The sequence below is a fragment of the Maritimimonas sp. 2304DJ26-3 genome (assembly GCF_056591635.1).
In genome coordinates, this window is the sequence record NZ_JBWQOK010000001.1 from 57,672 (window position 1) to 115,342 (window position 57,671).

Genomic DNA, 57,671 nt, shown 5'->3' on the forward strand with positions numbered 1-57,671 from the left:
ATTAATGATACCATAACTGAAAAAGATTTGCGCTTGGCATCCTTTATTAAGATGAATTTATCTACTAAAGAAATCGCCGCCCTATTAAATGTGTTACCAGAGAGTGTTTTAACCTCGAAATATCGATTAAAGAAAAAACTAGGTATCGACAAAGAGACCGATGTCTATAATTTCTTGATGAAGGTTTAGTTTACCCAATTTTTTGGATTTTTAAGAACCTCTAAGAGTTTTGCCTCTTCACTTCCTTCCTCAGGGTGGTGATCATAAACCCATTGCACATGTGGAGGTAAACTCATTAAGATGCTTTCGATTCGACCGTTAGTTTTTAGGCCAAATAAAGTACCTTTATCGTGTACCAGATTGAACTCAACATAACGACCACGTCGTATTTCTTGCCAGTCTCTATGCTTTTGTAAATACTCTATATCTTTTCTTCGATCAACAATCGGAACGTACGCTTCTAAAAAACTGTCGCCAACCTCAGTTACAAAATCATACCAGTTCTGCATTGTCATTTCGTCCGTTTTTTTACAATAATCAAAAAATAAGCCGCCGATACCTCTTGCCTCTCCTCTATGTGAATTGTGAAAATATTCATCACATTTCTTTTTATAGTCAGTATAAAAAATTGGACTGTGATTATCACAAGCTGTTTTACATACTTGATGAAAATGCTTGGCATCTTCTTCAAACAAATAATACGGTGTTAGATCTTGCCCTCCACCGAACCAGCTGTCCACAATTTCACCTTCTCTATTATACATTTCGAAATAGCGCCAATTAGCATGCACAGTTGGTACAAATGGATTTTTAGGGTGTAATACTAAACTCAATCCACATGCAAAAAAGTCAACATCACCTACTTTAAAATAGGCCTGCATTGCTTTTGGTAGCGGACCATGTACTGCAGAAATATTTACGCCTCCTTTTTCGAATACATTCCCGTTTTCTATAACACGTGTTCTACCCCCTCCTCCTTCGAGTCGTTTCCATATATCTTGTTGAAACTTCGCTTTCTCGTCTACCTCTTCTAGCTTAGATGTTATTGTATCTTGTAACTGTTGTATGTAATTGTAAAATGTATCTTTCATCTTTAACTTTTAAAACGCAAAAATCTTAAACTTTAACGTTATTAATTATGATAATTATCATGACTTTTTACAAGTTCATATAGCTCCATATCTATTGGTTGCTCGCCAGTTGGAGTAAAACTTTTCAGCAACGTTTTCTTCCAACCAAAGCCATTATTGTCTGCAACCTTTACACTACTTATATTATCTTTATGTACAATAATTTGTAATACTTCTAAATCTAAATTACTAAAAGCATAATCAGAAAGTGCTTTAACTGCTTTACTAACTATTTTTTTGTTTTTATATTGATAATCAATACAATAAGCAAACTCTCCTTGCTTTTTTTGCCAATCTAATTCTTTTATATATGCCAAACCAATTACTGTATTAGATTCTTCTTCTTTAATAGTGAATAAAAATTCCTCTTTGTTATTAAACTGAGTTACTTTTTTTTGAACAAATATTTTAGATAAAGTTGGAGTTAAATTTTGCTCAAGAGTTTTCGGAAAATAACGTTTAAACCTGTCTTCATTAGCAACCATAAGATTACATAAACCCCATGCATCTTTTAAAGAAATGATTTCTATTATATACTTATCTGATAATGGTATCATCCTTCTTTTACAAAAACTAAGTTCGTTGGGTATAATTTCGCATCCTTTACATTTTTTATCTCCTTAGCGCTTTTCATTTTTTCTTTTATTATATCTGACATTTCCTCAACGGAAGTGAACGAAGAGGCAATAAATAAATTTCTACCTATTTTATTATTATGCAAATCCATACATTCATCTAAAGGAGCGTTTGGAGACAGTTGTTCATGCTTATCTGTAATCAATTTGGTCCAAGCTAAAACTCTACGCGTATTCTTACTCCACTTTTTACATTCAAAGCTTATCAAACTATTCCAGAGCGCATGTCTATACGCATTAGCTTTTCCTTTCTTGCCATGTTCTTTAGGGAATTCTTTTTTAGCCCATGAATAACTTAGAGACGTGGCTTTTAAAGTAGGATACACGTACAAAGGATATTTGATACTCAATACTAAAAGCTGCCAAAACTGGCCATATCTGAATCTCTTTATGATCGTCCAAATAGTCATTATTTAAGCATGTAATTCATTAACTGTTACCTTGGTTGCAGCAACTACAGAATAAGGAAGTGCTAAGATAATACCAAGTACAGGTACTAAAAGTAAAAATAAAAAGAATAAGCCATTACCTATAGCTAGAGCTTTATGCTTTTTAACAAATTGAATACTTTCTTTATAACCAAAATGGCGTTCCAGGGTATAATCCATACTACCAAACCCAGCATAATAAGCTTGAATTAAAAATAACAGAATTGTAGATAGAATGTTGATTCCAGGAATTAACTTTAAAAGCAAAATAGGAATCGTTATCAACAATTCCATAAATAAGTTTCTAGTATTTAAACGAATTCCTCTCCAAAGTTGCTGTTGAAAAGTTGAATTGGTATGTGAATGTCTTTCACCTATTAAATGGGCTTCTATTTTTTCTGAAACCGGACTCATAAAAGGCGCGCTCAATGCCATAATTATATGCTTATAGAGGATTAATCCTATTGCAATAATAATTATACCAATTAGTATTATTTCAATACTTCGCAACCAATTTGGAGGATTCCAACCTGGAAACAAACTAGTAATATGATCTGTTATGTTATCAGAAAATCCATAAGCTAAGCTAAAAATTGATACTGCAACAACGATACTTATTAAGATAGGGATCAAAAAATATTTCCAAAGGTTAAGCTTCGATATCAACCTATAAGCGTCAAAATATGCACTCAGGCTTTTTAGAATATTATTGATCATACAAAATTTGACTAGAGTCTTAACAAAAAGTTACGACTACGGGTTATATTCCTTCACGGCATCAATAAATGCTTTTGCATTATCTAATGGAACATCTGGTAAAATACCATGACCTAAATTGACTATATATTTATCTTTACCGAAATCATTAATCATTTGGGTCACCATTTTCTTAATTTCTGAAGGTGGAGAATACAAACGTGTAGGATCAAAATTACCTTGTAACGTAATGTTATTTCCAGTTAAATATCGAGCATTACGAGCAGTGATTGTCCAATCAACACCTAGAGCAGAAGCATTCGATTTTGCCATTTCTTGCAAAGCAAACCAGCACCCTTTTCCAAAAGCAATAACTGGTGCTTCATCTTTTAGTGCTTCTATGATTTGGTTTATATATTGCCAAGAAAACTCTTGATAATCGGTTGGTGAAAGCATCCCCCCCCAAGAATCAAAAACTTGAACCGCATTTACACCTGCCTTTACTTTCTTTTTTAAATAAGCTATGGTTGTATCTGTAATCTTTTGTAACAATTGATGCGCAGCTATAGGATTGGTAAAACAAAATTTCTTTGCTTTATCAAAATTTTTACTTCCTTGACCTTGAACACAATAACATAAAATTGTCCATGGTGAACCTGCAAAACCAATTAAAGGAATCTCATCATTCAACTTTTCCTTTGTAGCTTTAATTGCGTCCATTACATAACCCAATGTTTCATCAATATCTGGTACAATTACATTATCCACTGCCTTTTGATCCCGTACTGGATTAGGTAGATAAGGTCCGAAGTTGGGTTTCATTTCTACCTCAATATTCATAGCTTGAGGGATAACCAAAATATCACAGAATAAAATTGCGGCATCCATTCCATATCTGCGAATTGGCTGTATTGTAATTTCTGATGCCAATTCTGGAGTGCGGCAACGTGTAAAGAAGTCGTACTTCTCACGTATTTCCATGAATTCAGGTAAATAGCGCCCCGCTTGACGCATCATCCAAACTGGTGGTCTCTCAACAGTTTCTCCTTTTAGAGCCCTTAAAAATAAATCGTTTTTTATCATATCTTACATATTAGCAACGGCTTCCATTGCTTTATCAATTGCTTTTGATGTTTTTTCAATATCCTTGTCGCTTAAAGCGGATGATAGAAACCATGCTTCAAATTGCGATGGTGGTAAGAAAATGCCATTTCTAATCATTTCCCAAAAGAAGGTTGCGAATTTTTTAGTATCTGATTGTTGAGCTTCTTCAAAATTAGTTACTTCATTATTAGCAAAGAAAGGATTGATCATAGATCCGAAACGGTTTACAACAACATCAACATTGTGCTTTTTTGCTTTTTCTTTAAGGATCACTTCAAGGATACTCGCTAACTCATCGAATCGTTCATAAGGGTTTTGCTTTTTTAACTCACCTAATGTAGCTATTCCTCCTGCCATTGCAATTGGATTACCACTTAACGTTCCAGCCTGATACATTCCTCCTAATGGTGCTACCTGTTCCATGATTTCATTTCGAGCTCCGTAAGCACCTACTGGAAATCCTCCACCAATTACTTTGCCTAAACATGTAATATCAGCCTCGACACTCAATAGTTCCTGTGCTCCGCCGAATTTTGATCTAAAGCCTGTCATTACCTCATCAGCGATTAACACCGCTCCGTTTTTATGAGCTAGATCTTTTAACTCTTGTAAAAATCCATCTTTTGGAACTACAACACCCATATTTCCACCTACAGGCTCAATGATAATTCCAGCAATATCTTTATGTTTTTTAAAGTGTTTTTTTACACTTTCAATGTCATTATAATTAGCGATCAAGGTATTCTTTACTGCACCATCTGGTACACCTTTGCTTCCTGGCAAACTCAACGTGGCAAGACCTGAACCTGCGGCTACTAATAAAGCGTCCTGATGCCCATGATAACATCCTGAAAACTTAATAATCTTGTCTTTCCCTGTGTAAGCACGAGCCAAACGAATAGCACTTAATACGGCTTCGGTGCCCGAATTCACAAAACGAACTTTATCCATTTCTGGGAAAGCATCACATACAATCTTAGCTAGTTTTATTTCATTCTCAGTGGAAGCTCCAAAAGAATAGCCATTTTCTAAAGCTTTAGTAATTGCTTTTTGTACGTTTTTATGACGATGACCTAAGATCATAGGGCCATAAGACAATACATAATCTACATATTCATTACCATCAACATCTACTATTTTACTACCCTTAGCTTTTTTAATAAATAGCGGATTACCACCTACTGAAGCAAATGCTCTTACAGGAGAATTTACTGCTCCTACTAAGTTTACTAATCCTTTGTTATATAATTTTTGTGATTTCTTAAAGTTCATTCAAATTCCTTTTATTTATATAAAGGCTCTATCGCATGCCAAAATTCATTTGTACCTTTTTTAACAAGTTTCTTAAGCTTCGAATTATATGGTCCTTCAACTTCTGAGATGCAATATTCTAAATAATCCCATTTAATATCTTCATAAAGCTTTATTCTAATTTCACTTTTACTAATTCTTAACCAATTAAATTTTTCTGTAATTTCAACTTTCTTAGAATCATTAAGTAAATCATAATAATAGGAATATCCTATTCCATTTTTCTTGAACTCAAGACTATGGCCAGCTATCATATTGAAACCACCACTGTCAATTTTCCCAGAATTCCAAAGTCCTACTAGTTCATCTTTAGTGAAAATTAGATCTATATAATTTAATATTTTTTTCACATCATCAAAACCCTATTATTGCTTATTTAATAATCTTGCGGCTTCCTTGGCAAAATAAGTTATAATAATATCTGCTCCTGCCCTTTTCATAGATAGTAAGCTCTCCATCATTACTTTTTCTCCATCAATCCACCCTTTCTCGGCTGAAGCTTTTACCATTGCGTACTCGCCACTTACATTGTAACAAGCAATTGGTCTGTCAAAATTATTTTTTAAATCTCTTATAATATCTAAATACGACAATGCAGGTTTTACCATTAAAATATCTGCGTCTTCATCATCATCAAAGGTAGCTTCTCGTAGCGCTTCGTCTCTATTGGATGGATCCATTTGGTATGTTCTTCTATCACCAAAAGTTGGTGCAGAATCTGCAGCATCTCTAAATGGTCCATAAAATGCAGAAGCATATTTTACCGAATACCCCATAATTGGCAGATTTGGAAACCCTGAATTATCTAAACTTTCACGAATCATAGCGATAGTTCCGTCCATCATACCCGACGGCGCCACCATATCAACACCTGCTTTGGCATGAGAAATAACCTGCTTTGCGATATTTACCAAGGTAGCATCATTATCAACATCATTATTATGAATAATTCCGCAATGTCCATGAGAAGTATATTCGCAAAAACAAACATCAGTAATTACATATAAACTAGGGTAATTCTTTTTGATAAAACGGATTGCTTGTTGCATAATTCCGTTATCATTCCATGTTTCTGTACCTTCTTCGTCTTTATTTGTTGGAATTCCAAATAATAACACAGCAGGTATATTCAACTCTACAACTTCATCTAATTCTTTTGAAATTCTATCTAAAGAATAGCGTTTAATGCCAGGCATAGATTCAATTTCTGTCTCTATATTATCTCCTTCTTCAATAAACAAAGGATAGATAAAATCGTCAACAGATAATTTGGTTTCACGAACCAATCGACGAATATTTTCAGTTTTACGAAGTCTTCTTGTCCTATACATAATGAAGATTTACAAGTTCAATAACACTTTCTACTGTTGGAATTTTAGCAACTTCTACATTTTTAAAATGCTTTCTTGCCTCTTTGGCAGTACTTTCACCAATACAAAATGCAGTTTTATCTGAAGTATTTTGCTGCATATAACTCTCTACAGTTGATGGGCTATAAAACAACACGCCACCAACATTTTCTTCAACATTATTTGGGCTATACATTGTTTTATAAGCTTCAACTTCATTTACAGTAATACCATTCTCAGTTAAAACTTTTGGTAGCGTGTCTAGGCGTAGATCACTACAAAAATAAGTTACTTCTTGTCCTTTGATTTCTTTAGTTAAATATTCAGCAAGTTTCTGAGCATTTTTTTCTGAATGCTTTACCTTACCAATTTGCTTTTCAATTAGTTTTTTTGTTCTTCTACCTACGCAATAAATATTTTTAAATTGTAATTCTACAGCAGAAAAATTACTTAGTAAAGATGCTACTCCATTTTTACTGGTGATGATTACATTTTCTATTTCGTTTTTTATAATCTTTGGACCTAATCTATTAAATCGGATATTGATAAAATCACTACTTTCCACAGCAATATCATTATGAAATAATTTCTCTTGAGCTTCTGATAATTTTTTAGTCGAAAAAACTGTTGTCTTTTTAGGCAACAAACCTTCGTCTTCTAACATAATGCGTTTACCTCCTCTTTCAATGATTTCACCTGCACAATATTTAGCAATAGTTCTCCAGTCTCTAAACTTTGTTTTTTTAGTAGTCTCTATTTTTTTTCTACCATCTTTACTTAACAGAACGCCTTTAAAATGGACTTCGTTTGGAGCATCTTCAATTTCTTTAATGTAAGCCAATGCTCCTATTGGAGCAGTACAGCCTCCTTCTAAAACGTTTAAAAACTCTCGTTCTATTGTTGTACAAATTTCGGAATCTTCATCATTTAACTTTGCAGAAGCTTCTTTAGCAAATTCATTTTCATCTAGACTGCAAATCATTATTGCTCCTTGAGCTGGTGCTGGTACCATCCAATTAAGTTGAACAGAATTCTCAGGTTTTTTGTTGATTCGTTCTAATCCAACGGAAGCGAAAATAGCGCCATTCCAATCATTATTAGAAATCTTTTCTAAGCGCGTATTTACATTACCACGAAGATCTATAACTGTATGTGTAGGATATCTATTTAACCATTGTGCTTTTCTACGTAGACTACCAGTGGCAATTAAAGCTTCTTTTTGGGCTAAAAACTCTTCATTATTATTAAAAACCAATAAATCGTTATTATTCCCACGTTTTAAAACCGCAGTTTGTACAATACCTTTCGGTAAAACCGTCGGTACATCTTTTAATGAATGAACAGCTATATCTATTTCGTCATTCAATAGAGCGATATCTAGGTTTTTAGTAAAAATACCTGTGATACCAAGCTCATATAAAGGTTTATCAAGTACTAAATCTCCAGTTGCTTTAATAGGAACTAATTCTGTAGTATATCCTAAATATTCTAGTTGTTGTTGAACAGTCGTTGCCTGCCAAAGTGCTAACTCACTGTCGCGAGTTCCGATTCTTATTGTGGTACTCATTAGTTGGTTTCTTCTAGTTGAAAAACTTTAGAAATCAATTCTATGCTTTCACCAGATGAGCTGTCGTCTTTTAAGTGATTAGCGAAGTGTTTCGTTATTTTTTGTATAATTCTATCAGACAAAACCTGTGCTTGTAGCTCGTTAAAATCATTCTGTTTTTTTCGCTGATAATCAATTTCTTGAGATTGAATTTCTTTCAATTTCGATTTTAGAGCTTTTATTGTAGGAGCAAATTTGCGTGTCTCTAACCACGCAATAAATTCTTTTTCTACCTCATCAATAATGCTTTGAGCTTTTGGAACTTGACGCTTTCTCTTTTCTAAAGTTTCGTCTGTAATTTGTGAAAAATGATCAAGATGTATTGACTGTACATTTTGTAGTTCAGCTACATCATTAGAAACGTTTTTAGGTATAGATAGGTCTAAAATCAACAAATTTTTGTCCTTATCTATTTGCTCCTTAGTAATGGTAGGTTTTTCAGCGCCAGTCGCCACAATTAGAATATCAGCATTATTTATTTCTGATGTTAATTGCTCAAAATCCTTCACAATTAGATTAAACTTGCCAGCTATTCTTTCGGCCTTATTCTTAGTGCGATTAATTAAAGTTATCTGATTGTTATGAGTATGCTTGATAAGATTTTCACAAGTATTCCTACCTATCTTTCCTGTTCCAAATAGTAAGATATTCTTATTAGAGATGTCAGGAACATTGTTTAGAATATATTGTACCGATGCAAAAGAAACAGAAGTAGCCCCAGTAGATATATTAGTTTCGTTCTTAATCCGTTTGCTTGCCTGTATTACTGCATTTACCAATCGTTCTAAAAAAGGGTTTATCAAATTATATTGTTGCGATAATTTAAAACCTTTTTTTAATTGGCTAATTATTTCGAAATCTCCTAAAATTTGACTGTCTAAACCCGTACCTACTTTAAATAAATGACTAATAGCTTCGTTGTTCTTATGAACATACGCGACCTGCTGAAATTCTTCAACAGTACCAACTGTGTTTTCACAAAGTAATTGAATTAACTGAAAAGGGTGTTCAGCAAAACCATAAATCTCTGTTCTATTGCATGTAGAAATAACAATTAATTCTTCTAAATCAGTATCGTTGCCTTGTTGTAGCACCTTCTCTTTTACTTCGGCACTAACAGAAAATTTACCTCTTATTTCAGCATTCGCCTTTTTATAACTTAAACCAATACAATAAAATGTAGTATGCTTCGAAATGTTATAACGCTTCATGTAGTTCTAAATTCGTGAACAAAAATAGCAGTAGCACTATTAAAAAAACAACGCTACAGGTTTTTTTTATAACGTTGTAAGTTTTTTAGATAAGCATTATACCAAAAAGTTACAAAAAACTGTATTTTTGCCACAGAATAAGGGTTTTAAATATAATTTATTTAGACCTATTCTAAATAGTGAAAATGAAATCAAACTCAAACAACATTAATAAAAGTATCGCTGAAGGTTCTATTGAAGAGTTTCAATTAGAGGATGGATTTTTTATACTCAAATTGCAAAATGACACTAAGGAATCACAACAGGTTGTGCGTGAAATAGATAGCAGCTTTATCCAATTTCACTATTGTTTAAAAGGTGCTTCTAAATTTCTTTTTAATGAAGGTAATTATGCCTTTGATGTTAATACCGAATATTCATTGTTATTATACAACCCTCAACGTGACCTTCCTTTAAATTTGGAGTTACAACCGAACTCTTGGGTGGTTTCTATATTGATCTCTATAAAAAAATTTCATGCTCTCTTTTCTTTAGAGGCAGATTATATACACTTTTTAAGTGATGATAATAAGGATAAAAAATATTATGATAATAAAGCTATTTCACCAACAATGTCTGTGGTTTTGAATCAGATATTAAGTAATAATCTTCATCATTCAATAAAAAAATTATATCTAAAAGGAAAAGCATATGAGCTTTTAAGTCTCTACTTTAATAGAAATGAAGATGCTGATATTGAACAATGTCCATTTTTGGTAGATGAGCAAAATGTATTAAAGATTAGACAAGCTAAAGACATAGTAATTAATAGAATGTCAGAGCCACCAGGGTTACAAGAGTTGGCTAATGAGGTTGGTTTAACTCTTAAAAAATTAAAAGAAGGCTTTAAGCAAATTTATGGTGACTCGGTATATAGTTTTTTATTCGATTACAAAATGGAATACGCACGTAAATTACTTGAATCAAACAAACTAAACGTAAACGAAGTTGGGCATAAAATAGGCTATAGTACTTCAAGTCATTTTATAGCTGCTTTTAAGAAGAAATATGGCACCACTCCTAAACGTTACATTAGCGCTTTGCAAAATAGTTAAATGAAACAATTAAGACACCAAGACATAAAAAACCATCAGCGACAATTTCCTATAACCATTGTTTGCGATGCTATAAGAACCCCAGAAAATATTGGGATGTGCTTTCGAGTTGCAGAAAGTTTTGGTGCCCAAAAAATATATCTGCACGAAAATTCACCATCTATAGATAATAGAATAGTTAAACGGACTGCTAGAAATACGCTGGACAGAATCTCTTACACGGAGTATTCCGATTTCGAAAACTTAGTCAACCAGTTAAAAAAAGAAGGAAACACCGTTCTAGGTATTGAAGTAACAGATCAAAGTATTAATCTAAAAGATTTTGATTTTACTCAATATCAAAAAATAGTATTGCTACTAGGCAGTGAACGAAACGGGATAGAAAACATAAATCTTATAGATAAAAGTATAGTCATACCAATGTATGGCAGAAATTCTTCTATGAATGTAGTTCATAGCTTAGCTATTACTTTGTATGAAGTAACAAATCAATTAACAGAAATAAAAAGTTTAATTTAAATAATTCCCATTTTCATGGGAAATAAATATGAAAAAAGGAGTATTATTAGTCAATCTTGGGTCGCCAGACAGCACAGAAATTAAAGACGTACGTAAATATTTAGATGAATTTTTAATGGATGAGCGCGTAATCGATATCCCTTATTGGAAACGTTTTTTACTTATAAAAGGCATCATCTTAAGAACACGGCCAAAAAAAACATCTGAAGCTTATCAAAAAATTTGGTGGAAAGAAGGTTCCCCATTAGTGGTTATATCAGAACGCTTTACAAAAAAAGTAGCCGAAAAGCTTCATATACCTGTAGCCTTGGGTATGCGCTACGGCTCCATGAGTATTAAAAAAGGAATACAACAATTGAAAGATCAAGGTGTTGAAGAAATTTTATTACTTCCATTATATCCTCATTATGCTATGAGCTCTTATGAAACAGTAGTTGAGAAAGCTAAAGAAATTAATCGATCTGATTTTCCTACAATTAAAATGGATATTTTTCCCGTTTTCTATAATAATGCAGCATATATCAAGGCAATTAGTACAACTATAAAAAAGAATCTCAAAGGTTATGATTATGATCATATACTATTTTCTTACCATGGTATACCAGAAAGACATATTTATAAGTCTGATACTACAAAATCCCATTGTAAAATAGATGGTACTTGTTGCGACACTCCATCAAATGCGCATAGAACTTGTTATAGACATCAATGTTTTGAAACAACTAAAGTCATCGTAGAAGAACTTGATTTAAAAGAAGGGACATATAGCAATTCATTTCAATCTCGCTTGTTAAAAGACCCATGGTTAAAGCCTTATACTGATTTTGAATTTGAACGATTGCCAAAGGAAGAAGGGAAAAAGAAAATTGCAGTTATTGATCCGTCTTTTGTGGCTGATTGTTTAGAAACCTTAGAAGAGATTGCCATGGAAGGGAAACATCAATTTATGGAAGCTGGCGGCGAAACTTTTAAATACATACCATGTGTTAATGAAGATGAGAAATGGATAAATACCGTTACCCAGTGGATTGAAGAATGGTCTGAAAAAAGCGTATTGATTTAGTTTATTCTTACTTTTATAATATAAGTTAATTGTAAAGAGCTTGGATCAATAATCTCATTCTTTTCTTGATCTAAGTTTAAGAGTTGGCTATTTGCCAAGATATAAACGTGGTTATTATATATGGCCAACGTTGTAGGTATATCCATTGCCCCATGATTAACTACTAACTCTTGACCTTCTTTAATTTCATCTTCATTTTTACTTAATAAAAATCGATATAAACCATGTTTGGCTTTATCTCTTCCTCCATTTCTAATTGCATATAAATTTCCTCGATAATATTTAATGCCATCGATTCCTATTTTAGTAGATTCCTTATGTCGAGCATTTAATATTTTTTTAGTTTCAATATCTACTATTCGAATTCCATGAGTATAAGAATCGATAAATAGTTTAGACTGGTCATCTGAAATAGCTATACCATTTGGGTATTGAATCTGCTCATCCGTCATAAAAACATTGATCGTATTTGTCTTGGCATTATAAAAGTAAACCTTATGAGAATCAGTATCCGTCATATAAGCACTACCGTCATTATTGACAGCTAAATCGTTAAAATAAGATGTTACATTGCTTGGCAATAAAAAGCACTCCGCATTGTAACTATCAGAATCGTCTAAATCTTTAATTACCAAGATTGATCTTTTTTCTCTATTAAAACTTCCCAAGGCATACAATTTATTTTTAAAAATTTCCATGCCAACCCCAGTGGAATAACCACAGAAATCCTTAGGTAAAAAAGTAACACCGTTCTTTCCATTATTATCTGATCGTGTGATAGTATTAAGATGAATACTACTAATATAAATGGAGCCGGTATTAGGATCTATAGCAATACCTTCAGGAATTGTATTCTTTGGAATATCTAATTCTAAAACTTCAATTGGCTTATCATTTTGACAACTTAAAGCCATAAAGAATAAAACTGTAATTGCTAAAACCTTAAAATGTCTCATTATAGTTTTTAAAAGTTAATTTACATTTTTTATTCCCGAAACATGAGAAGTAATGGCTTTCCAAGCACCACCCTTCTTAATCAAGATATTGCTAGATTGATAAATAGTTTTAACCGTATCATTCAATATGTGACCAGTTCCAGAAACTACAGCTGTGCCATTATCATAGATATCTAAGCGTTTGATCTCAAATCGAAATGAGTCATAACTTGGTTTGTTATTTTTTATCCAATTAAGTTCGTCTGCTTTTGTTGACCAATCTCCATTTGCTCGCACCATTTGAAAATCATCATTTAAGATTCGGTCTAGTAAAATAGTGTCTTGCTCACGATACGCTTTTGGCCATTCTACTTCTTTTAGATATGTAAGCTTACTCTTATCATCATCATTGACAATAGGTTTATTGTCATGTTTAGCATTAGTACATGAAAAAACTAAAAAAAGTGCAAAGAAAAAAAGCGTTGATTTTATAACAGGTCTCATAATTAATGATTTAAATAGCTAATTAATAAATAATTACTAAAATGTTATGTTACAAAACTGTTAATCTGCTATTTTTGCGAGTAATAAAATTTAATCCGTTTGGACTTTCTCAACCTTAAAGCACTTCATATTATTTTTGTCATTACATGGTTTGCAGGTCTATTTTATATTGTTAGGCTATTTATTTATCATACTGAAGCCGAAGAAAAATCAGAGCCAGATAAAAGTATTTTACAGAAACAATATAAATTAATGAGTAAACGCTTGTGGTTTATTATCACTTGGCCATCAGCAATATTAGCAAGTATATTTGCTTTTTGGATGTTGTATCAAAATCCAACTTATTTAGAAATGCCTTGGATGCATGTAAAACTTGGATTTGTAGTATTGCTATATCTCTACCATTTATTTTGTCATAAAATATATGCTGAGCTTCAAAAAGACATTGTAAAACACACTTCAAACAAATTAAGAATTTGGAATGAAGTTGCGACAATTATACTTTTTTCAATTGTTTTTCTAGTAACACTTAAAAATGCTGTTAACTGGATTTATGGGGTTGTTGGTCTAATAGTATTTTCTATTCTATTAATGTTAGGTATTAAACTATACAAAAAACTTCGAGCAAAGAAAAACTGGGAAAAAGGCAACTAATTTGGTTTGCATCTTAATGAAATTTCATCGAACTTCGCTTATGAGTCGCTAAGATGAACTAAAACTCACATTAGCCTAGTGTTAGCAATAATTTGGCTAGAATTTTCAAACATCAACTAATTATCACCCAAAAACCTACTAAATGAAAGAATTTAAGATTACGTTTTTATCAATTTTGTTCATAGGCTTAACACTGTCGTGTACTGATAAAAGTCAAACTGACGAAAACCAAGAAAATGTTTTATGGAATTTGGAAGAAGAATATATAAAGGCACATAAAGACGCTGATCATTCAAAAATCTTATCAATGTGGGACGAAAATTTTCTAGGATGGCCAAGTCGTTTAGAGAACTCTGCAAAAAAGGATTTAGGTTCGGATTATTTGGAAAAATACTTTTCGAAACCAATGCAAGCAGACACAAAATTCCGAATTGAAAAACAAGGAATTCATATTGAAAATAATGTTGCAATTCTTCATTATCGTCTTTTTCTTTTTAAAAGTAGTACGAGATTGACACACACATGGATAAAAAGAGGTGAAAAATGGTACATCCTGGGAGGAATGGATTGGAATGAATAAATCAAATGAAAAAATTATTATTAACAACGTGTATAATTAATTGCTCGGGTTAGTGTTTCTCGGAAAAACCTTCGGATTTTCCTAAGGTTCGATTTCCTTTGCTAAATAAGTTGCACAAGATTCGCAACTATCCATACACAAACTGATAGGCGCAACTAAAATTAAGCCTTCAAACTATTTTCGAAAGGTATCCTATTTAAAATACTACGCCCGAGTGTAATCTCATCGGCATATTCAAGTTCATCACCTACAGCTATACCACGCGCAATTGTAGATACTTTTATATTATACTTTTCTATTTGGCGATAAATGTAGAAGTTTGTAGTATCGCCTTCCATAGTAGAACTCAGCGCAAATATAATCTCCTTAACTGAGCCACTTGATACTTTATCTACCAATGATTCTATTGTTAAATTTTGAGGACCAATTCCTTCTATTGGTGAGATCTTTCCGCCAAGCACATGGTACATCCCTCTGAATTGTGCTGTGCTTTCTATCGCCATTACATCGCGTATGTCTTCTACTACACAAATTAATTCCTCATTTCTGTTCTTATTAGCACAGATTTCGCATAAATCAACATCAGAAATATTATGGCAATTTTTGCAGAGTTTTATATCATTTCTAAATTGCTCTAGCGCTTTAGTTAAATAACTCGTTTGTTCTTTAGGTTGTTTTAATAAATGTAAGACCAAACGCAACGCCGTGCGTTTACCAATACCTGGTAATTGTGATACTTCGTTTACAGCATTTTCAAGCAATTTTGAAGAAAAATCCATGAGGCGAATTTACAATTTTGAGAGAGATAAAAGAACAAACTATTAAGATAAATCGATGTTGTTAGTAATTTCTGTATTTGTCTTTTTCTTTGTTTTAAATTCTTTCATCTAAAAACTTATATTCGTATATCTTAAATTGTAATTTGTAAATGCAACCAATACATATTTTACTACTTATTGCAGCCTATTTTGGCGTTCTTATTCTTATCTCATTTATTACTGGAAAGTCTGCAACCAATGATACTTTTTTTAAAGCAAATAATAAATCTCCTTGGTATATTGTTGCTTTTGGTATGATAGGCGCTTCGCTTTCTGGTGTTACTTTTATTTCTGTGCCAGGCTGGGTAGAAGCACAATCTTTTTCATATTTCCAAATGGTATTAGGCTATATAATTGGCTATGCAATTATTGGCTTGGTATTGCTACCACTATATTACCGTTTAAACCTCACCTCTATTTATACCTATTTAGAAGATCGATTCGGACATTATTCATATAAAACCGGAGCATCGTTTTTCTTAATTTCAAGAGTAGTAGGTGCTTCTTTTCGATTGTTTTTAGTTGCTAATGTTTTACAATTGATCTTATTTGATAGCTATGGCATCCCGTTTTGGGTTACAGTAATTGTTACTATTTTATTGATTTGGCTCTATACATTTCGTGGTGGAATTAAAACCATTGTCTGGACAGACACGCTGCAAACGTTATTTATGCTCATTGCTGTAGGTGTATGTATTTATCAAATTTCTGATCAATTACAAATCGAAAACTTATTTAGCTATGTAGCGGATAGCCAGCTCTCAAAAACTTTTTTCTTTAACGATATAAAAGCAGGAAACTATTTCTGGAAACAATTCTTTGCTGGAGCTTTCATAGCAGTGGTAATGACTGGTTTAGACCAAGATATGATGCAGAAAAACCTTACCTGTAGAAACTTAAAAGATGCACAAAAGAATATGTTTTGGTTTACAATTGTTTTAGTAATTGTTAACTTTTTCTTTTTGGCTTTAGGAATCTTACTCACTGATTATGCAACAGCTAATGAACTAAATGCTCATAAAGATGAGTTATTCCCGATTGTTGCGATGCAAGGAGAATTAGGCATTGCAGTTTCACTATTCTTTTTGCTTGGTTTAATAGCTGCGGCTTATTCTAGTGCCGATAGTGCATTGACATCACTAACTACTTCGTTTAGCATTGATATTTTAGAGATTGATAAAAAGAATACACCTCTAGAACAGGAAAAAATTAGAAAAAGAGCACATATACTTTTCTCTTTTATTTTAATAGCTACGATTCTTATTTTTAAATATTTTATAGCTAATGAAAGTGTTATCTCAAAAATATTCCAATTTGCAGGATATACATACGGACCACTATTAGGTTTATATGCCTTTGGTTTGTTCACTAAATTAAACGTAAGAGATAAGGCAGTTCCGTTTATTGCTATTATCGCACCGATCTTAACTTATTTGATTAACTATTTAACGATAGAAAATTTCGGATTTGATTTTGGATTTTTCGTTTTGATTCTCAATGGATTTTTAACCTTTATAGGATTATTAATCTTTAAGAAAAAGTAACTTTGTGTTATGGAAAATGACTTAAGTAATCATCGCCAATCGTATGAAAAGGATGCTCTACTTGAAAAGAACACTCCTGAGAATCCTATTGAATTATTTAGAGATTGGTTTTTAGTTGCTGATAATTCTGAATTGATTTCTGAAGCCAATGCTATGAATATAGCTACAATAGGTTTAGATGGTTTTCCAAAAAACAGAATCGTTTTACTAAAGAAATTTACTTATGAAGGATTTATTTTTTACACCAATTACAATTCAGAAAAAGGAGAAGCTATTGCTCAAAACAACAATATTTGTTTATCATTTTTTTGGCATGGCTTAGAACGTCAGATCATCATAAAGGGCATAGCAGAAAAATTAGCTCAAAATTTATCAGATGGCTATTTTGAATCACGTCCAGATGGTAGTAAACTAGGCGCTTGGGCATCCAATCAAAGTGCAGTGGTATCTTCTAGAGAAGAATTAGACAGCAGTTTAAAAGCATATGAGAAGCGTTTCCACGAAAGTGAAATACCACGCCCAAAACATTGGGGAGGTTATTTAGTAAAACCTATTTCAATTGAATTTTGGCAAGGCCGCCCTAACAGAATGCATGATAGAATTCGATATACTTTACTAGAAAATTTTGATTGGAAAAAAGAACGTCTAGCACCATGAATAAATAAAACATTTATATTTGAAGTTAAAAGCTAACTAACCCCCTTCGGTAAAAAATGAAAACACTTTATATCGTACGTCATGCAAAATCTTCTTGGGAATATGAAGGTGTTGGCGATATAGATCGACCACTAAAAAAAAGAGGAATTAATGATGCCTATTTAGTTTCTAATGTTTTAGAAAAGAAAATTGACACGCCAGATGTCTTTATGTCTAGTTGTGCCAATAGAGCATTACATACTGCGATGATATTTAGCTATACTTTTAATTATCCGTTAGCCAATTTAAAGATCAGCAAATCGTTATATAGCTTTAGTGATGGGTATTTAATAAAGACAGTAAAAGCTCTAGATGATGGTTTTAAGTCCGCTATTATTTTTAGCCATGACCATGGAATTAGCACCTTTGTAAACAAGTTTGGTGATAAATTTATTTCTCATGTACCTACTTGTGGTGTTGTGGGTATTAAATTTGACATTAAGCATTGGAAAAATCTTAAAAAAGGAGAAACTTTCGTCGTCGAGTTTCCCAAACATCACAAACATCCAAAAAATTAATTAAAGTTTGGAAATAAAAAAATATGCTGCAATCGATATTGGTTCTAATGCCATTCGATTGTTGGTGGCCAACATAGTTATAAAAAAAAATAGAGAAACGCAATACAAAAAATCTTCTTTGGTGCGTGTACCTATTCGTTTAGGTGCAGATGCTTTTGGTAAAGGTAATATTAGCGAAGAAAATAGTCAACGTATGATCTACGCTATGAACGCCTTTAAATTATTAATGAGCGTACATGGTGTAGAAAAGTTTAAAGCCTGCGCTACTTCTGCAATGCGCGAAGCATCTAATGGTTCTGCTATTGTAGAAAAAATTTATAAAGAGACAAACATACAGATTGATATTATTGATGGCAAAAAGGAAGCAGCGATTATCTCTTCAACTGATTTAGATGAATTAATAAATTCTGATGATTCTTACTTATATGTTGACGTTGGTGGTGGTAGTACAGAATTTACCATTTTTTCAAGAGGAAAAATAGTAACATCTAAATCATTTAAAATGGGAACAGTACGATTAATTAATAATACAAAATCTGAAAATAAAGCCATATTTAAAGAGGTTGAGAAATGGATAAAGGAAAATACTAAAGATCTAAAACGATTAGCATTAATTGGGTCTGGAGGTAATATTAATAAGCTTTTTAAAATGTCTGGTAGAACCCTAGGGAAACCACTGTCGTATATTTTCTTAAATGCACAGTATCAGTTCTTAAAAAACATGAGTTATGATGAGCGTATTTCAGAATTAAGCTTAAATCCTGATCGTGCAGATGTGATTATTCCGGCTACAAAAATTTATTTATCAGCTATGAAATGGAGTGGTGCTCGTAAAATTCATGTACCAAAAATAGGTCTGGCAGATGGTATTATAAAAGGATTATACCTCGGTAAGTTAGAATAAAAGCCATTGCACGATATTCATTTGTTAACCTCATTATGAATATTTATGTCGAATTTGCACAATGGCTCTTTTTTTTAACTGGCTATAAATGATAAGGTATCATTTACCACATTGTCGTTCCATAGCATACGATAATGTCCAATTTTATTGTAGACTTTAAGTTCAGCTTTTTCCTTATTTTTTTCTTTTATTTTTTCAGAATTTCTTATTGAAATAATCTTATCAGATTTATCATGAACCAATAACAGTTTAGAAAAAGATATTTCTTGTAACTTTTCGCCAACATTTACTTTAACAACATCTTCATTAAGGAGTGTCTTAGCTTTTCGCAGAACATACGAAAAGGATTTGTCTGAGATACCAATTATATGTTTAAAGTCATTAAACACCTCAAGAATTGAATTAGGTGAAGTAAGAAATACAAACTTATCAACTTTATAATCTAAATTAGACAAGGTATAAGTTGAAACGGCAGATCCAAAGGAATGAGATACTACTGTAAATGGTTCTTTTGGTTCAATAAACTCTAATACCAACTTAAAAGCTTCCTTACATTCATACAGGTTAGTATAGTTAGATTTCGTTTTGGCATGACCTGGTAAATCAAAACTAATGACTCTATAACCTTTATTTACCAATTCAAAAGCAAATCTAGATAGACTGCCTGCATTCGATTCCCAACCATGGACAAGAAATACCAAATCGCCTTTGGCGTTACCCAATTCGTAACAATTTATATCTTCTTTAAACGAGGGTATTCTAAAGTGCTTAGCACGTTCATAAAACACCTCTTCTCTTTTGCGAACACTTTTCTTTCGCACCCTTTGAAATATTTTAAAAGCTTGAATTCCGCTTAATCTAGGAGTTAAAAAGGATGTTATCTTAAAATAAATCCTTAATATTCTTAATTGTATTCCCATTATTCAATATTTTATACCAATCAGTATATTTTTTTTCAAAAAAATTATTTTTTCATCTCTGTTTGAATCATTTTATCTACATGATTCATCATATCAATAAGTGATTGTTCATCATTTGACATCATAGAAGTAAATACTGCACCTTGAATCAACGAATAAATACGGACTCCATATTTCATAGCGTTAATATCTTCTCTTATTTCGTTTCTAAAAATACCATCTTCAATAATTGATGTAATACTACCTTGTATTTTATCAATTACATATTTAACTCTTACAAACAAAGCTGGATTAGTATGATTGGTATCGACACCCACATTAACAATGGGGCATCCACCATATTCAACCAATTTAGTATAGTAATTACGATGGAAGTTTGTAATAGCAAAGAGTTTTGCTAAAGGTGAATCAATTGTATTAATGATCTCTTTAATCTCGTCCATTTGATATTTAATCGTATAATTAAAAGCTTCTAAAGCTAGCTCTTCTTTATTTTTAAAATTACCATAAATAGCACCTTTAGTTAGTCCTGTTGCCTCTGTTATGTCAGATAAACTGGTACCAGTATATCCATTTCTATTAAAAATAGCCGCAGTCTTTTCTATTATAAATTGACTTGTTTTTTCGGCCTTTGTCAAAATCATACTACAAATATAATAAATTATACCAATTGGTATAATTCTAATCAAAAAAATATATTAAATATATTTAAAAAGTATTCTTACACCTACAAAAGCAATCAATACAGCTGTAGTTCTCTTTAATATAAAAGGTGAAATTTTGGTAGCGCTTAAACGTGACCCAATTTGCCCACCAAAAAATACAATAACCATTAATAAAAATGCAATATTAGGTTCAAAATAAAAATCAGGGTTTTGTATTTGCCCTAATAACCCAGCAATAGAGTTTACCAGAATAAAAAAACTTGCTGTTGCAGCGATTCGTTTAGGCGTGTCCCAATTTATAAGGTGTAATAAAGGTGCTAAAAATATACCGCCACCAATACCAACCATACCAGAAATAAATCCAATTAAACCTCCTATACTACTGTCAACAATTTTAGACTTCACTCCTTTGCTTTCCTTTGCTTCACTCACTATATATTTAGATACCCACATTAAAATAGCAGCAATTAACAATGTAACGCCTAATGATATAAAGAAGAAAGTTTCACTTATTTTTAAATATCCTCCTAAAAATGCTAAAGGCACACTCAATAAAACCAAAGGAAGTACTTTTTTCCAGTTATAATGTCCTTTTTTGGCAAAGATGTATGTTCCTCCTGATACAACCACAATGTTACAAAGCAATGCTATAGCTCTAAATTGTATAAAGCTCAATCCTGTCAAAGCTAAAATTGCCAAATAACTAGAGCCTCCACCAAAGCCAACTGAGGAATATAAAACGGCGATTAGAAAAAATAATATTACTACTTCCCAATTTAAGATAAGTACATTAAATAGTTCGGAAAGCTCTATCACATATTAGTTTTAAATTAAAAGTAATAAATTTATTTTTTCTTTAGCAATATCTTTTCATTAGTGAACTGAAACGCGGCGTCTATAAATTCGATCATTAAATCCCAATTCTCCTTAGGTTCAAAATTATTTTTATAAATTTTAGAAGCGTTTACGATTAAAATTTTACCATCAATTTTAGCACTACTTAAAAAACTACCTGTTCTATTGTCTACAGATTTTGTCAACTTATCAATACCTGACAATTCATACCCATCTGGTATGTTAAGCTTAATTGTATAGTTTAAAGTTCTTGGATAATCTCTATAAATATTAAGTTCTCTTTTACGCTCTTTTTCTTTTAATTCTATTTGCCCACCAATAAGCTTACCCATTTCAAAAATATAATTCTTACCTGCTTTTTTAATCAACTCATTTTTAACATTAAAACTTTCATTAAACTCAAAAGAAGAATCAAATCCAAATCTTCCTAAGCTCGTTATTTCAAAAATATGGTCATTAATCTCTTCAAATGAGTACTCTTGTTCAGTATATTTTTTGAACGTTTCTTTCTGCTTCTCAAGTGTTTTTTCTCTAAAGGCATCTCTTTTTTCACCATATCTTTTCTTTAGTTTCTTACTATTATCGATACCTAAAACGCCGTTAGTACTATATTTACTGTAATCTTCTTTAATATAATCTAAATAAGATAGTAACTCATATTGTTCATCTGATTTTTCATGCCCTTTTAAACTAATCTTAGATGAAACTGAAAATCCAGAAAAATCATCATCTATAGTTACAGTAATATCTTGATTCGAAACATTTTCTAAATGTGAAGTCTTTGGTAAGCTACTCTCTTCAATTTTATCCAATTTGGTTCTTGAGGCTGACATTTCATAAGTTTTTGTACCTTCTAATAATGAAGAAAATTCATTTATACTTGTATGTGGCCCAAAATAAGCTGCGTACAAAGGTTTTTCTGTATTAATCTTTAACAATACATTTACATTCTTTTCTATTAATAATTCATCTAAACTCCCATCATACCTTTTCTTAGCAACTATAATTTCATAATCTATATCTTCCTTTTTCAAAAACTCTATGAAAAATCTAACAAATTGTTTTTGACTTCCAAAAAATCCTGAATAAAAGGAATATATATAAGACAAATCAATTACCTCAGCCTCACTCAAATATAAGGCCTCAATATATCGCGTTAGGTTGTTACTTCGTAAAAAATAGTAAACTGCAGTAACTAATTCCTCTTTAGAGTTAAACTTATTATTTTTTAAAAATTTCTTTACATTATCAAGATCTCCATTAGGCTTAAACCTTTTATCATACAAATCTAAAACCTCTTCTTTGCTAACATTAGTTTTAATAATATTCTCTTTTTCTGGTAAAAACGCTAACGCTCTATTTTCAAAAGCGCCTGATCTGGCAAAATATACTTGAAATTTATAGGAAGGGGTTTCAACTAAAGGATAATACCATCTAGAATTGGGGCTTTTATTAATATCTGAATCTATTAATTCATATTTTCTAAAATTGTTCTTGCCCGTAGGTAATTCTTTCAATTTAGGAGCGCCATTATAAGTATTAAAATTTATAAAAAAGTCGTTCTCAGTTTCTAAATATAACTTAAAGTCAATTATAGGGTATTCTTCACTTAAAGTATTTTCTACGGGTTTAAACCCAAAAGCTGTTACAGACTTAAAAGGCTCTACTCTATAGATATAATAATCTATAATATCACCTACTTCTAAATTAGCAATAGCTATTTTATTCTTACCATCTTCTTGTACTGCCTCATTATCAATGTCTATCTCAATCTCTCTTCCATCTGGTTTAATAATTTTTATACCAACAATATTACTTCCTCTTTTCCAAACAAACATTCCTTTAGATGATCTAAACCTTTTTTCGTAAGAAAACTCAGAAAATTCTTCTAAAGCTGCATTATCTAATATCTTAATTCTTTTTCTAATTGAGGTTTTATATGTAACCTTTTTTCCGAATTTATGAAAATCATAATTTACATTTTTATATAAAATAACCGCTGACTCATTCTTCCATTTTTCTGGAATCTCTATAATGTTTTTAAATTCATCATTTTCTCCCCAAAAAAATTCTTTGGCTTCAATTTCAAATTTTTGTTGGCTAAAACTATAAGGGACAAACGTTAGTAAGGCTACTATTAAAAATTTATATTTCATTATTATATTTTTTCTAAAATTATTTGTTCATTATAAACACTTTTTATTTTCGATATTGCAACATTCCACTCATCAAAATCTTCAGTTTCAATTTTTGCATTATTAATTTTAAAGTCTTTTTTATAGTATATCTGGTTATCAACTACAGAAAACTCTATTTTTAATGAATAATTTTTTGAAACCAAATCTAAATTTTCAGGTAAATAAGCAACTTTATATCCTCGAGGGATCATAATCTTAGTTGCTGTGTATAAACTCTTTTTAAAATTAAAAATATAATCCGTTTTCCTCTTTTTAAAATTCAGATCTGATAATTCTTTATCAAAATCAAGAGTTAGATAAATATTATCATCAAAGGAAGAAATAGCATTATTAATAGATAGATTGTAATTAAATGTGAGTTTACCATCTCTATCTAAAAAGTCAGACGTTTCTAGATTAGATAATTTAATATTTGTGTTATTATTATTTAAATAATTATTTAGTATATCTTCTTTTTTATCATTTTTCATATTATTAAAGATATACAGCAAAGAAGCCCTGCTCTCTCCATTATATATCCTCTCTGCAGTGCCTGTAAGCTTTTCTCCTTCTATTTTAAAAGAATATTTTTTTTCTTCTTTATTAAACAATGCATCTTTTTCCGGTACTTTTTGTAAAATAAAATCTTTACCATTTTCAATTAAAGCTTGTTTACCTTGAATTCTGTCTGAATATTCGCCTAAAGAATTGAACTTTTCAGTAGGATCTAAAAACAAGTATTTACCATCTTTATAAACTGCACATATCATATGGTTATCTACCGACAAATTGGGTGTTGAATAATCGTAGGCTATTCTCTTAGTACCAATCCATACTAATCTCGCGTCAAAACCTGCTTCAATCAACATTTGTTTAGCAAGGTTAGCCATACCTTTACAGTCACCATATTTTTTTTTGTAAACATTCGCAGCTTCATCGGGCTTAAAACCTGCAATACCATCTTCAAAGGCTATGTAACGAATATTATCTTGAACCCAATAATATATTTTCTTTATCTTCTCTATATCATTATCACCTTCTTTTAACAAACTCTGCGTCGTTCCCTTAAAACTAGTGTTATCATTTTCTAAAGAGTTAGTCAACTCTTTATACCATTTATACAAGTCTTTGGTAGAATCAAAAATGATTCTAGATTGATTATTTTTTGTAAAAGATTTTGGAAGTATTAAAATATGAGGATAAATATAGGTCGGACCAGGCGATTTCTTTTCTTTATGCATAGCCGGCACGTCTTTTAAAGTATAAGTATACACTTTAACTCCTGGTTTAGATTCTTCTTTTTTATTAACATTATATCCTTTAAAGTTTATTTCCCTTAATTCTAAATTTAACCAATCTGGCACCTCAATCTTAACTTCTTTATTAGATATAGGATACTCATCAGATAAGTAAATACTTGTGAAATACTTTATATCATTATACTTTTTACTAATAGATGTTTTATACTTATAACCCTTTAAAGGAAAATTTAAGTTAACATATTTAACTCTGGTATCATTATGGAATAAATCATCACTATTATAAGCTTCGTCTTTAATATATAGCTTATTCTTTTTATTATTTTTAAAGCGCACCTCAAACTTTGTTACTTTAGATTCACTGTCATAAAAACAATACTCTTGAATACTAGTTCTACTGTCAAGATTTATGAGTTCTTTATCCTGTGCGTGATTAGCAATTACCTTTTCATTTTTTGAATCATAATCAAAAGTGATCACTTCAGAACTTTCTTTTATAACAATTTCATCATCTTCAAATTTCTGTTTAAGGCTCTCAGCTAGGGACTTGTCATCCGAATTTGGATTAGTATTTTTTTGAGCAAAAGCAAAATTTGATATTAGACAAAGTAGAAAAACTATAAGGCTTGTCTTTTTCATACAATAGGGGTGATGGTTGATATCAATAAAACTAATTTCATTACATTTTATTGTTCTTCTAAAAGTAATGAATATGTTATTTATAGGGTCAAAAATGATTTTAAACCTTTAAGAGTTGTTGCTAATAGAAAAGACTATTGATTTACGATAATAAATTTTATCTTGCTTGATAATTAATAAAATCAAACCTGTGGCCTCAGAATTTCAAAAAAAATATTGGAAAGAAAACTTAAAATATTTGGCCATTCTATTGTCTATATGGTTTTTAGTTTCATACGTTTTCGGAATATTATTGGTTGACCAGTTAAATATGATAAAATTAGGTGGTTTTAAACTGGGTTTTTGGTTTGCGCAACAGGGCTCTATTTATGTGTTTGTGGTTCTCATTTTTGTATATATCAAGCTAATGAATAAACTAGATAAAAAATATAACCTCAACGATTAAATAATGGATATACAAACATGGACATGGGTTATCGTTGGGATCACTTTTGCTTTATATATTGGCATTGCTATTTGGTCTAGAGCTAATTCCACGGGTGAATTTTATGTAGCCGGCAAAGGCGTTCATCCTATTGCTAATGGTTTGGCAACTGCAGCAGATTGGATGTCTGCGGCCTCTTTTATTTCTATGGCTGGTATCATTTCTTTTAGTGGTTATGACGGTTCAGTTTATTTAATGGGATGGACTGGAGGCTATGTTCTATTGGCCCTTTTGTTAGCTCCATATTTAAGAAAGTTTGGAAAATTCACAGTGCCAGATTTTATAGGTGATCGTTACTATTCTGATGTTGCTCGTATTGTAGCTGTTCTATGCGCACTCTTGGTTTCGTTTACATATGTCGCCGGGCAAATGCGGGGTGTTGGTTTGGTATTCTCAAGATTTCTAGAAGTCGATATAAATACGGGTGTCCTAATCGGGATGTTTATCGTGTTGTTTTATGCAGTCCTTGGCGGTATGAAAGGCATTACATACACCCAAGTGGCACAATATTGTGTATTAATATTTGCATTTATGGTTCCTGCTATTTTCATTTCAATTCAAATGACGGGAAACCCAATACCTCAAATAGGCTTTGGCAGTGCAGGAAGCGATGGTGTTTACCTCTTAGACAAACTAGATGGGTTACACAGAGAATTAGGTTTTCATGAATATACTTCTGGTAGCAAATCAAAAATAGATGTATTTTTTATAACTGCTGCACTTATGGTGGGTACCGCAGGATTACCGCATGTAATCGTTCGATTTTTTACTGTAAAAAAAGTGAGTGACGCCCGAAAATCTGCTGGGTGGGCTTTATTATTTATTACGATTCTATATACAACGGCACCAGCAATTGCGGTGTTTGCAAGAACAAATATGATAGAAACAGTTAGTAATAAAGAATATGAAGAATTACCAGAATGGTTTAGCAATTGGGAAACTACAGGGCTCATAAAATTTGATGATAAAAATAAGGATGGAAAAGTTCAATACGTTTCAGATGCTGTAAAAAATGAACTGACTGTCGATCGAGATATCATGGTATTGGCAAATCCAGAAATTGCTGATTTACCAAATTGGGTAATTGCATTGGTAGCTGCAGGTGGTTTGGCTGCGGCGTTATCGACCGCTGCGGGATTATTATTGGTAATATCATCATCAATTTCACATGATTTAATCAAGAAAATTATTAAGCCAAGTATTACGGAAAAAGGTGAGCTAATTGCAGCTCGTCTTTCAGCTGTAGTCGCTGTGGTAATTGCAGGTTATTTCGGCATCAATCCTCCCGATTTTGTCGCCGCTACGGTTGCTTTAGCTTTTGGCTTGGCAGCTGCATCATTTTTCCCAGCGATAATTTTAGGAATTTTCTACAAACGAATGAATAAAGACGGAGCAATTGTTGGAATGGTAATAGGAATTTTATTGATGCTTTTTTACATGTTAAAATTTAAATTCGACTGGTTTGGTGGAGGAACTAAAGAAGATTGGTGGCTCGGTATTTCTCCTGAAGGATTTGGTACAATTGCCATGATCGTAAACTTTTTTATTTCAATACTAGTTTCATCATTTACACCAGAACCGCCTAAAGAAGTACAAGAAATAGTAGATAATATTAGAATACCATCTGGTGCAGCCAAAGCACTCGATCACTAAATATAAAATTAAGAATGCAAATTAAATCACAGCAAGAATATAAAGAAGTGTACCAAAAAAGTGTTGAAAATCCAGAGGCTTTTTGGAATTCTATGGCAGAACAATTTTATTGGAGAAAAAAGTGGAACAAAACACTAGAATACGACTGGTCCAAACCAGAAACCAAATGGTTTGTGAGTGGCAAATTGAATATTACCGAAAATTGTTTAGATAGGCACTTAGAAACACGTGGCGATCAAACTGCCATCATTTGGGAACCAAATGATCCTAACGAAGAATCGCTGCATGTTTCTTATAAGGAATTGCATAGTAAGGTTTGTCGATTTGCAAATGTTTTGAAAGCTAATAATATCGACAAAGGTGATCGTGTTTGTATATATATGCCAATGGTATTAGAATTAGCCGTTGCAGTATTAGCCTGTGCTCGAATTGGCGCGATACATTCTGTAGTTTTTGCAGGTTTTTCTGCCTCAGCATTAGCTGCTAGAATTAATGATGCTTCTTGTAAAATTCTGCTAACCGCTGATGGTGGCTATAGAGGCAATAAAACAACTCCTTTAAAAGACATTGCTGATGAAGCTTTACAAGCATGCCCCTCAATAGAAAAAACAATTGTTTATAAATGTACAGGGCAAAACATCAACTGGAACACAAATGATATTTGGTGGCATGAAGCTCTAGAAGGTGTCTCTAATACTTGTGAAGCAGAAGAAATGGATGCCGAAGATATGCTCTTTATTTTATACACTTCTGGCTCTACTGGAAAACCGAAAGGAATGGTGCATACTTGTGGTGGTTATATGGTGTATACTACCTATACCTTTAAAAATGTATTTCAATATGATGAAGGTGATGTGTATTGGTGTACTGCAGACATTGGTTGGATTACAGGACATAGCTATATAGTTTATGGACCTTTAGCCGCTGGAGCTACAACTGTGATGTTTGAAGGTGTGCCCAGCTACCCTGATTTTGGGCGCTTCTGGCAAGTTTGTGAAAAACATAAAGTGAATCAGTTTTATACGGCTCCTACTGCCATTAGAGCTCTGGCAAAACACCCAACAAGTTTGGTGGATAAATATGACCTGTCGAGCTTGAAGATTTTAGGTACTGTAGGTGAACCTATTAATGAAGAAGCATGGCATTGGTATGATAGACATGTTGGTAAAGGTAAATGCCCAATTGTTGATACATGGTGGCAAACCGAAACTGGTGGTATGTTAATCACCTCTCTTGGTGGAGTCACGCCACAAAAACCAACCTATGCTACTCTTCCCATGATTGGTATTCAGCCTATTCTATTAGATGGAGATGGCAATGAAATTATGACTATCGAAGCTGAAGGTATCTTAGCGATTAAATATCCATGGCCTTCGTTAGCTCGGACTATCTATGGCGACCATGAGCGTTATAAGAATGTTTATTTTTCAGCTTATGCTGGAAAGTATTTTCCTGGTGATGGTGCTTTACGTGATAAAAATGGTAATTATAGAATTACAGGTCGCGTAGATGACGTGGTTATTGTTTCTGGCCATAATTTAGGTACAGCTCCGATTGAAAATGCCATTAACGAGCATGAAGCCGTAGTTGAAAGTGCTGTGGTTGGTTTTCCTCATGATGTAAAAGGAAATGCTCTTTATGCTTATGTTATTTTATATGATGGTTTCGATGCTACGGATGAGCTATTACAATCTGTACGACAAAAAGTAAGTGATTCTATTGGACCCATTGCAAAGCCCGATAAAATTCAATTTGTAAGCGGTTTACCAAAAACACGTAGTGGTAAAATTATGCGTCGTATTTTACGTAAAATAGCTGCACAGGATACAAGTAATTTAGGTGACACATCTACTCTTTTAAACCCAGATGTGGTGCAAGAAATTATGGGCAATTCTTTATAAAGAAATACGAGCTTCTTTAGACTGAAAATCGTCGTCTTTCAAAGAATTAATTTTAAGTTCAGAAAATTTGTATTTAAACAATAACCCCCCTTGATCAAATGTTGCGTTTGTAAATAGTTTAATTCCATCTTGTTCATTCCAATTATCAAAATATGTAGTTACTGTATTCCCATTATCATCAATAACAATATCGAAAGCCAGCGGTAAATAATTTTCGAAATCATAATAAAAATTAACAGGATTATTAGCATCATCTTTAAATCCAATTTTTATAGCTTTTTTTTCTTTAAAATCTACGATTTTTTCAAATTGTTGGTTGTAATATCTACTTTCAGGGTATATACTTAACCAATGTAATTCATGCGATTTGGCAAACACTTTTAAACTTGAACTAAGGCTATCATATACTTTTGCAGAAACTAAATTTTTTCCCCAAGATTGTTCACCATGTTTAAAAACGCTATGCCGCTTACCACTAAGTTGTTCCATACGTCCATCGCCTTTTTTTGAATAAATTAAAGTTTTAAAATCATTTCCATCTGGGCCTATACAATCCGCTAGAGCAGAAATGGAATTTAAAGAATCTATCTTTCCAAGATTAGACCTTATTTGATTTAAAATAACAGCAGCAGAGATTTTTTTGCTCGCTTCAGTATTCACTGAATTAACTATTTTCCAATCACTATCTATCTTCCTTAGCACATTTTGCCATGCAACGATCCACAATATTGGTGTGCTATTTAATTCACCTTTAACAAGCACTCTACTACTATAAGTGGCAAGAGTAGCATCTTCAGAAATTTCGATGATTGGACTACCTAAAGTATCCAGCTGAAGAAATTTCATATTATCTAGATAACTCTGAGTTGAAGAAATTCGATCTACTTTCTTAATCTTATTTATTTCTCCATTTCTAATATCAATCCATTGTTCAGCATTTGATTGATAAAATTTTTGCGCATTCTTTTCTAAATGTGCTTGGTGTACTAAATCTATTAATGCTATAATTTGACTTTTCTCTTGTTCAATATCTACAATATTATTGCAAGAGATTAAAAAAAATGTAAAAAGAAAAACTAAATATTTCATATATGTTGCTTTTATCTAAAAATAACCATCAGAGTTAACAAAGACCGTTAAATATTACTTAAAAATTAGAAGATGAAAAGCAAATGATTATTATATCCCATCTAAAGATCTATTCTTCTTCACATATAAGAAAGTAAGAAGAGATAACAAACCAAATACAGAAAAACCTATAAACAAAGGCAACACAGAGTCCTTTACAAAACTCCCAATATAATTAGCAATAGGCACTGCCATTACTGTTGATACAAATCCATTAATTGCAGCGCCTATACCCGCAATATGTCCAAGAGGGTTCATAGCCAACGCTCGTAGATTTCCAAATAAGAAACCAATAGCAAAGAATTGTAGCGCAAAAAAACCTAATAAAACTTCTATACTAGGGTTTTTTCCTGACCAAAACAACAGTACATAAATCAAAGAAATTAGTACATAAGCTATACAAGCTATATATGCTATTTTCCACATACCAAAACGCACTACCAAACGGCTATTCAAAAAAGTTGACAATCCTACAGAAATAGCTAGGCTTGCAAAAATATATGGAAATAGCTCTGCCATACTATATTGTTGCTCAAATATCTGTTGAGACGTACTTAAATACACCATAAAAGAACCTGTAATAAATCCCGACACAATGGTGAAGGCAATGACTTCTTTGTATTTCAAAAATTCTATTGTACCGTCAATAAATATACTTCTTTTAAAAGGTATTTTGTTCTCAGGCTTTAAAGTTTCCCTTTGCCGTATCCAAAACCAAAACACGACAAGTAAGCCAAAAACTAGATTTACATAAAAAATAACTTTCCAGTGGTAATAATTTAAGATAAATTGTCCTAAAGCAGGTGCGATTACCGGAACCAGTATAAAGACCATAACTACGATTGAAATGATCTTAGCCATGTAATCGCCAGAATATCTATCTCGAATAATAGCGATTGCCATAGTACGAGGAGAAGACAACCCAATGCCTTGCAGTACTCGTCCAAAAATCATCATCTCAAAGTTCTTAGTAGTTACACAAATAATGCTAGCAACTATAAACAATAAAAAACCAGCATAAACTATGGGCTTTCGACCAAAACTATCAGATAAAGGTCCAAAAATCAATTGCCCAAAACCTAGCCCTAAAAAGATCATTGTAATCATTAACTGATTATCATTTGTATTAACCACTTTAAGATAAGAGCCTATTTCCGGCAAAGCAGGTAATAAAGCATCTATTGACAATGCCACTATCGACATTAATGAGGCCATTAATGTTACAAATTCTAATTCAAGTTTCGGTTGATTGGTTTGCATTGAGCAAATGTAGTTAAATCTAAACTCATTAATTTAAATTCATATATTGTTAAACATTTGCTAAAGTCTTCTATACTTGTTCCGCTATTGGTATCTTTATAAACTATTAATTCAATACAATGAAATTTAAAATATTACCCCTGCTTTGCATTATGGTTTTTCTATCTAGCTGCTTAAAGGCCCAGGACCTCACTTTTGAACAGTACAATCCAAAGTCTACCTTGATCGTTCCGAGCAGTATTATAAAAAAGGCAAAATTCCCTTTTATTGATATACATGGGCATCAATATAAAATGGCTGAACAAGATCTTACACCCGTTATTGCCGCTATGGATACATTGAACATGGGTATCATGGTTAATTTAAGTGGTCGCTCGGGTGAAAATCTAAAAAAGTCAGTAAAGAATATTGATGATAACTACCCAAATAGGTTTGTTGTTTTTGCTAATGTAAATTTCAAAGAAGTTGGCTCAGAAGGTTGGGCAGAAAAAGCCGCAGCTCAATTAGAACAAGATATAAATAATGGTGCGAGAGGATTAAAAGTTTATAAAAGCTTAGGTATGTATAACAAAGACACTGATGGTAATCGATTAAAAGTAGATGATCCTCGCTTAGATCCTATTTGGGCAAAGTGTGCCGAAATGGGCGTTCCTGTTTTGATACATACTGCCGACCCTAAATCTTTTTGGGATGAGTTTGATGGCGATAACGAACGTTGGTTAGAGTTAAAAACAAAACCAAGAAGAAAGCGTGGAGCCGATAATCCCGCTCCTTGGGAACAACTAATATCAGAGCAACATAATATGTTTAAAAAACATCCAAAAACCAAGTTTATAAATGCGCATATGGGTTGGTACGCAAATGATTTAGGGAAGCTTGGACAGCTATTAGAAGAAATGCCAAATATGTATGTGGGTATCGGTGCTATTATAGCAGAATTAGGTCGTCAACCTCGCTTCGCAAAAGCATTCTTCGAAAAATATCAAGACAGAATTCTTTTTGGGAAGGACAGTTGGAAACCAGAAGAATTCCCTACGTATTTTAGGGTTCTAGAATCTGATGATGAATATTTTCCTTACCATAAAAAATATCATGCATTTTGGGCTATGTATGGCTTAAACCTATCAGATGACGTTTTAAAAAAGGTTTACTTCAAAAATGCATTAAAATTAGTCCCTGGTTTAGATAAATCGCTTTTCCCAAAATAAAATATCATCTATGAAATCTATTCTATTTTTAGCAAGCATCTTATTAATTATATCTTGTTCTAAACAATCACGTATTAAAGATAACTTAAACCTTGTTTCAAAATTAAGTGGCTCATGGAAAACCAATGCATTTTCTGGTGAACTCCATGAAACTTGGCAATTAGAGAAAAACGGTTGGATGCAACAACAAGGTTATTATATTGAAAAAGCAGATACAAGCTATAGTGCCAAAACAAGAATAGAAAAAGTTGGTTCAGATATTATTCTTTTTAGCGTAATAAAAAATTCAAATCCAAAAATATTTAAAGCAATAAAATCTAGCGAAAACGGAATCATTTTCGAAAACAAAGATTATAAAAATCCGTATCAGGTAAAATATGAATTTATAGATGCAAGTAATTACAAGAGAACAATAATGGGATACGAAAATGATAGTTTGGTTATATATGAATTCGACTTTAAAAAGCAACATAATTAATCCTACGAAATAATGAGATCATTACTATTTGCTTTAATCTTTATTTTTTTCGCGCAAGTAACATTTACGCAACAAATACCTGATACTACTTATAATCCGACCATAGAAAAACCAATGTATAGGTCTGGTAAAGGTTCATTGATTTTTATTGATGAAGGTCATCATAATTTTCACACCAAAGATGGTAACTATTGGGCTTTTGCCAACTTATTAAAAAGAGATGGTTATGTAATTGACGGATATACAGGGGAATTCACTAAAGAAAAATTATCAAAAGGAAAAATACTAGTCATCTCTAATGCATTGAACGAAGTAAACATTAGAAGCTGGGTTTTACCAAATCCATCTGCTTTTACAAAAAAAGAAATAGAAACCGTAGAACAATGGGTAAATGATGGAGGCAGTTTATTTCTAATTGCCGATCATATGCCTATGGCTGGCGCTGCTGAAAAATTAGCAGCTGTTTTTGATTTTGAGTTTACAAATGGATTTGTTTTTAACACAGAATCAAACCGGGGCACTGCTTATTTTAATAAAGAAAACAATACTCTTTCTGAAAATAGCATCACAAAAGGGAATAGCGCTAATGAAACTGTAAACAATATAGTTTCTTTTACAGGTCAAGGATTCAAAATTCCTGATGACGCAACGTCCGTTTTAACTTTTGATGATAAATATGTAAATATGTTGCCAGACACAGCATGGGTTTTTAGGGGTATTCCAAGAACACCTATTAAAGGATGGTCGCAAGGTGCATATAGAAAATATGGAAAAGGTAGGGTTGTAATGTGGGGAGAAGCAGCCATGTTTACTGCTCAATTAGCTGGGCCAAATAGAAGACGCTTTGGGATGAGTTTAGATATTGCTAAAGAAAATTATCAATTATTACTCAATATTATTCATTGGTTGGATGGAAAATTAAATTAAAAAGCCCCGTTTGGGGCTTTTATCTATTCAAAATAACTAAAGGTTTCTCCACTTTTAATATTAAGCAACGATTCATAGATCAACTTGATCACATTTTCAACATCTTCTTTATGTACCATTTCTACCGTAGTGTGCATATAACGTAATGGTAAAGATATCAACGCAGAAGCAACGCCGCTTCCACTATAAGCAAAAGCGTCAGTATCTGTTCCTGTAGCTCTAGATAATGCCGCTCGTTGGAACGGAATTTTATTTGATTCAGCAGTATCAGTAATAAGATCTCGTAATTTTTGTTGGACAGCTGGCGCATATGCAATTACAGGACCCTTACCTGTCTCACAATAACCTTGTTTCTTTTTGTCAATCATCGGTGTAGTAGTATCATGCGTAACATCTGTAACAACGGCTACATTTGGCTGAATACGTTCTGCAATCATTTGAGCACCACGTAAACCAATCTCTTCTTGTACTGCATTTACAATGTATAAACCAAAAGGTAATTTCTTTTTATTTTCTTTTAATAATCGTGCAACTTCAGCGATCATAAATCCGCCCATTCTATTGTCTAAAGCTCGACATACAAAGTTGTTCTTATTTAGAATATGAAACTCGTCTGGATAGGTTATTACGCAACCAACATGTACACCTAACTTTTCAACTTCTTCTTTCTTCTTGCATCCAACATCAATAAAAATATTTTCAGGTTTTGGCGGTTGTTCTTTAGCTCTACTACGTGTGTGAATCGCTGGCCATCCAAAAACTCCCTTAACAATTCCTTTTTTAGTATGAATATTTACAACTTTACTGGGAGCAATTTGGTGATCAGAACCCCCATTACGCACTACATATATCAGTCCATTATCAGAAATATAATTTACGTACCATGAGATTTCGTCAGCATGACCTTCTATTACAACTTTATATTCAGCTTCTGGGTTGATAACACCAACAGCTGTACCGTAAGTATCCGTAATAAATTCATCTACATAAGGTTTTAGATAATCCATCCAAATCTTTTGTCCATCCCACTCATAACCAGTTGGTGAAGCATTATTCAAATATTTTTCTAAAAACGTAAGTGATTTTTTATTGAGAATGCTCTTTTTTGCCATTGTTTAAAATTTAGTACACGAATGTAATAATTTATAGCTAAATAAACGTTAATGTTTAGAGTGAGTCTAATAAATATTCTACTTTTGGAATGGTATTTGAAAACCTCCTTTTAAAAGGAATAATGAAGAATATTCTAATATACATATTAGTTCTTTTTACTATTGCAATCTCAGCACAAGAAGTAAAAAAAGATACAATTATTGACGACCTGATCATTATAAAAGGTGATTCTGCTATTATTTCTTTAGATGAAGTTGTGGTTTTAAATAAGTTAAAATTCGATTCTACAAAAGAAAAACGATACTATTATTGGTATTGGAAAAAAGTACATAAAGCCTACCCATATGCAAAATTAGCAGCTGACCGATTGATACAATTAAATGATCAGTTAGCAAAAATACGCTCTAAGCGGAAGCGTAAACGCCACACCAAAAAAATGCAAAAATACATGGAAGGTGAGTTTACAGATAAACTAAAAAAAATGACTCGCACAGAAGGACGCATTCTTATAAAGCTACTACATCGTCAAACTGGATTAACTGCTTTTGATCTAGTTAAAGAATACCGAAGTGGTTGGAAAGCTTTTTGGTATAATACTACTGCAAATATGTTCAAACTATCATTAAAAAGTGAATACCGCCCTGAAAGTGAAGCAATAGATTTTTTGATAGAGGATATATTGCAACGTTCATTTGTAAATGGTAGTTTAAAAGAACAAAAACCGCGCTTACCAATCGATTATTACGATATCTCTAAGAGATTTAAAGATATTGATGTAATTGAGACTATCAACAACAGGAAATCTTAACTTTTAAAGCTAGAAAGTTAAAGCTTTGTTAAACCATTCTCTACAATTAAACCTTTGACTTTATAGCTAGTCATAGTTGTGTAAAAATTATAAATTATTTAAAATGTATAGTATGAAAAAATTAGTAAGTCTTGTTTTGTTAGTATTATTCACTATAGGTGTTTATGCGCAAGAGCAAGAAAATCAACAGAAACGCAAACGTCCAAACTTTACTGCTGAGCAAATAGCCGAATTACAAACTAAAAAAATGGCTTTAGATCTTGACTTATCTAAAAAACAACAAGATCAGGTTTTTGAGATTAATAAACGTAAAGCCACTGAGCGTAAGCAAAAAATGGAAGAGTTAAAAGCCATTAGAGCAGAGAAAAAACAATTATCTAACGATGAGCTTTTTAATTTGAAAAACAGTAGGTTAGATAAGCAACTTGTTCATCAAACTGAAATGAAAAAGATATTAAACGAAAAACAGTTTGATACTTGGAAAAAAACTAGAAAACATAAAGCTCATAAGGCCAAGAGAAAAATGGCCAAACGCAAGATGAAAAAACGAAAAATGAGACATAGAAAATTTCAAGATAGAAGATAAAAAAAGCGGCAAAAGCCGCTTTTTATTTTCATAACTCTATATAAATTTTCTGGCCTATTGAAAGGTCATTACTTTTTAATCCGTTTAACCATTTTAATCGATCTACAGTTAAATTATATTGTCTAGCTAAAGAATATAATGTATCACCTTTTTTAACCTTAACATAAGTACCAGGTTTCACCGGTGTTTTTTTCTTCACTCTAGTTACCCCGCCTGCATACTTATCATTAAAATCATCGAATTTATATAATTCATACAATTCGATGAGGGTAATTAATTTCTTAGGATATTTTGGGTCAGTAGCATATCCTGCTTTTTTTAAACCTCTTGCCCAGCCTTTATAGTTAGTTAATTTTAAATCAAATAATGCGGCATAACGTTTTCTTTCAAATAAGAACAACGAATGATCTCTAAAAGATGATAAAGGGTGTTCATATTTTCTAAAACATTCTTGTTTAGCATCGTCATCATGGTAAATGCGCTTTCCTTTCCAACTTCTGTGGCATTTTACACCAAAATGATTATTACCTTTTACAGTTAAACGACTCCTACCACTATTCGATTCTAGTATACCTTGCGCCAGCGTAATGCTAGCAGGAATTTTATACTTCAACATTTCTGCTATAGCTATATCGTTGTATTCTTCAACATAAGCTAAGGTACTTTTATGTAAATATGGCTTTCGTTTTTTAAGATCATAAACTAGTTCATCTGCTCTTGGAACTTTCTCTACAGCAATATTTTTTACCGCTATAGGCTTAGTTTGCGGCTTTGTTTTTACTACAGCTTTTTGAGGTTCCTTTTTAGAAGAAATAATGGTTTTCTTAGAGCTACAGCTCATTAATAAAGAAAAAAACACAAGTATTAAAAAAAAGTTTTTCATCATTCAATCAATGGCTTTTGCTGCCGTTCTAATTTTTTATTAACACCTTCAATTCCTTGTAAACCTCCAGTGTGGATTATTAAGATTTTACTCTTGCCTTTAAAATATTCTTTTCTTGCTAAGTCAACAATTCCGTATACCATTTTTCCTGTATAGATAGGGTCAAGAGGAATACCCGTTTGTTGCTTAAACTGATTGATAAACGTAATAAGTTTGTCATTTATTTTACCATAACCACCAAAATGATAGTCGTTGTTTATATGCCAATTTTCATGCCTTTTAGTAAGTTTTCTAACATCATTAGTTAAAAAACTACCTTTTAAAGCTGAAAAGCCTATGACTTTCTGTTTAGCTTTCGCGGAATTGATCAAACCTGCAACGGTACCTCCAGTACCAACTGGCACACATATATGATCAAATTCTTGGTCTTCTTTTGTTAAAATTTCTTCACAACCTTTAATAGCAAGTACATTGGTTCCTCCTTCTGGAATCAGATAAAAATCGTCATGCTTTTCTCTAAGGCTTTCAACAAAATCTGCATCATTCTTCTTTCGATAAGCCTCCCTAGAAATAAAATCAAATTGCATACCGCATTCTCGGGCAAAGCGCAGCGTAGCATTATCCAAAAACCGAGTTTTAAGTTCCTCGCCACGAATAATCCCAATAGTTTTAAATCCAAATTCCTTTCCTGCTCCGGCTACTGCAGCTATATGATTAGAATAAGCTCCTCCAAACGTTAATAATTTATCCTTGTGTAGCCGTTTTGCTTCTTCTAAATTGTATTTTTGTTTGCGATATTTATTTCCCGAGATAATTGGATGTAGTAAATCTTCCCGTTTAACGGTTAACCCTATTCCATTAAATTCTATAGATTGATTACTACTCTTCATTACCCAATAAGCACAAATGTACTTAAATACATACGCTTTACAGCTACCATTAATCACTAGAAATTAACAAGATTATTAACGTGTAAATATGTAATTTTGCATCAATAATTTAGTAATGAAGTGTACAATAAATTACCCGAATTAGAACCAGATGATTTTTATTATTCTGAGCAAGGATATAAGGTCTTTACAGAAAAATACCATTTAAAACGTGGTTATTGTTGTGAAAGTGTCTGCAAGCATTGCCCTTATGGTTATAATAAGAAAACAAACTCTCAATAATAAAAGCATTAAATTAGAGGAAATTCGGCATGATTCTTGTTAATTTATTTTAACGTTTTCAACTATATTTTGAGAGCAATATATAGTCAAATATTATCTAATTATATATTAACAGCATGAAATTAGTAAAATTACTCTTACTCACGGTATTGTTTGCAACCACTTCATGTGTTTCCGTACAAGTGGCTTCAGACTATGATAAGTCTACAAACTTTAATGAATTTAAGACCTATGCCTTTTATAAAAAAGGAATTGAAAAAGCTGATATTTCTGACCTTGATAAAAAAAGAATCTTAAAGGCAATTGAAAAAGAATTAGCCGCTAAAGGTTTCGTAAAATCGGAAAACCCTGATGTTTTGGTTAATATTTTCACCAAGTCTAGCAATAAGGTAAATGTACGCAACAATAACAACTTTGGTTGGGGTGGTTTTGGGCCTTGGGGCCTTTGGAGTCCATGGGGTTTAGGTGCCTGGGGCTGGGGAGCATGGGGTCCTTGGAATGCTGGAGCTGATGATTATCAGATTACCCAATCTGTACAAGGTACTTTATTTATTGACCTGATAGATGCTAAAAAAAGAGAATTGGCATGGCAAGGTACAGGTACGGGTTCATTTCGCCCTGCTCAAAACGTTGAAAAGAAAGAAGAGCGTCTTAAGGATTTTGTCTCAGAAATTATGGCAGGTTATCCTCCTGGTGCAGAATAAAATAGAGATTAGTATTTAATATAATAATGATGAGAATTACAAAACTACTTGTACTAACTATACTTTTTATAGCCACTTCTTGTGCTTCGGTTAAAGTTGCATCTAATTATGATGATAAAACCGACTTTGGCGATTATAAAACCTTTGCCTTTTATAAAAAAGGGATAGATAAAGTCGATATTTCTGATCTAGATAAGCGTAGGATACTAAAGGCGATTGAAAAAGAATTAGAGACTAAAGGGTTGACAAAGTCTAAGAACCCAGATGTTTTAGTTAATATTTTTACCAAGTCACGTAAAAAGATTGATGTCTATAATAACAATCGTTACTTTGGATGGTACCCATGGTATTATGGAGGATTTGGACCTTTAGGATTAGGTTTTGGATCTAACGCCTACCAAACGGTTGTCAAATCTACCGAAGGAACCTTATTTATTGATTTAATTGATGCAAAGAAAAAAGAATTAGCATGGCAAGGTGTAGGTACTGGTGCTTTGCGTTCTGCAAAAAATATTGAAAAGAAAGAGGAACGAATTAGTGAATTCGTAACAGAAATTATGGCCAATTATCCACCAAGTGCCGAATAGGCATTGTTTATATTTTCTGTTTGATTGAAAATCCCAAAACGAGTAACTGCTTGCTTTGGGATTTTCTATTTTCTTAAATAATAAGATGTTATTGGTTACCACTGCATTGCACGGCCACCTTAAACTTTGAATGAATAATTCTTAATTACAATGGTATGAGAACCTAGTTTTACTATGAACTTTGCAAGCTACTCCAATTATTTAATCTGAAAATAAGGTCATATATGAATCTACTTTTAGTATACAGATTTTGTCCAAAAAGATATTTTTATTTGTCTTTAATACAGGGAAATTATGGAAGAAAATTCATTATTTTGCTCTAATAAAGAGTAAAATATTCACTGAACAAGAATAAACATGGATTCTGTAATGCCTTATGACTTCAAAAAAATAACTCATGAAATTTGATTGGTATATTATGGTTATTTTATTTGGGATAATACAAGGTATATTTGTGTTATCTTTTCTTGTTTTTAAAGTAAAAAACAAATCTCATAAACTTCTTATTTGGTGGTTGATAATTCTATTGTTATTTCTAGTTGAATCCTTTCTGGCTAGATCTGGTCTTTTGAAATTTATAATTCATTTTTTTAAGTTTCCAACACCATTTATTTTTCTTCTAGGCCCGATATTGTACGAGTATTCCTTAGTACTAAGTAAAAGAAAAATTCGAAAAAAAATACTCCATTATTTGCCTTTTATCTTTTATTTTCTTTATTCCTTCAATTTTTTCTTACAACCATCAAAATATAAACTATATCTGATTGCGAGCGGTTTTCATTCTGATTGGGGAATTGAGAAGACGGAAATGGCATTTTCATTTGACCCGTGGAATATAAATGGTTTGATTATTGTTGAAATTATTTTCTTGCATATTCTAATTTATTGTTTTTTAAGTTTTAGAGTTATGCACTTATATAAATCTTTAATTTCCCTACTTAATAGACATTGGCTTTTTTATCTTACAAGTATATTGACAATATATGCTTTGATTTTGATTTTTTCTCAAAATGGAGATATTAACGGATCATATATTATTAAAAGTATTGTTCCTCAATTTATTTCAAGCTTATATCTAACGCTTTCGATGTACTTAATTGCATTCTATGTAATTTTAAAACCAATTACTTTTAAGAGGGAAATAATTAAATATGAAAAGTCGTCACTAAGTAAAGAATATAAAACAGAAAAGTTAAATAGAATATTAAATATTCTAGAGGAGGACAAACTGTACCTAAGATCGGATTTTTCAATGAAATTTCTATCTGAAAAAATTGGTATTAGCAAACATCATATATCACAGATTTTAAATGAAGAATTGAATTGTAGCTTTTTTACTCTAACGAACGGACTGAGAATTAAAGCAGCAAAAAAAATACTTAAAAACACGAAACACTTAATGAAAATGGAGCAATTGGCACTCGATGTTGGCTATAATTCCAAGTCAACTTTCTTCGCTGAATTCAAAAAGGCAACTCAGCTAACACCATTACAATATCGCAAAAAAGTAACATAGTTTTTCCCGATTGTTTTGTACTAAATTTTGACCTAAATAGAATGCTGATCAGATTGAAGTATTTAATTTTATATTTCATCCTTAACATTAATTTAATTTGAAAAAATTTACAGTATTTCTATTTGCATTTATAATATCTAGTTGTTATAACGAATCTACATCGACTAAAGCTAAACAAGTAATTAACTCTACTCAAGAAGTAAAAATAATACAGCTTGTAAAAGAATATATTTCATCATTTGAGAAAAATGACCTCTTCAGCGGTAACATTTTGATAATGAAAAATGACAAGGTTCTTTTGGAGAAATCTTATGGAAAAGCAAATTTAGAACATAACGTTGCTGCAACATCAGAAACAAAATTTAGAATCGCTTCGATATCCAAATCGATAACAAAGCTTGCAATAATTCAATTGGTAGAAAAAGGAAAGTTAAAGTTGGAAGACAAACTTTCTAAATTTATCACCGATTATCCATTTGGGGACATGATAACAGTGAAGCAACTTCTAGATCATTCGTCTGGAATTCCTCATTTAAATGATTTCTCCGAATATGACCAGTTTGCGAAAGAATTTTATTCAATAACTGATGTTATCAGTCTGTTTAAAAACCGGCAGTTAGATTTCGCTCCAGGAACTGATGAAAGATATTCTAATTCAGGTTATGTTTTACTAGCCTATATAATTGAAAAAGTCTCAGGTCTTAGCTATAGTAACTACCTAACAAGAAACATTTTCATACCTGCTAAAATGAGCAACTCTGGCAATGACAATGGTATTAAAATTATTGAAAACTTAGCAAAAGGTTACATGATGAATTTAAGTGGTAAGGGTCTTCAAGCTCCCCTTTATTACAACCCGTCTATTAAAATAGGTGGAGGATCAATATATTCTACTACTCGTGACATGTATTTATTTCAAAAAGCCTATAGGGATGGTGATTTGAGTGAATCGACCGATCCACTCTACAACCAAGGAACATATGGGAAATCTCCAGGTTATAACGCATCTATTTGGGGGTACAAGGAATTTTTTATAGTCATTTTAAGTAATAATTATAGCACGCCAATACGAAAAATGTCATTGGGACTTTCGAATATCGTACTAGGTAAAGATGTGAAGTTTTTAAATATAATCGAAGATAAATCAATTCTCCCTAGCACATTTTTAGAATTTGAGGGAACCTATATTATTGGACATGATTCAATCAAAATAAAAAAGCAAAATAATGTACTAATTGAAATAGAAAACCATGATAAATGGAGAGCCAATCGATTAATCCCTTTAAGAAAGGATGTTTTTTATGATACAAATTATATGGAAGAACTCAAGTTCAATCGAGATGAGGGTAATTTGGTTTCAAGTTTTACATGGGAAAATGGAGATAAGGCCATTAAATTGACAAAATAATTTGCATTTTCATGAACAAGAAAATTGTAACTTTTATAACAGCTTCAATATGCATAATATCTTGTCGAAATGTTTCTGAAATATCAGTATCTAAAAAACCCCTATCGATAGAAGCATTTTATATAAAGGATTCATTAATAAACAAGTATGATTCAATTAGGATTAGGGCTATTCTACCAACCTATTATAAAAAAACAAACAAAAGATATCCAGTCCTATATTTTTTACCAGGTTACAACCAAACAGATTCTATAATTTATGATTTAAAAATAGATTCAATCCTAAGAGATGGTTTCAACAAAAGAACGTTGGAGGAATTTATTTTGGTTACATTCAACAATCAAAATAACAATTACACCAACTGGGTTGGGGAAGGTCAATTATGGTCTGATTTTATTAGCACAAGTTTAATCAAATTGATTGATACTAAATACCGTACGATAAATTCTCCAAATAAGAGAGGGCTATATGGTGTGTCCATGGGAGGAGAAGGAGCTCTATTCAATGGGTTTAAAAATCCAAAAAAATTTGGAATATTAATTAGTCATAGTGCCTCTGTGCATTATCCAGAATTAACTAATGTGTTTGACTGGAGCAAACCGTTTCTGGAGTCATATTTTTCTCCGATATATGGCTCTCCTATAACACAAGAAAATTGGCAGAGACAGAATTTAATTTGGTTAATTCGAAATACAGAATTTTCAAGTAGTCAGAAAATATATTTCGATGTAGGGAAAAGCGATCATCTTAAGTTTTATGAGACCAATATACTACTAAGTCAAGAATTAAATAAAAAACTTATACCTCACACTTTCAGGTTAAACGAGGGTGGTCATGGTAATAATTATTATAAAATGAATATTCCTATTGGCTTAGATTTTTGGAATAATGTTATTAAAAATTAAACTATGAAAAGTTCCTCTATTATACTATTTATTTTGTGCATGTATTTTCTTTCTATAGAATCACCCTTCGCACAAACTGAAAAAGATGAGTATAATAATTTTATAGAAAATATTAAAGAATTAAAACTTGAAGGCAAGTTTTATGACGCAATATCTTTATTACAAAACAAATTAGTTGATCTCAATCGGAAAGATTCTACATCTAATGAAACAGGGAGAATTAAAATTGTCCTCGCTGAAATCTTTTTAAGAAAATCTTTTCATGAAAATTTTATGGACAAAAAGGCCCTTAAGTTATACAAAAGTGTTCTACAAACCTCATTAAGCCACAAGGATTCTATCCTTATGGCAAAAGCTATTTATGGTATCGCATTTTATCGATTTAGAGAAGGGCCAAAATATTGGAATAGTTCTTTAGAGCAACTTTATAAATCCCTTTTATTGAGAAGAAAACAAAACGATTACTTTGGAATTTCACAATGTTTAAACTTAATAGGCACAATAAGTTTAAGACGGGGACTTCTAGAACAAGCAAACATTACACTTCGTGAATGCCTTAAGTATGCAAAAATGTCCAAATCCAAATTTATGGAAGCCGATGCGGAACGACATTTAGGGTATATTTTTTATTTTAATGGAAATCTAGAAGAAACTATTCAACATTTTAGGAAATCTCTAAAACTTCGCAAAGAAATTGGATATATAGATGGAGTCATATTTTCTTCTATTTCTTTAGCACAAGTTTATGCTCGCAATTCCGAGTATAAAAAATCAAAATCACTTTTAAAATATGCATTAAATAATGCCAAAAAAATAAGTTCACCATTTGGAGAGTTAAGAGCCAATTGGGAATTGGTTAAAATTTATCAAAAAACAGGAGCTAATAAAAGAGTTCAAAAATTATTACCTAAAATAATAAGTCTTTCAAAGGAAATTCAAAATAATGAAATATTAAAAAAGGCAAAAAACCTAATGCTAAAATCAAATAAATTATGAATAAAAAAATTCTACTTATCCTGCTTATTTTTCTAAGTATAGATACTCTTAACGCACAAAAAGAGGCAAATAAAAAACCCAAACTTGTCATAGGAATTGTTGTTGATCAAATGAGATTTGATCAATTACATAAATACGAAAATAGGTATTCTTCAGGTGGGTTTAAAAGGTTAATTAATGAAGGGTATAATTTTAAAAATATGAATTATAACTTTATCCCTACAGTTACTGCATCTGGTCATGCTTCAATTTACACCGGAACTACACCTTCAATACATGGAATTATTGGAAATAGCTGGTTCGACCGTGATTTGAATAAAGAGGTTGAAAATGTCTCTGATTCTTTAACGGAAATTATAGGATCAAAAAGAGAAAATAGCGAAGGTGTTTCTCCTAAGAATTTATTAGTTACAACAATCTCAGATCAATTAAGGCTCAATTCAAATTTTAAATCGAAGGTTATAAGTGTTTCATTAAAAGATCGAGCAGCTATTCTGCCTGGTGGGCATACGGCTAATGCAGCTTATTGGTATGATTGGAAATCAAGCCCAGGATATTTCGTGTCAAGTTCATATTATATGGAAAAACTTCCTAAATGGGTGACTGAGTATAATAGCATGAACAAACCAGATCAATATTTAAATAAAACATGGAATACGCTTTACCCAGTTAATAGTTATATTATGAGTTCGGACGACAATAATAGTCATGAGAGAATACTTAGAGGTAAGGAGAATCCAACTTTTCCATATAATTTCAAAAAATTAAGAAAAATATATAGAGAAAGAAAAGCAGAATTTCAATTGATGTGGATAAATCCTAATGGTAATTCCATGCTTACGGATTTTGCAATAGAGGCAATCAAAAACGAAAATCTGGGAAAAGATGAATATACCGATTTAATTAACATCGGATATTCAGTTCCTGATGTTGCCGGTCATACTTTTGGGCCACATTCAGTTGAAATTGAAGATATTTATCTTCGATTAGATAAGGATTTAGATCATTTATTTAAATCCCTAGATAAATATATCGGAAAAAATAAATATATCGTTTTTCTGACATCTGATCATGCTGCAATTCCAGTTGCATCTTTTTTAAAAAGACATAAATTGCCAACTGGCATAGCAAGGATAAAGGGATATAAAAAATCTTTAAATTTATTTTTGACTAAAAATTATAAAAGTGATTCATTAATTCAAAATTTTGATGGAGAGCAGTTATATTTAAATAGAAATAAAATATTAGAATTAGGTCTTAAACTCAATAATATTCAAAATTCTGTTTCTAGTTACCTTATAACTCTTAAAGGAATTAAAATGGCTATAAGCAGCAATCAACTCCAAACTTTAAATTATGAAGGTCCGCGAAAATTTTTACAAAATGGATTTTACAACAAACGATCTGGAGATGTATCTATTATTTTTAACCCTGGTCATATTCAAAGCTCAAATTCCGAGATTAAACTAGAGGATGTAAAGGGTACTACACACGGTTCGGGATACTCTTATGACACGCATGTTCCCATGTTATGGTATGGTCCAGGGATACCTAATGGACAATCTGTTCGACCTGTATATATTACTGACATCGCGCCAAGCCTTGCCATGATATTAAATTTGCAATTACCTAGTGGTAATTCTGGCAAACCTTTAATAGAATTATTTAATTAAATGACTTTTGAAATTATGAAATCGACAAGATATAAGGCAATCTTAAAGATTATTTCAGTCTTTTTTATGCTATTAGCACCTATTTATATTTTTAAAAATATCTATGGAATAGCAATGGGGATACTTTTTTCAGTTTTATTAATTTTTTTTGTTCCCCCAAAATTTTGGAGAGAAAATGTAGATGAGGTAGGGTTTTATAGACCAGTTAGTAAGTTCTGGGTAATCAAAGCATTTTTTATAGGTATCTTAATTTCTTTTTTATTCAAATCTTTAATTGCGCCAATATTAGAAGTACTATTGTCATCTGAAAGAGATTTAAGCAGTTTTTATCACTTAAAAGGTAACTTCACCCTTTTATTACTGTATATTTTACGACTGGTGTTGATTGCTGGGTTCTTCGAAGAAGTTTTATTTAGAGGGTTTCTTTTAGCTCAGTTATTAAAAATCTTTAATGATTCATTCTTTGGTTGGGCAGCAAGCATATTGTTATCCTCAATAGTTTTTTCTTTATTTCATAGTTACCAGGGGCCTGTAGGGATTATATATACTGGGCTAGTTGGAATTGTTTTGGGTGTTTCCTATGCCCTTTTTGAAAGGAACATTTGGTATTTAATAGTAATTCATTCAACCTTTGATATAAGTAGTGCTATTCTAATGTATTTTAATTTTTATGATAACATATCTAATCTTTTTATTGGTTGGCTATTCTAAATGGAAATCCCAGTAAATTCAAGAGTAAATTTTTTTTGTATGAATTGAAGCACAAATGAAAAAGGGTATTTTTTAATATAATTCACAAAGTTATGAATTCTAAGGAACACTAAAATCTTGATTAGCTTTTTTTAAAAAAATTATAATGAATGAATCGAAATCTTTGAAAGCTGACCTTTTAAAATATTGCATCTGGTCATTTGGTAAAATTTCAAATTTCAAATGGACATTATGCTTAAAAAAAATCATGCAATATTTCATCTACATCTTTTATCTTCAATTTTATTCTTGTGTCGAAGAATTTGTTCCAGATAATATTGCTTTTGATGATCTTTTAGTTGTTGAAGCATCATTGACAGATGAAAATAAATTTCAAAAAGTAAAACTTTCTCGAACTTTTGAATTTGATGAACCTATAGTTTATGAAACTCAAGCTGATGTGAAAATAGTTGATGAATTCAACACTGAATATATATTTAGTGAAGATAAAAAAGGCGTTTATATTTCGAACCAAAAGTTTGCTATCAGACCCAGTACTGGTTACAAATTAAAGATTACTTTGAAAAATGGTTCTCACTATGAATCTGCGAATACTATTTTACCTGAAAGTAATGCGCAAATTATGGAATTATCCTACAACAGGGCTTTTAATTCTGATGATAAAGAAGGTATTGAAATTCTTGTCGATAGTTTTGATCCAACAGGTAATTCTAGATATTATCGATATGAATTTGAAGAAACTCAACGGATTGTAGTACCAGATTGGGGTCCACAGGAAATAATAATTATTTCCGATACCCCACCATTTGAAGTTGCCAATATACCTAATTCTAGAAATAATAGAACTTGTTATAGTACAAGTATATCAAATGATGATATTATTCAAACTCAAACAAACACACTAACAGAAGATAGAATAACTAAGTTCCCGGTAAAGTTTATTTCTAAAACGGATTCAATCATTAGAGATAGATACAGTATTCTAGTTAAACAGCATGTACAATCATTTGAAGCTTATTCATATTTTAATATTTTAAATGAGCTCGCTAGTTCTGAAAGTGTTTTTACTGAGAATCAAACAGGGTTTTTAGAAGGGAATATTTTTCCTGTTACAAATGTTAGCGAAAAAGTTATTGGATTTTTTGAACTGACATCGGTATCTAAAAAAAGAATGTTTTTAAATTACAAGGATCTTTTCCCAAATGATAACAGACTTCGTTTTTTTGTAACTTGCGGTTTACCCGTATGGTCAGCTCCTAATTTGGTAGATCCCAATAACCCTAATTTTTCTCCTTTAATTGATTCATATAGTAAGAATGAAATACGGTTTTTGTATCGAAATGAGGACTTTCTAGGAAACTTCATTGATGATCCTCCATACACTGTGACCCCTGTGGAATGTGGAGATTGTACCTACTGGGGTAGTAATATAAAACCGGAATTTTGGATTGATTAATTATGCACCATAAAAACTATATCTACTTTACACTGCCAATAGTTAACGGAAAAGTAAGTTAAGGTTGATTATTCAGATTAGAGTTTTTGAAAAATTCTATTAAAATTGGTGTAATTTTAGCTATAATTTTTTCTTGGAGTCGAAATAAGTTAATTTTGATGTTCTTAGTACATGGCTTTTTTAGATGGTTCTATGTTATTTATTACTATATCGGAAAAGATCAGGACAAAGAAAAATCGTAGCTTATTCCTGCAAATTCTCCCACTCCTCCATCAATGCCTCTACTTTATCTTTTTTCGCTTGATAGCTGGTGAAAAAATCGGTATTGGACGTTAGTTCCTCATAAGTTGCGGCGTCCATGAGTTGAGCATCAATTTTTTTAATCTCTTTTTCAAGATCGGCAATTTGAGTTTCTAATTTACTCAATTTATTTTGAAGCTTTTTCAATTCTTTTTCGTCTTGATAAGATTTCTTATTAGATGCAATCTCTTTAACTTCTTTAACCTTCGTGCGCTTTTCTACCTCTCGAAGATTTTCAAGATTATGCTCCTCTAAGTAATAATCTATGTCGCCTAAATATTCTTTAATACGGCCATCTTTAAATTCATAGACCGTCTTAGCTGAGCCTTGTAAAAAATCACGGTCGTGTGAGACTAGGATCAACGTACCCTCAAAATTATTTAAAGCTTCTTTTAATACATTTTTAGAAGCTATATCTAAATGATTGGTTGGCTCATCCATTACCAATACATTAAATGGAGATAGTAACATTTTACATAAAGCTAAACGATTACGTTCACCACCAGAAAGTACTTTTACTTTTTTCTCTACATCATTACCACCGAACAAAAAAGCACCAAGCATGTCGCGAATTTTTATACGGTTACTATCGTTAGAAGCATCTTCCATAGTTTGCAAGACTGTCTTATTACCATCGAGATATTCTGCTTGATTTTGAGCAAAGTACCCTATCTGTACGTTATGACCAAGCTTCAGATTACCATTAAAAGGAATCTCACCAACAATCATTTTTGCCAATGTAGTTTTTCCTTGCCCATTCTGACCGACAAAAGCAATCTTACTTCCACGTTCAATCAATAAGTTAACATTACTCAACACTTGCTTCTCTCCGTAACTTTTAGCTAAATTCTTAGCCTCAACAACTACTTTACCAGGATTAACAGATAACGGAAAACGCACTTTCATTACAGATTTATCTTCTACATCAACTTCTATACGTTCTACCTTATCTAACTTTTTAATTAATGATTGGGCAAAAGCTGCCTTACTCGCTTTATAACGGAATTTTTCAATGAGCTGCTCTGTTTGTTTGATCTCTTTTTCTTGATTTCTCTGTGCCTGGAGTTGTTTTTCCATTAGTTCCTTACGCTGAATCAAATATTTAGAGTATGGATATTTATAATCGTAAATATTACCCATAGAGATTTCGATAGTTCTATTAGTAACATTGTCTAAAAACATTTTATCATGCGATACTAGCATAATAGCGCCAGAATATCTTTTTAAAAATTCTTCTAGCCAAATAATTGATTCTATATCTAAATGATTTGTTGGCTCATCTAATAATAAAATATCATTATTCTGCAATAACAATTTCGCCAATTCTATACGCATACGCCAACCACCAGAAAAGGTATCTGTTAGCTTATCAAAATCTTCGCGTTTAAAACCTAAACCTTGTAGTATTTTTTCAGTTTCACCTTGGTAATTATAACCACCGAGCAATTCATATTGCTGTGTAAAATCGTTCAAATCAATAATTAATTGATTATAAGCTTCGCTTTCATAATCTTTTCGTTCAGCAAGCTGCTTATTTACCTCATCTAACTTACGCTCTAATGCTTTGATTTCTGTAAAAGCTTCGTAGGCTTCGTCTAAAACGGTTCTACCAAAAACAAAATCTATGTCTTGCTTTAAAAAACCAATACGAACCTCTTTCTCTAAAGCTAATGTACCTCCATCTATTTCTTGTTCTTTAGCAATTATCTTTAATAATGTAGATTTCCCAGCTCCGTTTTTACCAACCAAACCAACTCTATTACCAGGATCTAACTTAAAAGTGATCCCTGAAAATAAATCTTCTCCTGCAAAAGAAACAGTTATATTATGTGCATTTAGCATAATTTATTGAACTTATCTAGCTTTAAATTTTAACTTTGCAAATCTAATTAAATTTAATCTACAGATGTTTAAAAAAGGAACAAAGCCTTATAGTGTTTTTAAGAATAAATGCCCTAAATGTAATGAAGGCAATTTCTTTGAAGATAATAACCCTTTGCATTTAAAAAAGGTATTAAAAACCAATGAGCATTGTTCAAATTGTGGATTTAAATATCTGATAGAGCCTTCTTTTTTCTATGGTGCTATGTATGTATCCTATGGATTAACAGTAGCCATTTCTATCATTACTTTTTTGATCTTATATTTTTTTGGCTTAGACTTAATACAGATTTTTATAGGAATTATTATATCGTTGATATTATTTACTCCTTTTACTTTGAGATTATCCCGATTGATCTATATAAATATGTTTGTAGGATATGACCCAACATATAAAAATGAAGAGGGAATTCAAGCTGCTAAGCTTGAAAACGATCGATAGAAACTTCTTTGGGTAAATTTTCACTTTGCTCTAAGTGATTTAAGAGCAGTTTAGACATTTTTGGTGCCAACATAACGCCTCGTGTTCCAAGTCCGTTTAAGATTGCTAATTGTTGATATTCTTTATGAACACCGATTAAAGGTCGTCGATCTTTTACCGTTGGGCGAATGCCTGCTACATGCTCAACAACTTTATGATTTACATTTATAATACCATCGAGCTTTTCGATTAGCCTTCGCTTTCCTTCTTGTGTAGGAATAGAAGTTTTGTCATTCCAATTAAAAGTAGCGCCAACTTTATAGAGATCATTACCTAAAGGCATAATAAAAATAGAAGATTTAAGCATCACCTCTAACTTTAAATTAGGAGCATGAATTGTAATTAACTCACCCTTTGCTTCATTCATTGGTAAATAATTAAAATATGGGTTTTTCTTTAAACCAAATCCTTCGCAAAATACAATACACTTAGTTTTAAAATCTTTATAATCAACGTTTTGATTATTAAATTTTATTGACTCATAATCAAATTCCTCAATTAATAATTTGCCCTTCTGACATAAATAATTTTTATAATTAGCAATTAATGCTTTAGTGTCAATCTTACCTGTACCTGAAAGTTTACCGTAACCAAAAGGGGCATTTATCGCTTTATTAGAATTTTGAATTACCTCAGAAATCATATATTGTTTCAACACAGGTTTATCACAAGCAGCAAACCAGTCATTTTGCTCTTCTACCGAGGTGAAAACTCTATACGTATCTAGCTTATAATCATAAGTAGCACCTAATTTCTTCTCTAATTCATGATAGAACGGCAATGCTATTTCTAATTGATCTTGAGCATCCCAAACTGGTGTAAATCGTTTTAGAATAATAGGATTGTATGCACCTGCTGCAACTATTGAAGACTGTTGAGAATCATCCTCAAAAACTATAAAAGATTTGTTATGCTTTTCTAAAGTTTCCGCGAAAGCTAAACCCGCTAAGCCTAAACCGACAATAATATAATCTACTTGCACAGTGCAAATGTAAAAAAGAGATGCTTCGCTTTACTCAGATTAACACATAAAAAAACTCCTGCCAAAAGACAGGAGTTTTAATTTTACTTTATAAGAAACCTTAGTAGTTCCACATATCTAGTTCTTTATTTCTGATATTCTCTTTGAGTTTATCAGCTTCAAGTACTTGGAACAACGCGTTTCCTTTAATATATTCTGCAACATCTCTGTTACCATATATATTTTCTTCTCTATAAATACTGGCTACAAATCGCCTAGCATTTAGTAAATGATCGTATGACAATGGAAATGCCGAATTCTTATTATTGAACACTTTCATGTTATGAGTGACTTCTCGAGCTCCAGGATACCAAACCCAAAATAATGGGATTAACTCTTGCTCAACAGCATCTTGATCTAAGAAATTTACATCTGGTGCAACAGGCGCAATACCTAATAAACGGTATTTTAATTCACCTTGTCTTTTATCAAAGTACCACACACCTTTGATCTTAATTCCGGCAATTTCACCAGAAGTTAAATCAACTCTATCAATATACTCGTCTGTTAACTCTTCGCCAGCATTCAAAATCTCGATACCAGCATCACTAGTGTCAATTCTAGATAAACGTCCTTCAATTTCTTTGAAATTTAATTTATTCTCGAAATAAGAATCGTCATACACATCTACAATCTCTCCACTTTTAATTCCTCTAAGTAATGTATCAAAAAGAGATCTTCTGCTATAGCTTATATTACTTGTATCTACAGGGTAGTAAAAAGGTAGATTGATCTTTTCGTTCAAATCTATATATTCCCATACTACTTTAGACCATAATATATCTCTATCATCTATATATCCATACGGCAACGGTCTATCATTATCTGCAGCTAATTGCTCAACAGTTTTTACTCCTATTTCTTCAGGAATCGTTGCGTTTAATAAATTAGCTTGTGCGCTGATTGCATTTGTTGCTAAAACGATAGCACATATTGCTAAAAAACCTCTCCAATTCATAATATTACTTCTTATTATTTAATTTGTACACTTAAAGGATTTACTTTCTTTAAGTAATATCCGCTGTTACCTTGTAACGATGCTTTTACATCAAATATTGTAACAATATCTCCTTTTCTTGCTTTACCTAAAGCTCTAATAGCAGCAGCATTAAACTTTCTACCTTTTACTATTACAGTTGGTGAACCAGGTACTTTTACACTAAAACCAGATACTCCTAATTTTAAATCGAAGACGAAATCTGGAATAGCAGCCCCAATAGTTACTTTTTGTAACGTTGTCTTAGGCATTTTGATTACACCATACTCATTTCTAGCAGTCGCTGCTGGAGCAGGAATATCCTTAATTCTAAACTTTTGACTTGATGTGACTGGTGTACCATCTGGTAATTTAGCAGATACGTTAATACTAACTTCTCTACCTTTACCTGGGCTCATCATATATTTACCAATACCGCTTACTTTACGTAAACCTGCGGCATTTGCTTTTACAGCATTGTCAGGAACACCTGGCATTGAGATTGTAATGGGGTTTTGAACACCTCTATATACAACATTCATCTTATCTGCAGAGATTACAGCACTATTAGGTTTTGCAACAACTGCATAGCTAGTATTAATAGGAATCTCAACATCTTCGCCATTCTCTTTGAATACGAACTTACCTTTAAGCTCGTTCTCTCCCACATTTCCAGAAGGAAAGTTAAGCACAGCTCCACCACCTTCTATATCAGTAATTTCCTTACCATTGATAATTACTTTATGAGGTTTTAAACTTGCATCATAACGACCCAATACTACTTTACCTTTAAAGTTATTACCTTGTAATGTTGCTGGTGTTTCAGGAACTAATATAGTTGTATAGTTAGTCATTGAAACATCACTTTCTAATTGACCTTGCACCATTGCCGTAAGCATCTCATTCTCTGTAGCTTTTATATCAGCTTGCATTTGAGATAAATTTGTAACAGTAGTAATCAAAGGAAAACCTTCATAACGATTGTTAATCCATGGTTGAGTACCGTCTTCAATTTCTTGATCAGAAGTATCAAAACGTTTATTTACATCTTCTACAATAGATTTGTAATCTTTACCTAGTGCAGCAGTAACTTTTGTACGGTAATTGTTGATTTTATCTAAAAATGCTTTGCCATTTTCAGTCAACTCCTCACCTTTAAAAAAGTATGTATTTACTGCATCTTCACTATCCATAGATTCATAATCTGTAGGATCTTCAATACCTTCGATAAGATCTTGCTTCATTTTTGCTACATGAGCATTGAAATCTTGAGATAAAGCTTGAACATTTTGAGCTACTTTATTATGAGCACTAAATTTTTCTGGTTGCTCAGATGCTTTTGTTGCTAAACTTGCATACGTAGCAACATTTCTTGTCTCTGACGTTGCGTTGGCATCCGTCAGTTTTTCATTCATGAAGCCAAAAGCTGATAAAACTTGTTTTGACATATTCATTGCTAACATCGCGATGAATACCAAATACATCAAGTTAATCATCTTCTGCCTTGGTGATAATTTGCCTCCTGCCATTTTTAATAGATTTTAAGGGTTAAAGTTTCGGTTAGTTAAGCCTTAATTAAGCTCTATTATTTGACATTGCAGATAACATACCACCATACACTCCATTTAATGAAGATAAGTTAGTAGCTAAAGACTCCATTTGGTCTTTTAATCTTTCAGTATTCTCGGCAACAGCATCACTCATTTGAGCTTGACGTTCAGCGCTATCATACTGTACTTTATATAAACTATTCAATGACTCCATTTGAGTAGCAGCCAATGACAATTGTTCACTATATTTATTTGTAGCAGCTACAGAATTTGCAGCAGGCTCTATATTAGACGCAGCATCAGCAAAACTTTCAATACTTGTAGCTAAACGACCCATTTTTTCTGAATCTAAATTAGCCTCTGCCAACATTGAATCTAACTTATCAGATAGACCTTCTCCATTTACTCCACCTCTTTCACCAGCTTCTCCGCCAGCCAATTCTGGGTATACTAAAGACCAGTCTAAATCTTCTTCTACATCTTCAAAAGCAGACATTACAAATATTAATGCCTCAGTTACAAGACCAATGGTTAACATAACACCTCCGGTTAAAGGTCCGATGCTATAGTGTAAGATTTTAAATAATGCTCCAATTAATACTACTGCAGCTCCAAGGCCATAGGCCATGTTCATAAGTTTCTTTTTTTTGTGTGATTGTGCCATAATTTTAATTTTTAAGTTTTGGGTTAATGTTTAATTAGGGTTAGATTTAATTTTTATTTTTCTCTTTAGTAAAACAATTTTCCTGAAAAATTTCCTACTTGTTATTATTTTTTGTCTTTCATTTTTGTACCTAAGTAATCTTGAACTGTTCTAAAGCCAATGTAACTTCTTGCTGAATCTGCATACTCGTAATCACGTGTACTTACCTCCAAGAAATATGCCACATCTTTCCAAGAACCACCTCTAATTACTTTACGTTGGTTTGTTGCATCATTTACGTTAGGATTCATAGTTGAACCTAAGTAATATGATGACGGATTGTAAGCTGTATTTGTCCATTCTGAGATATTACCAGCCATATTATACAATCCATAATCGTTCGGAGTGAATGACTTAGCTTCCATAGTATATAAAGCACCGTCTACTGCATAGTCTCCTCTTTCTGGCTTAAAGTTTGCTAAGAAACATCCTCTATCGCTATAAGTATAAGGACCACCCCATGGATACTTAGCATATTCTAGACCTCCGCGAGCAGCATACTCCCACTCAGCTTCAGTTGGTAATCTAAAGCTTGGAATTTTACCACCACCTTTAGTATTTGATAAAAATTTATTTTTCTTCTGAGTTCTATAGTCACAAAATGCTTTAGCTTGATCCCAAGTTACACCCACCACTGGATAATCATTATATGCTTGATGCCAGAAATAATCTTGATGCATAGGGTCATTATACGAATAGTTGAAATCTTTTACCCATACTGTTGTATCGGGATATACCTCAACAAGGTTTTTCTTAATAAAGTCTTTTCTGTTACCGCCTCTTTTACGAGCAGCTGCTTCTCTATCAAACGTATAATACAGATATTTTAGTTTTTTAGTATTAATAGTTCTTCTACCATCATATGATTCAGAAATAGGTGCATATAAACTATCCATAGCTTCGGCATAGTACTCATCTGGGTATTGATTAACATCCCAAACCAAGTCAGCATCCCAATTTAAAGCCTTACCTTCTGTTGGTGAATTCAAATCTCCTAAACTACCATAGTTATCCATCATATACTTATAGTATACATTGGCAGTAGTATCTGGCTCAGCAAATTTATATTTTTGAATACCTTCTTCGCCTCCACTAGCTTGAGCTCCACCTTCTAAGTCAGCACTTTCTGCACCAAAACCTTGCTCTTCTGCAAGTAATGCCAATTGTGTTCTTAAGACAGAATCTCTAACTCTTACAACAAATTCTCTATATTCTGCATTGGTAATTTCCGTTTCATCCATATAGAATGGATTTACAGTTACAGTTCTTGTTGGAGAATTTAATGCTCCTGCAACATCTTCATCTTCTTTACCCATAGTAAAAGCGCCACCAGGTATTAATGTCATACCTAAAGGTTTTTCTGGAAAGAATTTTTTCTTAGAACGAAC

The 57,671-nt window shown here is 32.0% G+C and carries 58 protein-coding genes (2 of these 58 cut by a window edge); 29 read left to right on the top strand and 29 right to left on the bottom strand.

Translation table 11 applies throughout. The features are described 5' to 3' along the window. A protein-coding gene (locus AC1EUV_RS00260; RefSeq protein WP_480196649.1) for a tetratricopeptide repeat protein crosses the window boundary here: on the top strand, window positions 1–189 show its end. Its footprint begins 1,692 nt before the window's first position; only the last 189 of its 1,881 coding nucleotides appear in the window; the start codon falls outside the window, past its left edge; its stop codon occupies window positions 187–189. On the opposite strand, the gene hemF is transcribed toward AC1EUV_RS00260, so the two are convergent. The 10 genes from hemF to hemA are packed head-to-tail and all read right to left on the bottom strand — an operon-like array spanning window position 186 to window position 9,470. Beyond that, a complete protein-coding gene (gene hemF / locus AC1EUV_RS00265) occupies window positions 186–1,091 on the bottom strand; it encodes an oxygen-dependent coproporphyrinogen oxidase (RefSeq protein ID WP_480196650.1) in 906 nt (301 codons plus the stop codon). The two genes, AC1EUV_RS00260 and hemF, sit on opposite strands and share 4 nt — an antisense overlap. A 41-nt stretch (window positions 1,092–1,132) precedes the next feature. After that, window positions 1,133–1,687 carry a GNAT family N-acetyltransferase gene (locus AC1EUV_RS00270; RefSeq protein ID WP_480196651.1) on the bottom strand — a complete coding sequence of 185 codons (555 nt, stop codon included), beginning with the start codon at window positions 1,685–1,687 and terminating at the stop codon, window positions 1,133–1,135. Further along, the gene (locus tag AC1EUV_RS00275; RefSeq protein WP_480196652.1) at window positions 1,684–2,175 is read right to left on the bottom strand and encodes a DUF6973 domain-containing protein; all 492 of its coding nucleotides are present in this window, start codon (window positions 2,173–2,175) and stop codon (window positions 1,684–1,686) included. The genes AC1EUV_RS00270 and AC1EUV_RS00275 overlap by 4 nt, the downstream gene beginning before the upstream one ends. Before the next feature lie 3 nt (window positions 2,176–2,178). Then, a complete protein-coding gene (locus tag AC1EUV_RS00280; protein ID WP_480196653.1) occupies window positions 2,179–2,910 on the bottom strand; it encodes an EI24 domain-containing protein in 732 nt (243 codons plus the stop codon). Between the two features lie 36 nt (window positions 2,911–2,946). After that, window positions 2,947–3,972, bottom strand: a complete 1,026-nt coding sequence (hemE, locus tag AC1EUV_RS00285; protein WP_480196654.1) for a uroporphyrinogen decarboxylase — start codon at window positions 3,970–3,972, stop codon at window positions 2,947–2,949. 3 nt (window positions 3,973–3,975) lie between these two features. After that, the gene (gene hemL, locus AC1EUV_RS00290) at window positions 3,976–5,265 is read right to left on the bottom strand and encodes a glutamate-1-semialdehyde 2,1-aminomutase (protein WP_480196655.1); all 1,290 of its coding nucleotides are present in this window, start codon (window positions 5,263–5,265) and stop codon (window positions 3,976–3,978) included. 11 nt (window positions 5,266–5,276) lie between these two features. After that, on the bottom strand, window positions 5,277–5,654 hold the full coding sequence (locus tag AC1EUV_RS00295) for a hypothetical protein (protein WP_480196656.1): 378 nt from the start codon (window positions 5,652–5,654) through the stop codon (window positions 5,277–5,279). Between the two features lie 15 nt (window positions 5,655–5,669). Beyond that, the gene (gene hemB / locus AC1EUV_RS00300) at window positions 5,670–6,635 is read right to left on the bottom strand and encodes a porphobilinogen synthase (protein ID WP_480196657.1); all 966 of its coding nucleotides are present in this window, start codon (window positions 6,633–6,635) and stop codon (window positions 5,670–5,672) included. After that, window positions 6,628–8,220 (bottom strand): hydroxymethylbilane synthase, encoded by a 1,593-nt coding sequence (gene hemC, locus AC1EUV_RS00305; RefSeq protein ID WP_480196658.1) that lies wholly within the window; start codon window positions 8,218–8,220, stop codon window positions 6,628–6,630. The genes hemB and hemC overlap by 8 nt, the downstream gene beginning before the upstream one ends. After that, on the bottom strand, window positions 8,220–9,470 hold the full coding sequence (gene hemA / locus AC1EUV_RS00310) for a glutamyl-tRNA reductase (protein ID WP_480196659.1): 1,251 nt from the start codon (window positions 9,468–9,470) through the stop codon (window positions 8,220–8,222). The genes hemC and hemA overlap by 1 nt, the downstream gene beginning before the upstream one ends. Window positions 9,471–9,655: 185 nt before the next feature. On the opposite strand from hemA, the gene AC1EUV_RS00315 reads away from it, so the two are divergent. Genes AC1EUV_RS00315 through hemH form a run of 3 tightly spaced genes read left to right on the top strand, consistent with a single transcriptional unit; the run spans window position 9,656 to window position 12,146 of the window. Further along, entirely contained in the window at window positions 9,656–10,564 is a 909-nt protein-coding gene (locus tag AC1EUV_RS00315; RefSeq protein ID WP_480196660.1) for a helix-turn-helix domain-containing protein, read from the top strand. Beyond that, complete coding sequence (locus AC1EUV_RS00320; RefSeq protein WP_480196661.1) at window positions 10,565–11,083, top strand: TrmH family RNA methyltransferase; 519 nt, start codon at window positions 10,565–10,567, stop codon at window positions 11,081–11,083. Window positions 11,084–11,111: 28 nt separating this feature from the next. Continuing rightward, window positions 11,112–12,146, top strand: coding sequence for a ferrochelatase (gene hemH, locus AC1EUV_RS00325; protein ID WP_480196662.1), 1,035 nt, complete (start codon window positions 11,112–11,114; stop codon window positions 12,144–12,146). On the opposite strand, the gene AC1EUV_RS00330 is transcribed toward hemH, so the two are convergent. Next, window positions 12,143–13,102, bottom strand: a complete 960-nt coding sequence (locus tag AC1EUV_RS00330; RefSeq protein WP_480196663.1) for an SMP-30/gluconolactonase/LRE family protein — start codon at window positions 13,100–13,102, stop codon at window positions 12,143–12,145. The two genes, hemH and AC1EUV_RS00330, sit on opposite strands and share 4 nt — an antisense overlap. A 15-nt stretch (window positions 13,103–13,117) precedes the next feature. Further along, complete coding sequence (locus tag AC1EUV_RS00335; protein ID WP_480196664.1) at window positions 13,118–13,585, bottom strand: nuclear transport factor 2 family protein; 468 nt, start codon at window positions 13,583–13,585, stop codon at window positions 13,118–13,120. A 99-nt stretch (window positions 13,586–13,684) separates the two neighbouring features. On the opposite strand from AC1EUV_RS00335, the gene AC1EUV_RS00340 reads away from it, so the two are divergent. Then, window positions 13,685–14,239, top strand: a complete 555-nt coding sequence (locus AC1EUV_RS00340; protein ID WP_480196665.1) for a CopD family protein — start codon at window positions 13,685–13,687, stop codon at window positions 14,237–14,239. 142 nt (window positions 14,240–14,381) lie between these two features. After that, a complete protein-coding gene (locus tag AC1EUV_RS00345) occupies window positions 14,382–14,819 on the top strand; it encodes a nuclear transport factor 2 family protein (RefSeq protein WP_480196666.1) in 438 nt (145 codons plus the stop codon). 161 nt (window positions 14,820–14,980) lie between these two features. On the opposite strand, the gene recR is transcribed toward AC1EUV_RS00345, so the two are convergent. Beyond that, window positions 14,981–15,598 carry a recombination mediator RecR gene (gene recR / locus AC1EUV_RS00350; protein ID WP_480196667.1) on the bottom strand — a complete coding sequence of 206 codons (618 nt, stop codon included), beginning with the start codon at window positions 15,596–15,598 and terminating at the stop codon, window positions 14,981–14,983. 149 nt (window positions 15,599–15,747) lie between these two features. On the opposite strand from recR, the gene AC1EUV_RS00355 reads away from it, so the two are divergent. The 4 genes from AC1EUV_RS00355 to AC1EUV_RS00370 are packed head-to-tail and all read left to right on the top strand — an operon-like array spanning window position 15,748 to window position 19,299. Continuing rightward, window positions 15,748–17,181 (top strand): sodium:solute symporter, encoded by a 1,434-nt coding sequence (locus AC1EUV_RS00355; RefSeq protein ID WP_480196668.1) that lies wholly within the window; start codon window positions 15,748–15,750, stop codon window positions 17,179–17,181. Window positions 17,182–17,190: 9 nt separating this feature from the next. Further along, window positions 17,191–17,838, top strand: a complete 648-nt coding sequence (gene pdxH / locus AC1EUV_RS00360) for a pyridoxamine 5'-phosphate oxidase (protein WP_480196669.1) — start codon at window positions 17,191–17,193, stop codon at window positions 17,836–17,838. 56 nt (window positions 17,839–17,894) lie between these two features. Continuing rightward, a complete protein-coding gene (locus tag AC1EUV_RS00365; protein WP_480196670.1) occupies window positions 17,895–18,395 on the top strand; it encodes a SixA phosphatase family protein in 501 nt (166 codons plus the stop codon). A 7-nt stretch (window positions 18,396–18,402) separates the two neighbouring features. Further along, window positions 18,403–19,299, top strand: a complete 897-nt coding sequence (locus tag AC1EUV_RS00370) for a Ppx/GppA phosphatase family protein (RefSeq protein ID WP_480196671.1) — start codon at window positions 18,403–18,405, stop codon at window positions 19,297–19,299. 74 nt (window positions 19,300–19,373) lie between these two features. On the opposite strand, the gene AC1EUV_RS00375 is transcribed toward AC1EUV_RS00370, so the two are convergent. The 5 genes from AC1EUV_RS00375 to AC1EUV_RS00395 are packed head-to-tail and all read right to left on the bottom strand — an operon-like array spanning window position 19,374 to window position 25,814. Then, the gene (locus AC1EUV_RS00375) at window positions 19,374–20,219 is read right to left on the bottom strand and encodes an alpha/beta hydrolase (RefSeq protein ID WP_480196672.1); all 846 of its coding nucleotides are present in this window, start codon (window positions 20,217–20,219) and stop codon (window positions 19,374–19,376) included. 44 nt (window positions 20,220–20,263) lie between these two features. After that, the gene (locus tag AC1EUV_RS00380) at window positions 20,264–20,863 is read right to left on the bottom strand and encodes a TetR/AcrR family transcriptional regulator (RefSeq protein WP_480196673.1); all 600 of its coding nucleotides are present in this window, start codon (window positions 20,861–20,863) and stop codon (window positions 20,264–20,266) included. Between the two features lie 54 nt (window positions 20,864–20,917). Then, complete coding sequence (locus AC1EUV_RS00385; protein ID WP_480196674.1) at window positions 20,918–21,700, bottom strand: sulfite exporter TauE/SafE family protein; 783 nt, start codon at window positions 21,698–21,700, stop codon at window positions 20,918–20,920. 29 nt (window positions 21,701–21,729) lie between these two features. After that, the gene (locus AC1EUV_RS00390; protein WP_480196675.1) at window positions 21,730–23,895 is read right to left on the bottom strand and encodes a DUF3857 domain-containing protein; all 2,166 of its coding nucleotides are present in this window, start codon (window positions 23,893–23,895) and stop codon (window positions 21,730–21,732) included. 2 nt (window positions 23,896–23,897) lie between these two features. Next, on the bottom strand, window positions 23,898–25,814 hold the full coding sequence (locus AC1EUV_RS00395) for a transglutaminase-like domain-containing protein (RefSeq protein ID WP_480196676.1): 1,917 nt from the start codon (window positions 25,812–25,814) through the stop codon (window positions 23,898–23,900). 190 nt (window positions 25,815–26,004) lie between these two features. Here AC1EUV_RS00395 and AC1EUV_RS00400 point away from each other — a divergent pair, with 190 nt between their 5' ends. Genes AC1EUV_RS00400 through acs form a run of 3 tightly spaced genes read left to right on the top strand, consistent with a single transcriptional unit; the run spans window position 26,005 to window position 29,852 of the window. Then, complete coding sequence (locus AC1EUV_RS00400; protein WP_480197533.1) at window positions 26,005–26,259, top strand: DUF4212 domain-containing protein; 255 nt, start codon at window positions 26,005–26,007, stop codon at window positions 26,257–26,259. Between the two features lie 3 nt (window positions 26,260–26,262). After that, window positions 26,263–27,951: a sodium:solute symporter family protein gene (locus tag AC1EUV_RS00405; RefSeq protein WP_480196677.1), complete on the top strand. Its 1,689-nt coding sequence runs from the start codon at window positions 26,263–26,265 to the stop codon at window positions 27,949–27,951. A gap of 14 nt (window positions 27,952–27,965) precedes the next feature. Beyond that, a complete protein-coding gene (gene acs / locus AC1EUV_RS00410; protein ID WP_480196678.1) occupies window positions 27,966–29,852 on the top strand; it encodes an acetate--CoA ligase in 1,887 nt (628 codons plus the stop codon). On the opposite strand, the gene AC1EUV_RS00415 is transcribed toward acs, so the two are convergent. Next, on the bottom strand, window positions 29,847–30,941 hold the full coding sequence (locus AC1EUV_RS00415; RefSeq protein WP_480196679.1) for a hypothetical protein: 1,095 nt from the start codon (window positions 30,939–30,941) through the stop codon (window positions 29,847–29,849). The genes acs and AC1EUV_RS00415 overlap by 6 nt on opposite strands. A gap of 90 nt (window positions 30,942–31,031) precedes the next feature. Next, window positions 31,032–32,240 carry a multidrug effflux MFS transporter gene (locus AC1EUV_RS00420; RefSeq protein WP_480196680.1) on the bottom strand — a complete coding sequence of 403 codons (1,209 nt, stop codon included), beginning with the start codon at window positions 32,238–32,240 and terminating at the stop codon, window positions 31,032–31,034. A gap of 119 nt (window positions 32,241–32,359) precedes the next feature. Here AC1EUV_RS00420 and AC1EUV_RS00425 point away from each other — a divergent pair, with 119 nt between their 5' ends. The 3 genes from AC1EUV_RS00425 to AC1EUV_RS00435 are packed head-to-tail and all read left to right on the top strand — an operon-like array spanning window position 32,360 to window position 34,853. Beyond that, window positions 32,360–33,448, top strand: a complete 1,089-nt coding sequence (locus AC1EUV_RS00425) for an amidohydrolase family protein (RefSeq protein ID WP_480196681.1) — start codon at window positions 32,360–32,362, stop codon at window positions 33,446–33,448. A 10-nt stretch (window positions 33,449–33,458) separates the two neighbouring features. Next, window positions 33,459–33,926 (top strand): hypothetical protein, encoded by a 468-nt coding sequence (locus tag AC1EUV_RS00430; RefSeq protein ID WP_480196682.1) that lies wholly within the window; start codon window positions 33,459–33,461, stop codon window positions 33,924–33,926. A 12-nt stretch (window positions 33,927–33,938) separates the two neighbouring features. Further along, the gene (locus AC1EUV_RS00435; RefSeq protein ID WP_480196683.1) at window positions 33,939–34,853 is read left to right on the top strand and encodes a hypothetical protein; all 915 of its coding nucleotides are present in this window, start codon (window positions 33,939–33,941) and stop codon (window positions 34,851–34,853) included. Between the two features lie 23 nt (window positions 34,854–34,876). Here the strand turns inward: AC1EUV_RS00435 and AC1EUV_RS00440 are convergent, their stop codons facing one another. Next, window positions 34,877–35,965, bottom strand: coding sequence for a M42 family metallopeptidase (locus AC1EUV_RS00440; RefSeq protein ID WP_480196684.1), 1,089 nt, complete (start codon window positions 35,963–35,965; stop codon window positions 34,877–34,879). 122 nt (window positions 35,966–36,087) lie between these two features. Between AC1EUV_RS00440 and AC1EUV_RS00445 the strand changes: the two genes are divergently transcribed. Together AC1EUV_RS00445 and AC1EUV_RS00450 are read left to right on the top strand one after the other, a co-directional pair. Further along, window positions 36,088–36,774, top strand: a complete 687-nt coding sequence (locus tag AC1EUV_RS00445) for a DUF4294 domain-containing protein (RefSeq protein WP_480196685.1) — start codon at window positions 36,088–36,090, stop codon at window positions 36,772–36,774. 112 nt (window positions 36,775–36,886) lie between these two features. Beyond that, on the top strand, window positions 36,887–37,360 hold the full coding sequence (locus AC1EUV_RS00450) for a hypothetical protein (RefSeq protein WP_480196686.1): 474 nt from the start codon (window positions 36,887–36,889) through the stop codon (window positions 37,358–37,360). 28 nt (window positions 37,361–37,388) lie between these two features. Here AC1EUV_RS00450 and AC1EUV_RS00455 read toward each other — a convergent pair whose 3' ends face one another. Then, window positions 37,389–38,246, bottom strand: coding sequence for a glucosaminidase domain-containing protein (locus AC1EUV_RS00455; RefSeq protein ID WP_480196687.1), 858 nt, complete (start codon window positions 38,244–38,246; stop codon window positions 37,389–37,391). Beyond that, window positions 38,243–39,133 (bottom strand): 1-aminocyclopropane-1-carboxylate deaminase/D-cysteine desulfhydrase, encoded by an 891-nt coding sequence (locus tag AC1EUV_RS00460; protein WP_480196688.1) that lies wholly within the window; start codon window positions 39,131–39,133, stop codon window positions 38,243–38,245. Before AC1EUV_RS00460 ends, AC1EUV_RS00455 begins: the two co-directional genes overlap by 4 nt. A 120-nt stretch (window positions 39,134–39,253) precedes the next feature. On the opposite strand from AC1EUV_RS00460, the gene AC1EUV_RS00465 reads away from it, so the two are divergent. From AC1EUV_RS00465 to AC1EUV_RS00510, 10 genes are all read left to right on the top strand, one after another. Beyond that, window positions 39,254–39,415 carry a C1orf53 family protein gene (locus tag AC1EUV_RS00465; RefSeq protein WP_480196689.1) on the top strand — a complete coding sequence of 54 codons (162 nt, stop codon included), beginning with the start codon at window positions 39,254–39,256 and terminating at the stop codon, window positions 39,413–39,415. Between the two features lie 116 nt (window positions 39,416–39,531). Then, a complete protein-coding gene (locus AC1EUV_RS00470) occupies window positions 39,532–40,119 on the top strand; it encodes a DUF4136 domain-containing protein (RefSeq protein WP_480196690.1) in 588 nt (195 codons plus the stop codon). A gap of 29 nt (window positions 40,120–40,148) precedes the next feature. Further along, the gene (locus tag AC1EUV_RS00475) at window positions 40,149–40,706 is read left to right on the top strand and encodes a DUF4136 domain-containing protein (RefSeq protein ID WP_480196691.1); all 558 of its coding nucleotides are present in this window, start codon (window positions 40,149–40,151) and stop codon (window positions 40,704–40,706) included. Between the two features lie 994 nt (window positions 40,707–41,700). Further along, window positions 41,701–42,222: a helix-turn-helix domain-containing protein gene (locus AC1EUV_RS00480; protein ID WP_480196692.1), complete on the top strand. Its 522-nt coding sequence runs from the start codon at window positions 41,701–41,703 to the stop codon at window positions 42,220–42,222. A 97-nt stretch (window positions 42,223–42,319) separates the two neighbouring features. After that, window positions 42,320–43,630: a serine hydrolase domain-containing protein gene (locus AC1EUV_RS00485; RefSeq protein ID WP_480196693.1), complete on the top strand. Its 1,311-nt coding sequence runs from the start codon at window positions 42,320–42,322 to the stop codon at window positions 43,628–43,630. Window positions 43,631–43,641: 11 nt separating this feature from the next. Further along, window positions 43,642–44,535: an alpha/beta hydrolase gene (locus AC1EUV_RS00490; protein WP_480196694.1), complete on the top strand. Its 894-nt coding sequence runs from the start codon at window positions 43,642–43,644 to the stop codon at window positions 44,533–44,535. A 39-nt stretch (window positions 44,536–44,574) separates the two neighbouring features. Then, on the top strand, window positions 44,575–45,531 hold the full coding sequence (locus AC1EUV_RS00495) for a tetratricopeptide repeat protein (protein ID WP_480196695.1): 957 nt from the start codon (window positions 44,575–44,577) through the stop codon (window positions 45,529–45,531). Further along, entirely contained in the window at window positions 45,528–47,204 is a 1,677-nt protein-coding gene (gene pafA, locus AC1EUV_RS00500; protein ID WP_480196696.1) for an alkaline phosphatase PafA, read from the top strand. The genes AC1EUV_RS00495 and pafA overlap by 4 nt, the downstream gene beginning before the upstream one ends. A gap of 15 nt (window positions 47,205–47,219) precedes the next feature. Beyond that, on the top strand, window positions 47,220–47,915 hold the full coding sequence (locus tag AC1EUV_RS00505) for a CPBP family intramembrane glutamic endopeptidase (protein ID WP_480196697.1): 696 nt from the start codon (window positions 47,220–47,222) through the stop codon (window positions 47,913–47,915). 145 nt (window positions 47,916–48,060) lie between these two features. Beyond that, complete coding sequence (locus tag AC1EUV_RS00510) at window positions 48,061–49,371, top strand: DUF4249 domain-containing protein (protein ID WP_480196698.1); 1,311 nt, start codon at window positions 48,061–48,063, stop codon at window positions 49,369–49,371. 243 nt (window positions 49,372–49,614) lie between these two features. On the opposite strand, the gene AC1EUV_RS00515 is transcribed toward AC1EUV_RS00510, so the two are convergent. Beyond that, entirely contained in the window at window positions 49,615–51,513 is a 1,899-nt protein-coding gene (locus AC1EUV_RS00515; protein WP_480196699.1) for an ABC-F family ATP-binding cassette domain-containing protein, read from the bottom strand. 64 nt (window positions 51,514–51,577) lie between these two features. Between AC1EUV_RS00515 and AC1EUV_RS00520 the strand changes: the two genes are divergently transcribed. Next, window positions 51,578–51,994: a DUF983 domain-containing protein gene (locus tag AC1EUV_RS00520; RefSeq protein WP_480196700.1), complete on the top strand. Its 417-nt coding sequence runs from the start codon at window positions 51,578–51,580 to the stop codon at window positions 51,992–51,994. On the opposite strand, the gene AC1EUV_RS00525 is transcribed toward AC1EUV_RS00520, so the two are convergent. The 5 genes from AC1EUV_RS00525 to porK all read right to left on the bottom strand — a co-directional run. Continuing rightward, window positions 51,972–53,015, bottom strand: coding sequence for an NAD(P)/FAD-dependent oxidoreductase (locus tag AC1EUV_RS00525; RefSeq protein ID WP_480196701.1), 1,044 nt, complete (start codon window positions 53,013–53,015; stop codon window positions 51,972–51,974). The genes AC1EUV_RS00520 and AC1EUV_RS00525 overlap by 23 nt on opposite strands. A gap of 100 nt (window positions 53,016–53,115) precedes the next feature. Then, window positions 53,116–54,012, bottom strand: coding sequence for a type IX secretion system ring subunit PorN/GldN (porN, locus tag AC1EUV_RS00530; protein WP_480196702.1), 897 nt, complete (start codon window positions 54,010–54,012; stop codon window positions 53,116–53,118). A 14-nt stretch (window positions 54,013–54,026) separates the two neighbouring features. Beyond that, window positions 54,027–55,559: a type IX secretion system motor protein PorM/GldM gene (gene porM, locus AC1EUV_RS00535; RefSeq protein WP_480196703.1), complete on the bottom strand. Its 1,533-nt coding sequence runs from the start codon at window positions 55,557–55,559 to the stop codon at window positions 54,027–54,029. Window positions 55,560–55,605: 46 nt separating this feature from the next. Then, window positions 55,606–56,244, bottom strand: a complete 639-nt coding sequence (porL, locus tag AC1EUV_RS00540) for a type IX secretion system motor protein PorL/GldL (RefSeq protein WP_480196704.1) — start codon at window positions 56,242–56,244, stop codon at window positions 55,606–55,608. A 104-nt stretch (window positions 56,245–56,348) separates the two neighbouring features. Then, window positions 56,349–57,671: the 3' portion of a T9SS ring complex lipoprotein PorK/GldK gene (gene porK / locus AC1EUV_RS00545; RefSeq protein ID WP_480196705.1), read on the bottom strand. It continues 87 nt past the right edge of the window; 1,323 of the gene's 1,410 nt are visible here — the last part of the coding sequence; the start codon falls outside the window, past its right edge; its stop codon occupies window positions 56,349–56,351.

What these genes read in the sequence shown, in the direction of transcription:
- hemH (WP_480196662.1), top strand. Translation starts at nt 11,112, where the DNA reads ATGAAAAAAGGAGTATTATTAGTCAATCTTGGGTCGCCAGACAGCACA.
- AC1EUV_RS00395 (WP_480196676.1), bottom strand. Translation starts at nt 25,814, where the DNA reads ATGAAAAAGACAAGCCTTATAGTTTTTCTACTTTGTCTAATATCAAAT.
- hemF (WP_480196650.1), bottom strand. Translation starts at nt 1,091, where the DNA reads ATGAAAGATACATTTTACAATTACATACAACAGTTACAAGATACAATA.
- AC1EUV_RS00445 (WP_480196685.1), top strand. Translation starts at nt 36,088, where the DNA reads ATGAAGAATATTCTAATATACATATTAGTTCTTTTTACTATTGCAATC.
- AC1EUV_RS00505 (WP_480196697.1), top strand. Translation starts at nt 47,220, where the DNA reads ATGAAATCGACAAGATATAAGGCAATCTTAAAGATTATTTCAGTCTTT.
- AC1EUV_RS00345 (WP_480196666.1), top strand. Translation starts at nt 14,382, where the DNA reads ATGAAAGAATTTAAGATTACGTTTTTATCAATTTTGTTCATAGGCTTA.
- AC1EUV_RS00315 (WP_480196660.1), top strand. Translation starts at nt 9,656, where the DNA reads ATGAAATCAAACTCAAACAACATTAATAAAAGTATCGCTGAAGGTTCT.
- porM (WP_480196703.1), bottom strand. Translation starts at nt 55,559, where the DNA reads ATGGCAGGAGGCAAATTATCACCAAGGCAGAAGATGATTAACTTGATG.
- hemL (WP_480196655.1), bottom strand. Translation starts at nt 5,265, where the DNA reads ATGAACTTTAAGAAATCACAAAAATTATATAACAAAGGATTAGTAAAC.
- AC1EUV_RS00390 (WP_480196675.1), bottom strand. Translation starts at nt 23,895, where the DNA reads ATGAAATATAAATTTTTAATAGTAGCCTTACTAACGTTTGTCCCTTAT.
- AC1EUV_RS00420 (WP_480196680.1), bottom strand. Translation starts at nt 32,240, where the DNA reads ATGCAAACCAATCAACCGAAACTTGAATTAGAATTTGTAACATTAATG.
- AC1EUV_RS00275 (WP_480196652.1), bottom strand. Translation starts at nt 2,175, where the DNA reads ATGACTATTTGGACGATCATAAAGAGATTCAGATATGGCCAGTTTTGG.
- hemA (WP_480196659.1), bottom strand. Translation starts at nt 9,470, where the DNA reads ATGAAGCGTTATAACATTTCGAAGCATACTACATTTTATTGTATTGGT.
- AC1EUV_RS00335 (WP_480196664.1), bottom strand. Translation starts at nt 13,585, where the DNA reads ATGAGACCTGTTATAAAATCAACGCTTTTTTTCTTTGCACTTTTTTTA.
- AC1EUV_RS00375 (WP_480196672.1), bottom strand. Translation starts at nt 20,219, where the DNA reads ATGGGAATACAATTAAGAATATTAAGGATTTATTTTAAGATAACATCC.
- hemB (WP_480196657.1), bottom strand. Translation starts at nt 6,635, where the DNA reads ATGTATAGGACAAGAAGACTTCGTAAAACTGAAAATATTCGTCGATTG.
- AC1EUV_RS00430 (WP_480196682.1), top strand. Translation starts at nt 33,459, where the DNA reads ATGAAATCTATTCTATTTTTAGCAAGCATCTTATTAATTATATCTTGT.
- AC1EUV_RS00270 (WP_480196651.1), bottom strand. Translation starts at nt 1,687, where the DNA reads ATGATACCATTATCAGATAAGTATATAATAGAAATCATTTCTTTAAAA.
- AC1EUV_RS00490 (WP_480196694.1), top strand. Translation starts at nt 43,642, where the DNA reads ATGAACAAGAAAATTGTAACTTTTATAACAGCTTCAATATGCATAATA.
- AC1EUV_RS00330 (WP_480196663.1), bottom strand. Translation starts at nt 13,102, where the DNA reads ATGAGACATTTTAAGGTTTTAGCAATTACAGTTTTATTCTTTATGGCT.
- AC1EUV_RS00355 (WP_480196668.1), top strand. Translation starts at nt 15,748, where the DNA reads ATGCAACCAATACATATTTTACTACTTATTGCAGCCTATTTTGGCGTT.
- hemE (WP_480196654.1), bottom strand. Translation starts at nt 3,972, where the DNA reads ATGATAAAAAACGATTTATTTTTAAGGGCTCTAAAAGGAGAAACTGTT.
- AC1EUV_RS00450 (WP_480196686.1), top strand. Translation starts at nt 36,887, where the DNA reads ATGAAAAAATTAGTAAGTCTTGTTTTGTTAGTATTATTCACTATAGGT.
- AC1EUV_RS00515 (WP_480196699.1), bottom strand. Translation starts at nt 51,513, where the DNA reads ATGCTAAATGCACATAATATAACTGTTTCTTTTGCAGGAGAAGATTTA.
- porL (WP_480196704.1), bottom strand. Translation starts at nt 56,244, where the DNA reads ATGGCACAATCACACAAAAAAAAGAAACTTATGAACATGGCCTATGGC.
- AC1EUV_RS00405 (WP_480196677.1), top strand. Translation starts at nt 26,263, where the DNA reads ATGGATATACAAACATGGACATGGGTTATCGTTGGGATCACTTTTGCT.
- AC1EUV_RS00460 (WP_480196688.1), bottom strand. Translation starts at nt 39,133, where the DNA reads ATGAAGAGTAGTAATCAATCTATAGAATTTAATGGAATAGGGTTAACC.
- AC1EUV_RS00320 (WP_480196661.1), top strand. Translation starts at nt 10,565, where the DNA reads ATGAAACAATTAAGACACCAAGACATAAAAAACCATCAGCGACAATTT.
- AC1EUV_RS00440 (WP_480196684.1), bottom strand. Translation starts at nt 35,965, where the DNA reads ATGGCAAAAAAGAGCATTCTCAATAAAAAATCACTTACGTTTTTAGAA.
- AC1EUV_RS00425 (WP_480196681.1), top strand. Translation starts at nt 32,360, where the DNA reads ATGAAATTTAAAATATTACCCCTGCTTTGCATTATGGTTTTTCTATCT.
- hemC (WP_480196658.1), bottom strand. Translation starts at nt 8,220, where the DNA reads ATGAGTACCACAATAAGAATCGGAACTCGCGACAGTGAGTTAGCACTT.
- AC1EUV_RS00495 (WP_480196695.1), top strand. Translation starts at nt 44,575, where the DNA reads ATGTATTTTCTTTCTATAGAATCACCCTTCGCACAAACTGAAAAAGAT.
- porN (WP_480196702.1), bottom strand. Translation starts at nt 54,012, where the DNA reads ATGAATTGGAGAGGTTTTTTAGCAATATGTGCTATCGTTTTAGCAACA.
- pdxH (WP_480196669.1), top strand. Translation starts at nt 17,191, where the DNA reads ATGGAAAATGACTTAAGTAATCATCGCCAATCGTATGAAAAGGATGCT.
- acs (WP_480196678.1), top strand. Translation starts at nt 27,966, where the DNA reads ATGCAAATTAAATCACAGCAAGAATATAAAGAAGTGTACCAAAAAAGT.
- AC1EUV_RS00365 (WP_480196670.1), top strand. Translation starts at nt 17,895, where the DNA reads ATGAAAACACTTTATATCGTACGTCATGCAAAATCTTCTTGGGAATAT.
- AC1EUV_RS00470 (WP_480196690.1), top strand. Translation starts at nt 39,532, where the DNA reads ATGAAATTAGTAAAATTACTCTTACTCACGGTATTGTTTGCAACCACT.
- AC1EUV_RS00510 (WP_480196698.1), top strand. Translation starts at nt 48,061, where the DNA reads ATGAATGAATCGAAATCTTTGAAAGCTGACCTTTTAAAATATTGCATC.
- AC1EUV_RS00455 (WP_480196687.1), bottom strand. Translation starts at nt 38,246, where the DNA reads ATGATGAAAAACTTTTTTTTAATACTTGTGTTTTTTTCTTTATTAATG.
- AC1EUV_RS00520 (WP_480196700.1), top strand. Translation starts at nt 51,578, where the DNA reads ATGTTTAAAAAAGGAACAAAGCCTTATAGTGTTTTTAAGAATAAATGC.
- AC1EUV_RS00475 (WP_480196691.1), top strand. Translation starts at nt 40,149, where the DNA reads ATGAGAATTACAAAACTACTTGTACTAACTATACTTTTTATAGCCACT.
- AC1EUV_RS00415 (WP_480196679.1), bottom strand. Translation starts at nt 30,941, where the DNA reads ATGAAATATTTAGTTTTTCTTTTTACATTTTTTTTAATCTCTTGCAAT.
- AC1EUV_RS00435 (WP_480196683.1), top strand. Translation starts at nt 33,939, where the DNA reads ATGAGATCATTACTATTTGCTTTAATCTTTATTTTTTTCGCGCAAGTA.
- AC1EUV_RS00280 (WP_480196653.1), bottom strand. Translation starts at nt 2,910, where the DNA reads ATGATCAATAATATTCTAAAAAGCCTGAGTGCATATTTTGACGCTTAT.
- AC1EUV_RS00380 (WP_480196673.1), bottom strand. Translation starts at nt 20,863, where the DNA reads ATGATTTTGACAAAGGCCGAAAAAACAAGTCAATTTATAATAGAAAAG.
- recR (WP_480196667.1), bottom strand. Translation starts at nt 15,598, where the DNA reads ATGGATTTTTCTTCAAAATTGCTTGAAAATGCTGTAAACGAAGTATCA.
- pafA (WP_480196696.1), top strand. Translation starts at nt 45,528, where the DNA reads ATGAATAAAAAAATTCTACTTATCCTGCTTATTTTTCTAAGTATAGAT.